We start from the raw sequence: 56,362 nt of genomic DNA on the forward strand, positions 1-56,362 counted from the left end.
TGGCGCCATGGGCAAGATCAGCGACAACCTGCAGCGTATGCGTGAGTTGGCTGTTCAAGCCAAAAACGGCACCTTGAACCCCACCGACCGCGTGAACCTGAACCGTGAGTACACGGAGCTGGCCAACGAAGTGGACCGCATTACAACTGGCAGCACCTTCAACGGCAACAACCTGTTTGATGCCGCCAACCAAACATTAAGCTTCCAGGTGGGCACCGGCAACGCCGTTTCCGACACCCTGGAGCTAAACCTGACCGACGATGGCTTGAGCACGGGCAACGACCTGACCACCATCATGACCAACGGTGCAGCCGACATCCAAACCAACCTGGGCGACATCATTGATGTGGCCAATGCCACCACCGCGATCGACACGCTGGATGCATCAATTGACGCCATCACCGGTATTCGTGCCGTGGTAGGTGCGGGCCAAAGCCGACTGGAACAGGTGGCTGCCTTTGCCGATGTGTCCAGCACCAACCTGCAGGCCGCCCGTGGACGAATCATGGATGCTGACTTTGCCAAGGAAACGGCCAACCTGACCCGCTCGCAGATTCTGCAGCAGGCCGGCACCGCCATGCTCGCCCAGGCCAACCAGTTGCCCAACAACGTGCTGAGCCTGTTGCAGTAAGCCCTGAATTGACCAAGCACTGGCTGATCTGACTAGCATCGGATTAGCTGGTTTCGGCAGGGGACATTCCCGGATTCGGACCATTCGTCCTCTGCCTTTTTTCTCCCTGCTGGTGTTACTACCAATGACATCACGCGCATTTTGGCATTAAACTGCATTTATTCCGTAAAAAATGCATATAAATGCAAGATTTCTCGCAAGCCTTTGTTCAAGCCTTCACCCTGATTGGGCGAGCTGACCCCACTTTAATCGACATTATTGCATTGTCGCTTCAGGTCACGTTTACGGCCGTTTCCATCGCCTGCTTGCTGGGTTTTCCGATCGGTGCCGCTTTGGCAATTGGTCGGTTTCCGGGGCGAATGGTCTTGGTGGTTTTTCTGAATTCCCTTATGGGTTTGCCGCCCGTGGTGGTGGGCTTGGTGATTTATCTGTTTTTGTCTGCGGCCGGCCCTTTGGGCTTTCTTCAATTGCTGTACACCCCAACAGCCATGGTGATTGCGCAAGTGGTGCTGGTAACGCCAATCGTGGCGGCGCTGGCCCGGCAAGTCATTGAAGACCTGTATGGCGAATACGATGAAATGCTGCGCGCCATGAATGCCAGCCGCGTGCAAACCATTTGTACCTTGATTGTGGATGCGCGCTATTCGCTGTTGACCAGTGCCCTGGCAGGTTTGGGCCGTGCCCTGGCAGAGGTGGGCGCCGTGATTATTGTGGGCGGTAACATCGCCAATGTAACGCGGGTGATGACCACCACGATTGCACTGGAAACCTCCAAAGGAGAGCTCGCGCTGGCGCTGGGCCTGGGGATTATTTTGATCGCACTTTCGATTCTGATTAATGCAGGCCTCTTCTTGCTGAAAAACAGCGCGCAAAAGAGGGCCTATGCTTAAGATGAATAGCGATCTTGCTTTGCTGGCCCCGGCAAAACCGTTGTCAGCGCACTTGCCAATTCAGTTTGAAGGCGTTCACCTTTCATTTGGCAAACACAGTATTTTCAGCGATTTGAATCTGAGCATTGACGGGACAGGAATCACTGCGATCATGGGCCCCAACGGTGCAGGAAAAAGTCTGATTTTGCGATTGCTTGCAGACTTGATCAAGCCTAACAAAGGCTGCATACATTTCAATGGCTTGAATCAAGTACCCAACGAACAAATTGGATTTGTATTTCAACGCCCGGTGCTGCTGCGGCGTAGTGTGCAAGACAACCTGTTGCACGCACTTGCGATTGCTGGTGTGGCTCGAGGTCAACGGCCATTCCATGCTGATGCCTTGCTTGAGTTGGGGGGGATGCAACACTTGGCCAAGTCCCCCGCAAGGAAGCTCTCGGGCGGTGAACAGCAACGCCTCACCCTGTTGCGTGCTCTGGCGGCAAAGCCAGGATTGCTGGTTCTGGATGAGCCCAGCGCCAGCCTGGATCCCCAAGCCACAGCCTTGATTGAAAACATTGTTTTACGTGCCAGCCAGTGCGGCGTGAAAGTGATTGTGGTGACACATGATCAAGGCCAAGCCTCACGGCTTGCTGATGAGGTGATCTTTGTACACAAGGGCAGGGTTCATGCCATTCAAGCCACGGATGAATTTTTGAAAACCCCCGCCAGCCGAGAGGCGAAAGCTTACCTTGCCGGTGAACTGCTGATTTAAAACGAGGAGATAACATGACAAAAAGAATTCGATTGCTTGCCGCATTGTTGGCTACAGGCCTGTTTGTGCAAGCACAGGCTGCTGACAAGTTCATTGTGGTTCAATCCACCACATCCACCCAGAATTCGGGGCTGTTTGATCACCTGTTGCCTGTATTCAAAGCGGATACTGGCATTGAGGTTCGCGTTGTGGCGGTGGGCACCGGTCAGGCTTTGAAGAACGCGCAAAACTGCGACGGCGATGTGGTGCTGGTGCATGCCAAGGCTGCCGAAGAAAAGTTTGTGGCGGACGGTTTTGGTGTGAAGCGCTTTGACGTGATGTACAACGACTTTGTGGTGGTTGGCCCCGGCAATGACCCAGCAGGTGTGGCGGGCAGTAAGGAGGTGGTTAAGTCGTTCAAAACCATTGCTGACAAAAAGGCTTTGTTTGCCTCGCGTGGGGACGACAGCGGCACCCACAAGAAAGAACAGGAATTGTGGAAGGCGGCCAATGTGGATGTGAAAGCAGCCAGTGGCAAGTGGTACCGCGAGACTGGCTCAGGCATGGGGGCCACATTGAACACGGGTGTGGGCATGGGGGCGTATGTGTTGGCCGATCGTGCAAGTTGGATTGCATTTGGCAACAAAGGAAACTTCAAAATTGCGGTGGAAGGTGACCCTAGTTTGTTCAATCAATACGGGGTGATCGCAGTGAACCCAGCCAAGTGCCCCAATGTGAAAAGTGAGTTGGGCGATGCATTCGTGAACTGGTTGGTCTCCGCAAAGGGGCAGGCCACGATTGCCGGGTTTCAGCAAAACGGGCAGTCTTTGTTTTTTCCGAATGCTGGCAAATAACGCACCTCAGTAAACCTCAAGAGTTCCACACCACGGTGCCCAGTGCCGTGGTGTTGTAGCCTTCAAATTGTTGTGCTTTTTGCTTGAATGCACCGCTTTTGGTGAACTGAATGAGTGTTTGAAAAGGTGGTTCAAACCACGCTTTGCGGCACACCATCAAATCAAAATTTTCCTGTAGTGTGGGCACAAAGCCAAGGCCAAATTGCAGGGCCAGTGCTTGCAAACCGGGCGCCGCATCGGCTTTTCCACTGGCCACTGCAGCAATGGTGTCGTTTTCGGTTCGGCAGTTTTCCGAGATATTCAACGCGGCCAAATCAAGGCCGTGAGTGTGCAGCAGGTGCTCGAACAAAATCATGCCGCCTGCACCAGCCTGGCGTGTGGCAATTTTCAACGCAGGCAAATCAGCCACGCTGCTAATTTTCTTCGGATTGCCTTGCGGCACAATCAAACCCTGTTGCCGCTTGGCCCAATGCACCAATACCACATTGCTCGTTGCGAATCGGGCCTGCACGGCATGTGTATTCCAGGCGACTGTGTTGGAGGTGGTATTGACACCAAGTATGTGCAAGCCAGTGGCCACCGCACCCTTGTTTTCAAACACATCAAGCCCGCTCAAGCTGCCATCAAATTGCATGGCCAGCCCGCAACCCGATTCACGAATGGCCCATTCCAGAAGCGGGTCGTGGCTGCCTGCCACTACATTCAATCGCACATTGTTTTTGCTGACCGACAGAAATTCGCCCGTGCGTATCCAGTGCAAAAGCTCGGCTTTGGGAAACAGCAATTTGCCAGTGGCCTTCACGCAGGGAATTTCTTGAGCACTCACCAGGTCGTACAGCTTTCGCTCTTTGATGCGCAACAGTTCAGCCACTTCCTTGGTGGTTAAAAACTCGGTAGTGTCTGAACCTGAACTCATGTGGCGCGGGTTTCTTCCAGTTTCGTCAAATCAATTTCATCAGGCTCAAGGCCTGGGCTTGTGCCCATCAAGCGCCGAATATCATCGATCATCAGATACAGGCAAGGCACCAGCAACAGTGTAATGGCTGTGGCAAACAAAATACCGTAGCCCAGTGAAATGGCCATCGGGATCATGAATTTTGCCTGGCGTGAGGTTTCGAAAATCATGGGCGCCAGGCCGCCAAATGTCGAAATGGTGGTCAACATGATGGGCCGGAAACGCCGCACGCCTGAAGTACAAATGGCCTCGTATGGCGTCATGCCTTCGCGCACTTTTTCGTTGGCGTGGTCTACCATCACCAGTGAATCATTCACCACCACGCCGGCCAGCGCGAGAATACCCATCATGGACACGATACTGATGCTGTAGCCCATCAGCAAATGGCCCACAATCGCTCCGAAAATTCCGAACGGAATCGCCAACATGACGACAAACGGTTGCAGGTAGCTTTTGAATGGGATTGCCAGAAGCACATAAATGATCAACAAGGCCACCAGAAAACCTTTGCCCAAACCACCCAGGGCTTCCGAAAAATCTTGCTGGCGGCCGGCAAAGCTGTAGCTTAAGCCCGGGTAGTCGGCCATCAACTTCGGCATGAGATCTTGCACGGTGGCATTTTGCACCTGTTGTGCCTGGTTGCGCGGGTTCACATTGGCGGTTACCGAAATGGTTCGCCGCCCATCCCTTCGCGTGATGTTGGCAACCGCACGCGTATCGTCAAATTCCACCAGTGAATGCAGGGGTACCAGTGTTCCTTGTGGTGTGCGAATCAAGAGGTCTCGCACATCGGTTTGAGCTGAACGTTCTTTTTCAGGGCGCATCACCAGCACCTTGACTTCGTTGCGGCCACGTTGCTGGCGCAGCGCTTCAGAACCAAAAAATGCGGCGCGAACCTGTCGACCAATGTCGTTGGAACTCAGCCCCAAGCGGCGCGCTTCCTCTTTCAAAGTAAAGCTGAACTGTTCCTTGCCGTTCTGAAAGCCATCATCAATTTCGGACACCATGGGGTAGTTGGCCAGTTCACGCGCCAGTGCTTCGCTGGCCTGGCGCAGGGTGTCTACATTGCGGTGGCTAAGCTGCACCGTGAAAGCAGGTCCACTGCCGGGGCCGCCCGAGTCGGCCGCGAAGCGAATGGTTTCGACACCGGGAATATTGTCAACGTCGAGACGCCACTGGTCGGTAAATTCAGCGGTGGGTACTGGACGCACATCGGGCGGGGTCAGGTACGTTCGTACCGTAATATTGTTTTCATTCACGCTGGCGTAAATGCCGGTGCTTTGTTGTTCACCACCCGTGGCTTCTACGGTTTTCAGGGCGCTTTCAACAATGCGGTCGCGCACCAGGTTCACTTGTTCATTGGTGCTGCCCAGTGGCAATTGCGCCCGCACTTCAGATTGGTCTGCCTCCACTTGCGGAAACAGCTCGAAGCCCATGCGACCACTGACTGGCCAGCTGATCACCAGTACCATCAGGGCAATGCCTACACCCATGGACAGGTAACGGTATTCCACACACTTTTGAACAATCGGGGTATAGCGGCGTTCAATAAACTGGCTGAATCCTTTGGAGAATTTTTGTTGCCAGTTGTGAAATTTTCCTGTGCCTTCTTTGCTGTGCGCCAAGTGGGCTGGCAAAATGAAGATCGCTTCCATTAGCGACACCACAAACACCGTGCACACCACCAGCGGAATTACACCCCATATTTTTCCCAGAAAGCCTGGTACAAACAGCAAGGGTGCAAAGGCTGCAATATTGGTGAGGATACTGAAGGTGACTGGCATGGCCACATCGCGTGCGCCTTGAATAGAGGCGTCCAACATGCTCATGCCTTGTTGCCGGTATTCGTAAATATTTTCGCCCGCAACAATCGCGTCGTCCACCACAATGCCCAGCGCAATAATGAAGGCGAACATCGAGATCATGTTAAAGGTGACGCCGAACAGGGGCAGTATCAACATGGCACCGAGAAACGCGGTGGGAATTCCCATGCTGATCCAGAAGGCCAGCTTCCAGTCCAGGAAAATGGTGAGCAACACCATCACCAGTATCAAACCCATCACGGCATTTTTAGCCAGCAATTCCTGTCGCTGTTTGTAGGTGTCGGAACGATCGCTGACCACCGAAATTTCGATGCCCTCGGGCATCAAGGGGCGAATCCGTTCAAGTGCCTCCTGGGTGGCCTCCGAAATTCCGATTGGAGTTTGTTCACCGATGCGTGATACTGAAATTTCAATCGATGGTTTGCCATTGAAGGTGGCGTATTTGTCGATGTCCTGAAAGCCATCTCGCACGGTGGCAATGTCACCCAGTTTCAAGGGGGTACCGCTGACTGGCGACACGATCGGCAGCGCTGCAAACTCATTGGCGAAATCACGCCGCTCGGAAACACGCAACAGTATTTCGCCGCTTTGGGTTGAAATACTTCCGCCGGATACTTCAATCACATTGGCCCGAATATTGTCGGCAATGCCCTGCAGCGTTAAGCCATAGGCGTTTAGCCGGGCTTCTGGTACTTCAACGTGAATTTCCTGTTCGCGTGTTTCAGTCAAATCAACTTGTGTGATACCAGGGTTTTGCAGCAAGCCGTCGCGTACTTCTTCAGCCAGATTGCGCAGCGACAATTCATCGGTATCGCCGTGCACCACCAGTGTAACCACCCCACGTTTACGCGCAGTCAGCGACACATTCGGTACTTCGGCATCACCGGGGAAGGTGGTGATTCGATCGACCTCTTGCTTGATCCTGTCGTAAACAGCCTGCGCATCTTCCGATTCATCGATTTCAATGACCACACTGGCTGCGCCTTCATTGGCTGTGGAATTGACTTCAACGATCCCTTCAATGCTTGAAATGGCTTCTTCAATGGCCAACACTATGCCTTGTTCAACATCTTCGGGACTTGCGCCCGGGTAGGCCACAGACACCGTGACCAAATCCAGCTCGAATTCGGGGAACACTTCTTTGGTCATGTTCATGAATCCGAACACACCACCAATCAGGCACACCCACATCAGGATGTTGGCGGCCACGGTATTTTTGGTCATCCAGGCCAGTGGGCCTGAGCGGTCTACCCGGCGTCGGCTTGCAGCATTCATGGTTTGACCGCCGCAGGTGTCTCGTTCGTCCGAATGGCCATGCGGTTCACCGGTGACCCCAGGTTGGAAGTCACAATATTCTCGCCATTGTTCAAGCCACGATCAATCAACACATACTCGGCGGAACGGAAGGCGATATTGACGGGGCGAATATCAAGTTCACCGCCATCGTTGACCCACACGGTGTTGTCATGCACGGAGGAGGGCGCAAGTTTGAACACATTTTTCAGTTCAATACCATCAAAGCGAACTTTCACATACTGGGCCAGCAACAGTGGCTGCAGGTTCTTGTCGTTGCTCTTGTTTTGACTGCGGGGCACTTCGACCAATACTTGCGCTTGCCGTCCGTTGTCTTGCACGCTGGTTTGCAGGTTCAGCACCGTACCCTTGTGGCAACCGTCCTCTCGGCTGCTTGCATCGCTGACACACACGGTTGAGCCCGCCTGTTTGTCTTCAGGGAACTTGATCCATTTCAAATCAGCTTGCGGCACGGCCACACTGATCCAGTAGGCCTCGCTGCTGGCCAACACGCCAAGTGCGGTGGAGGCGCTGACTTGCGCGCCCACACTTGCTTCACGACTCACCACCACACCGTCGAAAGGTGCCCGCAAAATGGTACGCTCCAGGTTCACCTTGGCGCGCTCAACACCGGCCTGCGCAGACTGCACAGTGGCCTTGGCAGCTTCCAGTTGTGGTTTGCGCAAAATCAGCGCACGTTCACGTTCATCCACATTCAAACCCAATAATTCGAAGTCGGATTGCGCCACAACCTGGTTACCCAGCTCGGAGGTGAGCGTGGATTGTGCTTGTGCAAGTGCGGCTTGCGCCGTTTGTAATTCAATTCGGTAGTCGGTGTTGTCCAGCTGTACCAACACATCGCCCTTTTTGAAGGATGCACCCGGTACAAACTTCGGACCAATGCTTTGAACAGTGCCGCTCACCCGTGCCTGCAAAGTAATTTGTTGTTCGGGTTCAACCACGCCATAGCCCAGCAAGCTGACTGTGTAGTCTCCGGCTTTCACGGCTTCGGTGGTTACCAACCGTGCAACTTTTTCCGGCGGTTTGCGGCTGGCAGTGGGTGCCGTGGCCACCAGCAATTCAGACCCAACAACACCTATGGCAACGACCCCAACGGCCAGGCCAATTTGTACCCACTTGCGCTTGAAAAAAGATTGATCGCTCATGACTGCTCTGCTGCTGTAGATTGGGGAATGCTGCCGGACAGCGCCCTGTAAAGGGCAATCCGAAAGCCCACCAGTTGTTGTTGTGCGTTCACCAGGTTGCGCCTTAACTGGCTGGTGCTTTGTTGTGCATCCAGAATTGCCAGGTAGTCGACCGTGCCGTTGCGATAGCCTGCGAACAGCCGCTTCAAACTGAGTTCAGCCAGTTCGAGTTGCCTCTGAAAACTGTCCACGGCCTCGCGTTGCCGGGTTTCCTGAATCAGTGCATTGTCTACATCGGCCAGTGCATTGATTGCAGCGTCCTGGTATTGCGCCACGGCTTGGTCAAGCAATGCGCGTTGGCGTTCAACTTCCGCGGAGCGTGCGCCCCCGTCGAAAAGTGGTGCGACCAGATTGACGCTCAAATTGCGCACCCAGTTGTCAAACAGCAAATCGGAGTCCGGGGTTTGATCACTAAAGCTTGCGCGTAAACTGAGTTGCGGAAAGCGGTTGGCGATGGCGGCAGCCACACTGCGGTCGGTGGCCAGCACCTGCGACCAAGCCTGTTGCACATCGGGGCGTCGATTCAATAATTCAGCAGGAAAACCTGTTGCAGGCAAAGGGGGGAGAGCGGGTAGGCTCTCACGATTCAGGCTGATTTTGTTGGGGGGTTGGCCTACCAACAGCGCCAGGCTGTTGAGCAAGACATCGCGATTGGACAGGGCTTGAGCCAGGTTACCTTGGGCCGATTCAACCAGTTGTCTTTGTTGGAAAACGTCAGAGGCCACCGCACCGCCCTGACGGAATCGCAATTCAACCAATTTTAAATTGGTCTGAAAACTTTCCAGTTCCGTCTCGAACAGCCGCACGGTTTGGTCAGCCGCCACCCATTGGGACCAAGTGGTGGCAAGTTGACCCGCTATACTGATGCGGGCTGCATCCAGTTCATAGCGCGTCGCTTGAAGCTGCAATTCAGAGGCCTTGGCCGAGTTGCGAACCCGCGACCACAGATCAATTTCATAGCTTGCTACAAAAGAGGCCGAGGTAAACAACCCGCGATTGTTGGTCGCCTGCCCTTGTATGCTGGTGCCTTTCACAGTGTTTTCCTGTCGGCCTGCATTCAAGGTGAGCGAAGGGAAAAAACTGGCTTGTGCTGCGTCCAGGCTGGCTTGAGCCGCACGCAACCGGGCTTCAGTGGCCTCAAGGCTCAGGTTGTCGGCCTGTGCCTGCTGCATCAGTGTGTTGAGTTGTTCGCTTGCAAAACCCTTCCACCAGTCAGCTGGGGCCTGCACTGCATCCGGGCTGACCAAGGGTTTGAACGTTGCATTTTCAAACCGGCTGTCAATTTCTGGTTTTCTGGACTCAACAGTGGCGCAGGCCCCCAGCGACAGAGCCAAGGCAAGGGACAGCAGGGGTTTGAGGTGGTGCTTCATGGTGTCGTTTTTCTTGTTGAGTGCCCATCAGACCACAGTCTTGGGCTGTTTGTTCAGCTGTTAACTGATCTTTACAAAATTGAACCGAAAATCACCATGCCCCTGCTTTCCTTATTTCGAGGCCAGTTGCCGCAAGGCGTACACATACCCTTGCCAGCCCAGCCCGCAAATGACACCTTCAGCCAAGTCTGAAAAATAGCTGTTGTGTCGAAAGCTCTCGCGTTTGTAGATGTTGGACAGGTGCACTTCAATAAACGGAATGGCCACGCCGGCCAGTGCGTCGCGCAGCGCGACGCTGGTGTGGGTATAACCGGCCGGGTTGATCACAATGCCTGAGACATCTTCGGTTTTTGCCTTGTGAATACGGTCAATCAATGCACCCTCATGGTTGCTTTGAAAGGTCATCAACTCGAAACCATCGGTGAAGGCAATGTTCCTCAAGGCTTTTTCAATGTCAGCCAGGGTCATGTGTCCATAGATGCCGGGCTCGCGCGTGCCCAACAGGTTCAGGTTGGGACCGTTGATCAGCAGCAGTTTTTTCAAGTTTCTTCTCCGGTGCGGGTGTGTTTGAAAAAATAGTAACAAGCAATGCGGCGGGCTAGGGGGATTCGTCTACACTGCGGACACGTTCGCGCACAAAATAACGACAATTTCGAATAATTACAGGACAGAGGCAAGCCATGAACACCAACATCGACGCAATTTTCAACTTACTGGCAGGCACAGCACGCGGCTGGCGCGGCACCGGCATCACTGCCCGAGCCCGAAAAACGCCCGAAAAGCCATTGAAACTGTACGACATCGAAATCAGTCCGTTTTGCCGGTTGGTGCGGGAAGCGCTTTGCGAAATGGACCTGGACGTGATGATTTTGCCTTGCCCCGCAGGTGGCAAGCGTTTTCGCGACGAGGCTCGCCAATTGTTGCCCGGCACCAAGTTTCCAATGCTGGTGGATGACAACACCGGCGTGGTCATGAATGAATCAGCCGACATCATCGATTACCTGGCCAAAACCTACGAGAGCAAATTGAAAAGCCAGCAGGGCTTTGGACGCAAAGTGGCGGTGGGGACTTCGGCTTTGGCCAGCACCTTCCAGTACCGGATCGGCGGGTTTCAGGGCATGAAAGCCCGACCATCAAAAGCACCTGCTGAACCCTTGGTGCTTTACAGCTTTGAGAGTAGCCCATACTCCAAGCCTGTACGCGCGCGTTTGTGCGAACTGGAAATTCCATATCTGCTGAAGAACACGCCCAAGGGCGCCATGACGGACATGGGCCCGCCGGTTTTCCGCGACAAGCTGTTTAAGGCGCCACAAGGCACCACGCGCAACCGGGCTTGGTTGTCGGAGAACACTGGCAAGGTGCAGGTGCCTTATTTGATCGATCCGAACACGGGTGTGGCGATGTACGAGTCCAACGACATTTTGCGGTATCTGGACAAGACATACGGCGCTTGAACAGTTTGTTGCGCTGGCGAGAGTATGCTTGCAGTCGCTACGCTATCTCAGGTGCATACCCTCTCTCGCCAGAAAACCTGATTTTCCCTTTTTGATATTCACCCTGACTCACCTCGCTCGGCAAAAGGGCGGGCCGAGTCTCGGTGCCGGCCCTTGGCCGACCGTGGCGGGTGAATTCAAACGGGCAGGTTTTCTTGATCGGCGTTGCGAGGGCATTGCAACCTGAGCTAGCTTCGCAAATAGGCAGGTGACTTGCAGCGCGCACAAGCGTGGCGTAAAGCAAGGTTTGGGTGCTTCACCGCCTTGCCGGCTTTGCAAGGCTTCCCGGCGGCCTCGCAGCGCGGGGCGACTCCGAAAGGAGTCGATGCGAAGACGCTTACGCGTTTCGCATGCCCCAAGCCAGAGGCATCAAGCCGGATCTGAAGCCTTGCTTAGGCAAGGTGATGTGGGCACCCACACCGAAGCTTGGCCGCGCATGGGCCAGGGCATGCAGCGTTCAGGTCTTCCGAACCACCACGCTGCCAATTGAATAACCCGCGCCGAACGAGCAGATCACGCCCACATCGCCGCTGCCCAAATCATCTTTGTGGCGGTGAAACGCGATCACAGAACCCGCCGAGGCGGTATTGGCGAATTCATCAAGAATGACAGGTGCTTTGTCGGCCGTGAATTCACTGCTGCCCAGCAGTTTTTTGGCAATCAACTGGTTCATGGCCAGGTTGGCCTGGTGCAGCCAATAGCGGCGCACATCAGTGGCCGAACTCAAACCCAGACTTTGCAAATGGGTGCTCATGTGCTCGGCAGCCATGGGGCAGACTTCCTTGAACACTTTGCGGCCTTCCTGAATGAACAGCTTGTCACGCGCATTCGGATTAGCGTCTTCCGAGCGGTTCAGAAAACCAAAGTTGTTGCGAATGTTGTTCGAGAATTTGGTGGCCAATTTGGTGCCCAGTACTTCCCAACTGCCCGGTTTGGCATCCTCAAGGCGCTGCACGATTACAGCGGTGCACACATCACCAAAAATAAAGTGACAATCGCGGTCAAGCCAGGCCTGGTGGCCCGAGGTAATTTCCGGGTTCACCATCAACACCGCGCGGGCGGTGCCGCTGCGCACGGCGTTCACCGCCTGCTCAATCCCGAAGGTGGCAGAAGAACAGGCCACATTCATGTCGTAGCCGAAACCTTCAATGCCCAAGGCTTCCTGAATTTCAATGGCCATGGCCGGGTAGGCGCGTTGCATGTTTGATGCTGAGCAAATCACGGCGTCAATGTCTGCAGCAACAAGCCCTGCATCTTCCATGGCTTTGCGGCCTGCGTCCACGGCAATTTCCGCCATCATGGACAGCTCAGAATTCGGGCGTTCCTTGAAGTAGGGGTGAAGGCGGTCCGGGTTCAGAATGCCTTCCTTTTCCATCACGTAGCGCTGCTTGATGCCCGAAGCGCTTTCGATAAACGCTGAATTGGAAGGCTGCAGTGGTTCAAGTTCGCCGCTGGCAATCTCGGAAGCGTGTTCGGCATTGAACTTCGCCACATAGGCATTGAATGACTCCACCAATTCATCGTTGGTGATGGTTTGGCTGGGCACGAAAAGCCCCGTGCCGCTGATGGCTACCTTGATCATTGCGCTCGTCCTGGGTGGATGATGGTGTGTTCTGTCTCTTGCGCAATGATAAAGGCAAAGGCGTTAAATTTTAAGACGCCAAGCGCATTTGTTCTACCGATAAACCCTGATCCGCTGGCTCAGCCCTGCGGCCAATGCCTTCGTAAATCAGGCCATAATCCGCCAGCAGTGCGGGGTCATACAGGTTTCTACCGTCGAAAACCGCCTTTTGGCGAAGCGTGCGGCTCAACATTAAAAAGTCTGGGCTCTTGAACATGCGCCACTCGGTACACACTATCAGGGCATCCGCATTGAACAGGGTTTCTTCCTGGGTTTTTGCAATTTCGAATTCGCCCAGCAAGGGGCCGTCTTGCCGGAATGCGGCCAGGTCTTCTTCCATGGCGCGGCGAGCAGTTTCATTGGCCACCGGGTCAAAGGCCTGAACTTTGGCACCACGCAGCACCAGTTCGGCCGCGATGGTGCGGCTGCTGGCCTCGCGCATATCATCGGTTTCCGGCTTGAAGGCCAGCCCCCACATGGCAAAAGTCATGTTGCTGAGGTCTTCACCGAAGCGCTGAATGATTTTTTCAACCAGCACACGTTTTTGACGCTGGTTGCTGTGGTTCACCGCTCGAAGTATGGACAGGTTCTCGCCCGCTTCTTCGCCGGTCTGGATTAGTGCGCGGACATCCTTGGGGAAGCACGAGCCTCCGTAGCCGCAGCCTGCGTACAGAAAAGAGAAGCCAATGCGGGGATCCGAGCCGATGCCTGCGCGCACCTGTTCAATGTCAGCTCCAATTTTTTCAGCGAGGTTGGCCAGTTCGTTCATGAAGCTGATGCGGGTGGCCAGCATGGCGTTGGCGGCGTATTTGGTCAATTCAGCAGAACGAACATCCATGCACATCAGGCGCTCGTGGTGGCGCTGGAAGGGTGCATACAGCGACTTCATCATGCGCAAGGCGCGTTGCTGCGGGGGTGCTGTCGGTGCCCAGCACAATGCGGTCCGGGCGCAGAAAATCGTCAATCGCTGCACCTTCTTTCAAGAATTCAGGATTCGACACCACGGTGAAGGCGTGCAGGGTATTGCGTTGCACCAGCACGCGACGCACTTCATCGGCCACGCGCTCGCCAGTGCCCACAGGCACAGTCGATTTGTTGATGATCACCTTAAAGCCATTCATGTGCGTGGCGATTTGCTGGGCCACTTTGAGCACATGGCGCAGGTCAGCGCTGCCGTCTTCGCGGGGCGGCGTGCCCACACAAATGAAAATCAGCTCGGCATGGTTCACCGCGTCTTCAATTCGGGTGGTGAAATCCAGGCGTTGCTCGCGAATATTGCGTTCCAGCAGTTCATCCAGACCGGGTTCGTAAATCGGACTTTGGCCGTTTTTGAGTTGGGCAATTTTGGCTTCGTCAATGTCGCAACACAGAATTTTGTTGCCCACTTCGGCCAAACAGGCGGCTGTAACCAAGCCCACATACCCACTACCAATAATTGAAACGCGCATGTGCTTTGCTTTGATGAGTGATCAATGCGAGCAGTGTGTTGCGGCAGTGTTGCCAGCGTTTGACAGATTTAAGACTGGATTGTGACAGCGAGGGGAGAGGAATTGCGAGGAAATCGAGATTGTGGCGAGGGCGGCAGGGTTGCTTGCTGTGCTTTAAAGCAAAAACCCTTGCCGCGTCATCACCAAACTCATTATTGCAAAGTCAGTTTGTTGTCCTGACCGAAGCGGCGCATTTGGTGAACCACCGCCAAGGCAAGCTGACCTACAACCAGGCAACCAGCGGCCAGCAAATTCGGGCCTTCAAGGTTGGTGCCGTTGAGGTACTGAACACCAGCGTTGATTGTGAAGCCGGTGGTCAACATTGCCATGAACAACATGCCAGGAGTGCGAACTACGGAGTCGATAAAGTTTTTCATTTTGGTATCCCTTTTACTTTGGATGCGAAATCAGGGCTTTCGCTTTAACCCTGCAAACTGTGTTGTGTTTGCATGGTTAGTATTGTGTACAGTTGTGCACTTAAAATCAATAACTAAAGTTAGAGTTGTATTTCTATATTCTTAAGTTACTGATTTAAAATGTATAAATTAATTAACTTGTGTGTACGGTTTGTTGCTTTTTTCGAAACGTAATGCCCAAACCGATTCGCCAAGGTCTGGGTAGTTCAAAACAAATCCCCTGAAAAGCAGCGGTGTTTGTTCAATGTGCCCGGGAACCGGCCAGTTGAACAACACCTCAACCTTTCTGTTCTTGTAAAGGGGGTGCAGTACTTCCTGTTCAAACTCAACCAACACGTTGGGCGCCAGCAAATCGGTAATTTTCTGTCCAGTCAGGGTTGATTTCACATTCATTCCCTGCAATAACAACAGGGCTGCCGGGTTGGCCAGTTTTATCCGGCGTGATTCATCCAGTGTAATTACGCCATCGGGTGCGTGTGCGATCAGCTCTTCCAGTGAGTGCATGTCTTTCCAGAGCATGCGCGCTTCAGTCTCATCGCGGAATGACTTGCTGAAACCAATCAACTTTTTATCCCGGCTGTAGATCGGGGACAAATTCATACGCAGGTGAATTCGCTGCGCAGAATCATTCGTTCGCAGGGTTTGAATGTTTTTCAGTGTCTCCCCCTGCGCTGCGCGTTGGTGGAGTCGTTTTTCGGAGGAGCGTAGTTCTTCCGGCACTGTCAGGTTTTGTTCTTGATCGTACAGAACACTGGCCCGGTCCAGTCCGAATAACTCCTCTGCAGCGCGGTTCCACACCAGAATTCTTCCAAGAGAGTCCTCGGCAATCAGGGCTTCGGATGAGTTGTTTACCATGTGTTGATGCAAGGTCAGGGTGTCGTGAGTATCCATGGCCTTTTTCAGTTTGAATGCAGCAAAAACACTGAGTGAAATACCGAGCAAAATCCAGGCTAGGTAAACTGGATTGTGTCCGCTGCTTTTTGCCGGATTTACAGGCCAGTACTCCAGCCGCCAGCTGCGGTTGCCCAGTTGTACATCTCGCGTTACTGCTGTGTGTGGAAACAGGGAGACATTTTTTGGTTCAACATTGTCGAAAAAAAGCATCGGCTTGTCGGCTTCTTCGAGTACGAAAATTCGCACTTGTAAATCGGGCTCCTGTGCCATCCAGGGTTTCAGAAAGCGGTCGATTGAAATTGGAAAAGACACCCAACCCAGCAATTCCTTGTAGCGCACACCAAGATCACTCGATGGTATGGGCTTGTTGAACACTGGCATCAGCATCGTGAACCCCATACGCCCAACATCGGCGTTCTGAATCATGGTGATGGGCTTTGATACGGCCAGTCCGGCTCTTGAAAAGGCACTGAGGCAGTTTTCTCGACGAATGTTTTCGGAGCCCAAATCGAGACCCTGTGCCGAGTAGTTTTCCTTGGCTGGTTCAATGTACTGCATCACGAAACGGTCTTGCGAAGAGGGGCTGATAAAACGGATCTGAAAATCTTGCAGTCCTTTTGCCTGCATTTCCCGAAGAAATGCGGGCTCCTCTTTGAGGGGTACTTTCCGGGCAAATCCCAGACCAAGTGCGCCTGGAAAGTTTTGCTTTAGTTTCAGGCCAGTGACGTAGTCGCTAAATCGCGATGGCGTCAATTCTTCCTGGCCAAAGGCGGTGATGAATGTGGCGGTGTTCAAAAGGCTCAGCTTGTATTCATTCACGGTTCGCTGAAGTTCGTCCGTTCGCCTGTCCAGCAAGTGTTCAAAAGCAATACGCTGGTTTTCAAGGGCATTGTTTTGCAGGGTAATGCCGATTGCAGTGCTAAGGCCTGCGCCGAGCACACACACCACAACCGCGTAAACCCAGTTCCCGGAAAATTGTTTCATGTTTTGCATCTCAATGTGATCGGCCTGATTCTTTCAATCGGGCGTGAATGTCGTCGATCAACATGTCCGGATCAAATGGCTTGGTGATGAAATTGGTGAAACCAATGTTGAGGCATTCGTTTCTCATACTGCTGCTGACATGGCCTGAAACCGCATAGACCAGCAACCCTTGCAGTTCCTCATGCCGGCGGATCAGTCGTGTTGCTTCCAGGCCGTCCATGACCGGCATTTGCAGATCCATCAGCACAGCATCAAAATGTGCGTTTCCGCTGGTGAGCAAAGCCAGGGCGTCAGCCCCGTTGTAAACGCAGGTCACCGCAACACCCCGATTCTCCAGCAGTTTCTTGAAAACCTTGGCATTCAAGGCGTTGTCCTCGGCCAACAGCAGGCGCAGTGGTGTCGCACCTGTTTGCTCAGGAAAAGACGTTTGTTCTTCCCTCTCATTTTCATAGACACGGCTCAAACGTTTTCGTGTCAACGGTTTCATCAACTGGCGAATATTGTGTTTCTGGGCGATCGCTGGCAAATCTTTGCCAAGCCACACGATGTGTTGGGCCAAATGTTGTTGTCTGTCCAGAAACTGGCTTAGCCAGTTCATTTTGTCTGCACCCAGCGGCTCGGGGATGTCCAGCAATACGCGGGCATTGTCGTGTATGGGCAAAACTTTTTCGCTGGTGATGTCGCGGTGGAGAAAACGGACTTGCCAGTCTGGTTCAAGTGTTGTCGCAAGTTGCGGGTCCAAAGCCATGTCCCCCACGTGAAGCAACATCCGGTTGGCTGCATGGTTCTCAGAATCTGTTTGGTCTTGCTTCAGCTCTCCGTGTGCAAGTGGCAAGCGAAACTCAAATTGGGTGCCAAGATTGGGTTTGCTGCGAACCTGTATGGTTCCTCCCATCACCTCGATAATTTGTCGGCAGATTGCAAGGCCTAGCCCGGCGCCGTTGTAGCGCTTTTGAAGTGATGAATCAACTTGGTAAAACGCATCAAATATCCGTTCAATGTCGCTTTGAGGAATGCCCACACCTGTGTCGGATACTTCGACAACAAGTTGGTCCCGTTCCCGGCTTTCTGTCACAACCTGGAATCGTACCGTGACACTGCCAAACATCGTGAACTTGAATGCATTGGAAATCAGGTTCTGCACCACCTGTTCAATTCGGCCTCTGTCACCCAGGTAACTGGTTCGGCTGGACGGTGGTTCGAGAAGAATCGGCTCTACACCTGGTTTCTGAAGCCATTGCTGTTGCAGCATGTTTGCCGTGTTGTCGATCAGGGTGGCCAGCTGAAAATTGCTGTCGTTGAGTCGAAAGTATCCCTGCCGAATTTTGGACAGATCCAGAAGGTCATTCACAATCACATTGACTGCTTCACTGGATTGTTTAATGGCCTTGCCCAAGTCTTGCACTTCGGTGGAGTACGTTGGCGCATCCAGCATCATTGCAATGCTGTTGATCGAGGTCAGCGGAGTCCGTATTTCATGCGACACATTGGCAATCAGTCTGTCTTTTAATTCATTGGCCGATTTTGCCGATTCATAGGCAGCCTGCATGGCTTTGCGTGAGCGGTATTCGTGCAAGGACATCCAGACCACAATGGCCATGGTGATCACTGCAAGCAGAACAAGAAACGGGTGAATGCCAACCGTGGGGCTCCACCCTTGTTTTGGCGCCACCTCAATGGACCATTCGCCATACGGAAAAAAAACAGTCGATGAGATAGGGTCGATTAATTGGGAATCGGGGTTGCCGTGGATGGGTACCCAGTTGGCATGCATGGGGCTTTTTTGTTGAATACGTACAATCAGCCCCTGTTGTTCCAGTGGCTCAATTACCTTTTGTTTGACGTATTCAAAATCGATTAATACTGCGGCAAAACCCATCAAGTCGCGATTGCTGTCGGGGTTGCGTTGGCGGTAAACAGGGTATCGAAGAATCAGTGCATGACCACCTTGAACCAGTTCGCGCGGTCCTTCCATGATGGTTTTGCCTGTTAATGCGGCCTCTTCAAGATACGGCGCGGTCAGTGGGGCTTTGTAAAGATTCAGGCCAATTGCACTTTGGTTCAAAGCAGGGTTGGTCAGGAATGTAAGAATTCCTTTCGGTGCGTATTGCAGACTGCGAATGGCCGGGTTTTCGACTGACAACAGCGAGGAAAACTGCTCGAAACTGGCTTGATTTAACTCTGGGGTTTGCCGCACAAACACTTCGATTGAATGCAGATTGGCGCTGGCTTTGCCCACAATCTTGTCGAGCTTGTTGGCGTGGTGGTCCAGCGAGTAGCGCACCTCTGCTTTGACGCGTTGAGCCTCACTTTGCTGTTGGATGGAATTGAACAGCACCAGACTCAACACGCAAGCGCTGAGAGCCACACCAATTAGCCAAGGCAACAACCCAAGTGAGGATTGCTTGTTGCTACAGTTGGCAAATGTTTTGTTTGAGGACATGGTGGGCAAGGCTCATTACTTTGCGCTCAGAGTAGTCTTGCCAATCAGTCGATCATCTGCTGATTACAGTGGTTTAATCGCCTCGTTTACAATTGTTATAGATCTTGGGTCTCAGGCCGCGAAATAGGCCTTCATTCGATCCGCATAACCCAGTTCATCTGCTTTGGTCCTGGCCAGGTTGCGATAGGCTTTGTTCACCTTGTCGGTGAGCTTGGCCATTCGAACTTGTGCTTTGTCGTCCATTTCGGCGGTAATCAAACCGACTTCAACCAACAGGTTTTCATCTGAAAACGCAGCGGCAATCAGTTCAATCAATTTTTCGTCGTTCAGCATGTTGGCCAGCTTGGCAATGCGGTCCTTGCGTTGTGCATAAAACGAAATGTGCAGGTTGGCAGCCGGGTCTTTGATCACTTCCATGATCTCGATGGCTTTCTTCTCAGGAATGTAATCCGTAAAACCGCCCAGTACATGAAAGTCACCATGCTCGACCAGTTTGGCAGCAACTTTCTTCAATTGCTCAACCGGCAGATCCGAGAGCATATCCACTGCCCGCTCAGGAATCTGCTCGCGTGCCACTTCAGCCATGAAGTCGGCATCAAACAGTTTGCACAGGCTGATCGCCTTGCTCATGGGCGTGAAGTACGACATATTCGCAGTGATGGCAGGGCCAAACACCTTGGTACACAGTGTGGCACTGATGGAGTCGGGTGCCAGTTTGCCTGCACCTGCAATCCGCTCGAATACCGGGCCGAACTTGTTCAACAGGCTGTTCTGGAAATTGGTTCGCAATTTTTGTAAAGCCAAAGCATCCAGTTTGTCCAGGTAGGCCAGTTCATCGGCAGATTTGTGCAGTGCTTGTGCCAAACGGCGTAGTTCAGTGTTTCTGTCCATGATTTACAGTCCCAGAATTTTCTTAACGGTGCCACGCAACAGGCGGGGAATGTGCTCCAGCGCGTTGTCCATGCTTTGCTTCAGGAATGCGTCGTGGGCTTGGTGTGCAGCGGCCAGGTCGGCGGCCAGTTTCTTTTGACTGGCGGTACTGAGCTGCTCCAGCTCGGGCATGGGCTCACCTAGTGCGTCGATCAATGCGGGGTCCAGTTTGGGCATGCAAGTCTCCAGTTTTATTAAGTTTTGATGAATGATATGTTGAAAATTCGAATTCGACAGTTTTTCTTTCCCGTTTAGAGCATGGTGTCAAATTCAAGTCGGGGGCATATCGCATACACTTTGAACACTCACCTCACACTGATTGTTGATTCATGGCGCGCCTTCAACTGGACTTCCCGGATGAAAACTTTGTTTTCAGCACAACCTTGACGGTTCGAATCACGGACATCAATGCGGGTAACCACCTTGCCAACGATTCCATGATTTCCATGATCTCGGAGGCACGTGCGCGCTTCTTGTTTCAGATGGGGGTGCCTGAACTGTCCGAGGACAAAACCGGCATCATTGTGACCGACCTGGCCACCATGTACAGAAGCGAAGCGCATGCAAGGGATCAGCTTTTGTTTGAGGTGGGGTTGATGGATTTCAACAAATACGGTTGCGATATTGTTTTTAGAATCACACGCCCTGCGGATGGTCGATTAATTGCATTGGCCAAGTCGGGTTTTGTATTTTTCAATTACAACCTGAGCAAAGTCGTGCCAATGCCAAGCCAGGTGTTGACTACTTTTGAGCAAGCCTTGGCAAATCAACAGAATCGAAAAAACCAAAAAGAGAATAATCAGTGAACAGCTACATACCCTTGAAAACCCACGAATCGCACTACCTGGACTTGCGCGGTCTGCGCACCCACCTGCATTGCTGGGGCCCGGAAGATGCGCCTTTGCTGGTGATGGTTCACGGCTGGATGGATGTGGGAGCAAGCTACCAGTTTGTTGTGGATGCATTGAAACAGGAATACCGTGTTGTCGCTCCGGACTGGCGGGGGTTTGGTTTGAGTGATTGGCCGGTAGCCGACGGCTCGCCCGGCATTCGCTCTTACTGGTTTCCGGATTATCTGGCCGATCTGGACGCTTTGCTGGATCACCTCTCGCCCACAAAGCCAGTGAACCTTGTCGGGCATAGCATGGGTGGAAACATTGCCATGATGTATGCAGGTGTTCGACCACAGCGCATTCGCAGTGTGGTGAATCTGGAAGGTTTTGGCATGCTCGATTCACCGCCTGAAAAAGCACCCAAGCGCTATTCCAATTGGCTCGATGAAATTAAAACACCCAAAGAACTGCGCACTTACAGCAGCCTGGAGGCAGTGGCCAGGCGTTTGCAGAAAACCAACCACCGGCTGAGCGACGAGAAGGCCATGTATTTGGCGCAGTTCTGGAGCCGGGTGGGGAATGACGGTTACAGCTTGCTGGGCGATGCTGCGCACAAAATCATGAATCCAATTGGTTACAGGTTGGCAGAGGCGCAAGCCTGTTGGAGCAATATTGCAGCGCCGGTGTTGCATGTCGAAGCCAAACAGACCGAGGCAGGCATGTGGTTGAGCCGCGCCGGTGAGCCCGTTGATTTTGATGCGTTCCGTACCCGGTTCAACTGCGTGCCCAACTGGAGGCATGTGGTCGTTGACCATGCTGGACACATGGTTCATCACGATCAGCCTGAAGTGCTCGCCGGCTTGATCGAGTCGCACATTGCCCAAAGTACGAACGCAGGATAAAAAAAGCCGACTTCGTGAGAAGCCGGCTTAACCTTTCTCGCTTGCGGAGAAGAGGAGACATGAGGTTGAACACTGTTACAGCGCTCAATGTGAACATTCTCGCGCTTAGGTTTAGGAACGACAAGCAGTTTTGTAGGTAATTTATACTAGACAAAACCATGAACTTTCACGGTTTTGTCACATACACAGGCTTTCTACATGCCCCACATTACGATTGAATACAGTGACAACTTGCACAGTCTGGATGAGTCCTGGGTGCTGCTCCAAGTGAATAAAGCCTTGATGGGGCTCGGTATTTTCATGGATGCCGACATCAAGACCCGAATTCACGGTTTGCGTTCTTACCGCATGGGTGTGGCTGCGGCTGAAAGCGGTGACCATGCTTTTGTTGCAGCCACGGTCGAGTTACTCAGTGGTCGAGAATTCACCGTGCAGGAACACTTGGGGCAGGTGTTGCTCAAGGTACTTGAAAGAACATGCCTTCAAACAGACGGCCCACAAACCCAAATCAGTGTGCATGTGCGTGAAATGCAGTCCGAGTTGTATTTCAAATCGGTCAGCAAGCGCAGCTGATCGCCCTGGCGAATCAGGCACCCAACAATTGATGCGGGTTTTGCCCCTGCATTTTTCGTTTCAACAGTTCAATCAGTCTTGGTTCATCCAGCAAAGCCATGTGGCCCGTGCGGTCAATCACGTGATTTGCCGCACCTTCCAAATGGGCAAATCGGTGATGCAAAATCAGTGCATCCGGAATCGCGATTACGCTGCTCATTTTTTGCCGGTGAGCGTCGTCTTCCACGTTCAACTGGTTCAGAAAGTCGCTGTTGGGTAGCATGTCCACCGCACAGTCGCCCACACCCAGATGAGCCATACGGGTGCCATTGTTGGGCGAGGCCAGTGTGAACAGGTGTTGCACCTGGGTGTGGCTGTGCCAACGGGTGCTCATGGCTTTGCGCACGATCAGCCCACCCATGGAATGCCCCAGCAGGTAGGTATTGGCCCCTTCGCATTCGGCTTGTTCCAGAACTGTGTCCATGTAGTGCCCAAAATCTCGAGCCATCTCGTGTACCGAGGCCAGTACGTAGCGCGGCTGATACAAGGCCACACGCACGCCGCTCCAAAGCAGTTCCTCATACAGGGTGGCAAAACAGCCTGGTTTTTCCATATAGCCCGGCACCATGAACACGATGGGCAGTTGACGATTGTGGAAGTTTGGGCTGAATTCCGGCACGAATTGCGCTACGCGTTGGCGAAACAGAAAGCTTAAGCCAAACAGGTAACCTTCGCGGGCGGCGAGTTTGGCGACTTCGGCCACGCCCAATTTGGAGTGGCTGGATACAGGTGTTTGAGCGGCCATTGGTTGTCCCCTTTTGAAATGCTTAAGGTGTGCTGGCTCGTTTTATTTAAATTACGCTTGTATGCGCATTCACTACAATTGAATTAACGGCAGAAAAGCATCGCAATTGAGCACTTGTTGCAGAAATGTTGAATGCAATAAACATACCGCCCTGTCCCTTGTATCAACTTAGTCCACTCAGACTACAGACGGCTGTTTGTTGGGCGTGGTATAGATTTGTCATGAAAAAAACAAGATGAGGTGAGCAATGAGTGGGAGATTGTTGTCGGCGGTGCTGATACTTCTTGGCGCCAGTGGGTGTGCCACCCTGAGCAAGGAAGAATGCCTGGTGGCCAATTGGCGCGAGATTGGTTTTACTGATGCATCGCAAGGTTATACCCAGGCCCGGGTGGCAGAACACCGTGCGGCCTGTGCCGAGGCCAAGGTAACGGTGAACCTGGAGGAGTACAACAAGGGTTTCGAGCAGGGCTTGAAGAACTATTGCACGGTGAACACGGGTTTTGATCTGGGTTCCAAGGGGGCGGCTTACCCGGACCAGTGCAATGAGAAAACTTATCCAAGGGTTCGTGTGGGTTACAAGGAGGGCCAGGCTGTTTACAACGTGCAGCGGGAGCGCAACGAGGTGGAGCGCCAGCTACAGGACAAGCGCGAGCAATCCAAGGCCCTGACGGAGCAAATTACACAGAACCGGAGCAGGGCAGACAACAAGGCTTTGTCGTCCAGTGAGCGAAGCAAGGCGGAAAAAACTGTTTCGGCGCTTCAGCGCACTGCGGCAGATTTGTTTCGGGAAACCGGGGAACTGGAACAGAAAGCCCGCAGTCTGGATACCAAAATCAACCAGATGCGGGCCAGTTTTCAGCAGCGCTAGTTTATTGCGCTGTTACTTTTAAACCAGTGTGTCTGCCCAAATATTCTGGGCCCAATTCCAGGCATAAGTACCTTCCAGTTCATTGGGGGCTGCGGACACACCGCCTGAGCCTTCCACGGTCAGGAAGGTTTTCTTCTCGGCGTTGTACACATGCACGCTGGCCACATGAATCACGTTGCTGGTGGTCACGTAGCTGTAGCAGGTGTTGTTGGTCAACGGAGTGGCATTGGGTTCCCAACCACTCATTTGCGCCACAATGGCCGCCGCAACCACTTTGGCCTGGCTGTTGGCCATGTGGCCACTTTTGGGCATCAGGGGCGCGCCTTGTACCGAGTCGCCGATCACATGCACATTGGGCGCAACAGTGGATTCGAATGTCATGTAGTTGACCTCGGCCCAACGGTTGTTCAGGTTGGCAATGCCTGAATCGACTGCCAGTTTGCCTGCGCGCTGGTCGGGCAAAATGTTTAGTACATCGCCTTTGATGGGTTCTTCAAATTCGAAACGCACTGTTTTTGTTGCGCCATCCACGCCGGTGACCTTCATGTTGGGGCGATATTCCAGTATGCCTTTGTACTCGCTTTCCCACACGCCCTTGAACAACTTGCCTTTCGAGGTTACGTCGGCATTCGCATCCAGCAGCAGCACTTTGGATTTTGGTTTGTACTGTTTGAAGTAGTTGGCCACCATGCTGGCGCGCTCATAAGGGCCGGGTGGGCAGCGGTAGGGGGCCAGCGGCACATTTAAAATATAGGTGCCGCCATCGGGCATGGCTTCAAGTTGCTTGCGCAAACCCACGGTTTCAGGGCCGGCTTTCCAGGCTTGCAAAATTTGGCCGCTGGCGTTGGCTGCTGCAAGGCCCTCAATTTTGTCCAGTTGCAAATCAATGCCCGGTGATAACACCAGTTTGTCGTAGGGCAGGGTTTTGCCGTTTTTCAGTTTTACAGTGCGTTTTTCAACGTCAATGGCAGTGACATAATCCTTCACCATTTTCACGCCGTGGTTGCGGGTAAGGCCAGTGTAGGGGGTGCTGATTTCGTTGATCTTCCGAATACCGCCCACCACCAGATTACTCATCGGGCAGGAAACGAAAGTTGAATTGGGTTCAACCAAGGTGACATCGAGCTGGTTGCCGGAAAGCATGCGAAGGTATTTTGCCGCCGTGGCACCACCGTAACCGCCACCAATCACCACCACTTTGCCTTTGGCGCTTTTTGCTGTGGCTGACAGGGGCATGCCGCCCAACAAGGCCGTGGCCAATGCGCTGGTTTGTAAAAATTGTCGTCTTTGCATGGTGCGCTCCTTAGTCTTTTTTGCCGAGGTAGTTGGCGATGATGTCGATTTGCTCGTCGGTGTAACCTTTGGCAAGTTGATGCATCACGGTGGCGGGGCGCTGCCCGGTTTTAAACCAGATCATGTTGGTTTTAATGTATTCAACACTCAGGTTGGCAAGACCGGTCACGGCGCTTCCTTCAACACCTTGGCCGTTGGTGCCGTGGCAGTTCGCACATGTCGCGGCCAGGCTGGCGGCTTGCAGTTTTTTCTCGGGTGTCAATTCACTGGCGATGGCACCAGTGCCCAACAGCAGGCCGCTGCCTGCCAGCGTGGCTGCCATCAGCAGCCTTTTGGCGCGTTGTTGTAAGTCAGTCATTGCTGTCCCTCCAATTCTTATATGAGTGAATGCTTTTGTAGGTAGTGTGGATCGAATATGAATCATCACGCATGCAGTGTCAATTAGCCGACACAAGGCGCAATCCACTTTGATTCTAGCGTGGTAACAGGTACAGGCAAGCAGTTTTTTCTCATATGCATATAACAAGATCGAGGTTGGACGTGGCTCACTCCAAACGTGCACTGCAAGCAGTACTCCTTTCCCTGTCCACTTTGGTGCTTGGCGCTTGTCTGTCGTCAGGCGGGGACGACCCCACAAATACCGCTGGCGGTGGTTCGGTCATTAACCCGGCGGAATCCACTGGCCGGGTATTTTTGATTCAGCCAGGCCCCAATGCCACGGAAGAAATGGTCAAGGCCATGGTGCAGCTCAAGCCCAAAGACATTCTGAGGTTTGATTGCGGCTTTTTTGATTTGAAAACCGGCATTCAGATTACAACCACTGAGGATGTGATTATTGAGGGCTGCGGCATGGATGAAACCTTCCTGTCGTTTCGTGAAAGCACTTCGCAAGAGGGTTTTCTGGCCTCGAATGTGCGCGGCATTACCGTGCGCAACCTGACGATTGGCGACTCTCCTGGGGACGCGTTCAAAATGAAGGGCGTGAACCACGGTACGTTGAAGAAAGTGCGTGCCATTTGGAGTAGCGGCCGCAAGCTGCCTGAAGAACGCCCCATTACTGCTGCCAACTTTCGCGATGAAATCAAAGTGGCCTGTACCGACCCCGCACGCCACAACCCAGCCAACCCCAACCCCTTGGAAACTGACAACACCTCTCCCGACTACACGGTGAGCACGGCTTCAGGGCGTTATGGCATTTACCCCGTTGAAAGCCGCAATATTCTGGTCGAGGAAACTGAAAGTATTGGCGCATCCGATGCCGGTATTTATGTGGGCCAAACCAATATTGCGAAAATTCGCAAAAGCCGCGCTGCATTCAATGTGTTCGGATTCGAGATTGAGAACGTTCAGGACGGCGAATATTCCGAAAACCTGGCTGAGTGCAATTCCGGTGGTTTCCTGGTGTACGACCTGGACAACCTGACCCAATATGGCTCGCGCTCAAGGGTGTACAACAATATTTCCCGCAACAACAACACTTACAACTTTGCGGTGCCAGGTTCGATTGTGGCCAACGTGCCGCGCGGTTCAGGCCTGATTACCCTGGCTTACGACAAGATCGATATTTACGACAACGTATTCGAGAACAACGGCACCGCCGGCATTATTTTGACCAGTTACGATCTGCTGGGCGAGAATGGCGACCGCCGCATGGATGTGTATTCCGAAGCAGTGAACATTTTCGACAACACCTTCAAGAACAACGGCAATGATTTGCCGCAGCCCGATTTCGCCAGCATTATTGCCACGCAAGGCGGGCAGATCAGCAGTGCCTTTCCGCTGGTGGTGGGTTTGAAAAATGCGCTGGGCGGTGGTGGTTATCGTGGCGCACACATTGTGTGGGATGGCTACACCGACACCTTGAACCGCAGCTGTGACCTACCCAAAGACCGCAACGGCAACCCTGTGGCTGTGGATGCCGATGGCAAGCCAATTCAGGGCAACCAAAACCCCAATCCAAGCTGCCGTTACAACAAATACAAGTTTGAATCGAATGGGCAGCGCAAGGTACCCGCCTGGTGGTTCAGCTGTATCAACCCCAACAACAATTTTGGATCAGACAGCCTGGCCTTTGCAAACTTTCACGGCACCCGTGGTCTGGATGCAGTCATTGACCTGAATACCAATGACCCCACGGCCAACTTGTCGCTGGAATACATTCAATCCATTGCCACAGGCATTCCCTTGTTGCCCAGTGAGTTTGATATCAGTAAACACGATTGCATGGCGCGCTTTGGCGCCGACCTGCCGCGTTTGCCCGACTTTGAATTCGAGCCTTTCGTACCCAGCGGGCAGTTTGCACCGGAGCCCGCTGCCGAGGCTGTGAAAGCGCTTTGTGAAGTGCCCCTGAAAGCAGGTGTGGTGAACCAGGCGGCTGCACAAGTCAACTGTCCTGATTTGGCTCAGTACAACCTGTTTGCCGATGACCAGAACCCGGCCAGCAAACCGAACGGGCAGGGCATGCCGTATGTGTTGAACAGCAAGCTGTTTAGCGATTACTCCATCAAGCATCGGGTGATATTCATTCCGGAGGGCAAGCAGGCCCGCTTCCTGGAGGACGAGGCCAGTCGCGTGAATTCCACCATTGAGTTCCCGGTGGGGACCATCATTGCCAAAACTTTCTCATTTGTAGATCAGCCGCGTGCCAAAGAGACGCCTTATGAAACACGTTTGCTGATCAAGCGCCAACGCACCGATGGGCAGAACTACTGGGAAGCGCTGGAGTACATTTGGCAAGATGCGGGCAACGGCAAGCGCAAAGCCGTATTGACGCAGTTTGGCGGCACTGCCTCGGCCAATTGGGATTATGTGGATGTGGACTCGGGCAAGCGCCAGGTGGGCAGCACCAACGCGTACTTGTTCCCCAACGCCAGTCAGTGTGCCATTTGCCACAGCAACAACGATGTTGATCCCGGTTCCGCACCCATCGGTCCCAAGCCGCGCAATTTGAACCGCGCCTATGTGAACGAGTCGCCCTTGTTCACCGGGCAGGCGCAGCATCCGGTCAATGGCAAAAACCAGTTGAAGTTCATGTGTGACACGGGATTGATGAATGGTTGCCCAAGCAGCTTTGAGCTGGACCAGCGTCAAGTGGCCACCAACGTGAACCACATTCCAAAATTCAACAAGCCTGGCGACTCTGGCTTGCCTGCCAATTCCAAAGGGGACATCGAGGCGCGGGCAAGGGCCTACCTGGAAGTGAACTGTGCGCACTGCCACAACGTCAACGGGCAGGCCTCCAACACCGGCTTCTATGTGGATGTGTTCCGCGCCGTGGACAGTACCTATGGCATTTGTAAAAAGCCCACTGCCAGTGGATCGGAAGGGCGGGGAACCCGCACTTACGATATTCACCCGGCCATGTCCAGTGACTCGATTGTGCCCTATCGCATGGGCCCCGAGGCGGTGGAGCTGGCTGCCAAGATGCCGCCCTTGGCGCGCAGTGTGGTGCATGATGAGGCAGTGGCTTTGATCAATCAGTGGATCGATCAAGTCATCGATTCAAGTTATGAAAACGCCGATGCCTGCCAAGAGGGCAACACGTCCGGCGGTGGTTTGCCCTTGATTGGAGGTCTGCCCCTGTTACCATAAGGGGATGGAATTTCTCAAAAACCCCACTGCATTGTTCTTGTTCAAGCTGGCCATCACTTTCGGGTTGATGGCCAGTGGCTTCTTCGTGAACAGGGCCTTGTCCTGGTCGCTTCGCAAGCTTCATCCTTACCACCCCGAAAAAGCCCGCTCCCAACTGGTGTTCTTGAAGAACCTGGTGCGCATGGCCGTATTTTTTCTGCTCATTTCGGTGTGGGCCTCGCAAATCACCGGTGCTTTTCTCAGTGTGGTGGCCATTGCAGGTGCCTTGATCATCACCGGCAAGGAGGTGGTCCTCAGTTTGCTGGGCTATGTGAACATTTCGCTGTCCAAGCCATTTCGAATTGGCGACTACATTGAAATAGGCACACAAAATGGCCGGGTAATCGACATTGATTTGCTCAGCACCAAGCTGTTTGAAATTGGTATGTCTGGCAAATACACCGGGCGACGGCTTGCGGTGCCCAATGCGATGGTGCTCACCCAAACCATCAAACATTTGTCCATGCTGGGCAAGTTCAGTCTGTACACCATTGAAATCATTTTGCCTTTCAAGGCCGACACTGCCAGGGCCGAGCAAGTTGCCTTGCAGGTGGCCAACACGGTTTCAGCCAGTTGGGTGGAAGAGGCCGATCAGTATTTCGACCGCATCGAGGTCTCGGAATTTGTTGATTTGCCCAGCGCAAAACCCGAGGTGTTTTGGCAGGCCTACAATGAACTTGCACACAAAATGATTATTCGCCTGGCTTGCCCGCTTGAAAAGCGTGGCGATGCGGAGCAGGCAATTTACAAGGGCTTTTGGCGGGAGTTTGGTCCTGTTTAGGTGCTTGTTTTGATTCGGGAACCTCTTGCCGTGGTGGTTGGTCTATTGGGCAAGACAATGAAATACAACGAAGGGACATTCATGACAAAGTTCGCAGTTCAACCCCGATGCCTTCGGCTTGCCATGCTCGCCATCGCAGCACTGCTGGGCACCTCTGCCTTTGCGCATGGCAATGACGGGCATTCGCACGACCAGGCCAAGACCGATAGCAGACACAACGATGCCGCGCACGTGCACGGCCTTGGCGAGATGGAAATTGTGCAGGATGGCAACGGCCTGTTTATCAGCTTGTATTCACCGCTTGAAAATGTGTTGGGCTTGGAGCGTGCACCCAAAACCGATGCGGAAAAGGTGAAGGCGCGCCGGGTCGTTTCCTTGCTGAAAGCCAATGGTCTGTTTGCCTTTTCACCTGAGGCGCAGTGCAAGCGTACGGGCTACAAGTTGTACTCTGAAATTCTGAATCCACACTCCCATGGCCCTGGCGATGATCATCAGCATCACGATGACGCCAATGGGCATTCCGACTTTCGCGCATCCTATGAATTCGAATGTGAGCAACCCGCCAAACTGAAGGTGATCGATGTGCGTGTGTTTCGCCAGTTTTCCGGTTTCGAAAAAATTGAAGTGCAGGCCTTGTTTCCGAAAGGCCAGATTGGTGCAAGCCTTACTCCCAAGCAGAGTACATTGGTGGTGCAATGACCTTGGCAGTACTTCGCTGCAACAACCTTGCATTCAAATACGCCAACAGCGGGTTTGAATTAAAAATCCCTGAGTTTTCCATGCAAGCCGGGGACACAGTTTTTCTGGAGGGCGACAGTGGCAGTGGTAAAAGCACCTTGCTGAATTTGATGGCTGGCGTGTTGTTGCCTCAAAGCGGCCATGTCAGCTTGATGGGCCAAAATTTAAGCACTTTGTCGGCCAGCCAATGCGATTCACTTCGGGTAGATCACATTGGTTTTCTGTTTCAGCAATTCAACTTGTTGAGTTATTTGAGTGTGTTGGACAACGTGACTTTGCCGTGCAAGTTCTCAAAGCGCCGCAAACAAAATGCCTTGATGCAAGCGGGCACCGTGCAGCAATCGGCTGAAAGTTTGCTGAACGCGCTTGGAATGGGCAAATACCTGAATCAATCCGTGTCCACCCTGTCGGTTGGTCAGCAACAGCGTGTGGCAGCTGCCAGGGCCTTGATCGGTCAGCCCGATTTGATTATCGCCGACGAACCCACCTCCGCACTGGATGCCGGCCACCAAGCGCAGTTCGTTCAATTGTTGCTGGCACAGGCCGCTGAACAAAACACGGCTGTGTTGTTGGTCAGTCACGATCCCGGTTTGGCGCAGCACTGCGCAAAACGCCAGCACATCGGGCAGTGGCAAGCATGATCCAAACACTTTTTCTATTGGCCGGTCGAAGCGCCTGGAGCCGCAAAGGCAGCCTTTTGTTGCTGTTGCTCAGTGTGATCACGTCCACTTGTCTGTTATTGGGCATCGATTTGGCCCGCCAAAGCGCCAAAGCCAGTTTTTCAAATGCAGTGGCAGGCACAGATTTGATTGTTGGGGCGCAAACAAGCCCGGTTTCGCTTTTGTTGTACAGCGTGTTTCGAATTGGCCAAGCCACGCGCAATGTGCCTTACGCCGAGTTCGAACGTCTGGAGCAAGACCCCCGTGTGAAGTCTGCTTTGCCGATTGCACTGGGTGATTCTTACCAAGGCTTTGCGGTGGTGGGCACCAAGGCCGTTTATTTTGATCAGTTTTTGTACGGCGCACGGCAAAACCTGCAATTTGCACAGGGCCGGGCCTTTGAAAACTACAGCGTAGGCAAGCCTGCAGGTGTTTTGTTTGAAGCTGTGCTGGGCGCAGAAGTAGCCAAGCGCTTAAAGCACAAGGTAGGTGACAGGATTGCACTAAGCCATGGCATGCAAATTCAGCAGACTGAGCCGAGTCATGCGGACAAACCTTTTACTGTGGTGGGTGTGTTGCAACCCACGGGCACCCCGGTGGATCAAAGCGTGCACATTAGCTTGGCGGGTATCGAAGCCATTCACGTGGATTGGGCGGCAGGTGTTCCTGTGCCCGGTGCCGAAATTCCTGCTGAATACGTGACCAAGTTTAATTTGCAGCCCAAGTCGGTTACCGCTGTGCTGCTTGGCTTGAACAACCGGGCGGGTGTTTTTCGCATGCAGCGTGAACTTGAAAGCAGGCCCAATGTGGCGCTCAGCGCTATTTTGCCCGGTGTGGCCTTAAGTACCTTGTGGCAAACCGTGGGTGTGGTTGAGCGGGTGTTGTTGTTTGTGGCTGCATTGGTGGCGGTGGTGAGTGCTTTGGGCCTGACCAGTGTAATGTTGGTAACCTTGGGGCAACGCAGGCGAGAAATGGCTGTGTTGCGTTCAACGGGTGCCGGGCCCCGCACGGTGTTTGGTTTGTTGTTTCTTGAAAGTGCCCTGGTGATGTGGGTGGGGGTTGCGTTGGGCTCATTGGTACTTGCGCTGGGCGGTGCTGCACTTGCCCCCTGGGTTCAGGCACAATTTGGTTTACAACTGGTGGGGCTACAGGAACTGGGCGCGGGTTTGCTGGCGGTGCTTGCTTTTGCGGCGTTCGGCAGCTTGCTGGGTTTGGTGCCCGCATTTCAGGCCTATCGAAACCAGTTGCAAGACGGATTAAACCCCAAAACAAATTGATTCGAAATCAAGTTATTCGCAGGTGTGTTTTTCATGAAAATTGGCAAAGTAATTGTGATGGTTGTAGCGGTGGTGGTACTAACTGCACTGGGCTACGGCCTTGCTTCCTGGTTTCTGGGCAAACCCGCTCAAAACGCGGAAGGCGCTACCCAACTGGAGCAAACGCTGGCCCAACTTTCAAGCGATACAGCTGCGACCGATGGGGAGTACGCTGTGGGCGACCGGCTCACTGGCAATGCCGACAAAGGCAGCAAGAAGGCCACTGTATTTGACCCTGCGTTTCCCGAATTGCAGTGGGACAATTTGATGCCCGCCGATTGGGACCCAATGGCAGCATTTCGCGGTATGAATATCGCTGAGCTGCAGGACAACGATCCGAAAGCTCAAGAGGCCCTTGAGAAAATGCGCAAGGCCTGGAACGATGCCCCCGTAAACTCCGCCTACACGGGCAAAAAAGTGCGCATTCCTGGTTTTGCAATCCCGATTGAGCAAAGCGAGAAGGGTGTGGACGAGCTTTTGCTGGTGCCGTATTTCGGCGCCTGCATTCACACGCCGCCGCCGCCCGCCAACCAGATCATTCATGTCAAACTGAGTGAACCCCAGCCTGCAGTGGGCGCCATGCAAGCCTACTGGGTGTGGGGCGAGCTGACTGCAAGCAAGTTCAGTAGTGAATTGGGCGACGCAGCCTATTTGCTGACCGCCACCGGCATACAGCCTTACGAAGACTGAATAAGCGCCTGAATTAGTAAAAACCCCTCTATTTTTATCGTTGACAGCAGGGCATCATGCCCATACCTTTACATCACTCGATGTTACAGTTGATAAAACAAACAAACGTTTGATCTAAACCGGAGGTTTTGATTCATGGGCAATGTAAGCACTGGCACGGAGTTCGCCGGAATGCACCATCTTGAGCTTGCATTTCTGGACGATGTGGCACCCAAGTACTTGAGCCTGGCCCGCCCGCCTCATGGCCTGAAAATTCGGCAATGGAAAAACCGCAGCGCGGTGCCCCTGATCAACAAACTGCATGCAGGTCTTTCTGGTCTTAAGCGCCAGCAGGCCACTGTGCTCGATCACAAACTAGTGTGGCTGGAAGGCGGTAACCCAGAGGGTTCACCCGTGGTTCTGCTGCACGGTTTTGCGTCCAACAAGGAAAACTGGTTGTCGCTGGTGCCTTTCCTCTTGAAGCAGCACCGGTTGTTTGTGCTGGATTTGCCGGGCTGGGGTGAAAGCCAGTTCAATGCAAACGTGCCCTATGGGCTGGATGACCAAGTGGCCCGTGTTGCTGCCTGGATTGAAAACCATGTGCCTGGCAAAGCCCATGTGGTGGGTAACTCCGTGGGTGGCTTGGTGTCGGCTTTGCTGGCAGGCCGGCATGCGAATTTAGTTCGAACCTTGTGTTTGATGAACCCGGCGGGCGGCAAGGGCACTGACCACACCCGCTTTGAAGCGGGCTTGAAAGAGGGCCGCAACCCGATGATTGTTGAGAGCCTGGCCGGCGCGCATACGCTGATGAGCCTGGCCATACACAACCGGGCCATTGCCCTTGCTTTGGCCCCTGTCATGGCGCAAGACCTGATCAACCGTCGACATGTGAACCGGCACCTTTTTCATCAAATGTTTGTGAATGCGCCCAACCCCAATGGCCCAGGCATGTCGGCCACACAGGCACCTACCCTGATCATGTGGGGCAAAGAAGACCGACTTGTACATTACACCGGCGCTTACACCTATCAAGCCATTATTCCCCATGCGGATGTGTTACTTTTTGACGGCGTGGGCCACTTGCCCATGGTTGAAATTCCGATCCGCACGGCCAAGGCCCTGCAGGAGTTTTGGATGGCCTGATCTTGAGAGGGGATTTGAAGCATGAACATTCGTAAAGCTTGCATCATGCTGGGTTTGCTCGGTTTGTTGACAGCATGCGGTAACAACCTGGATGGTGTTTACAAAGACGACCTGGGGTTGCAAAAGTATGAGTTTCAAGGCAACGGCACAGTGTATGTGTCTACCATGGGTGTAACCCGCGAAGCTGCCTATGAAGTTGAAGACAAAAAAGTGAAAATCACCAGCGATGGTGAAACCACCATTTATGACCTCAACGATGACGGCACCATTAAAGGGCCACTTGGCATGACTTTAAGGCCCACCGAAGCCCAATAAAATTTTCTTCAAATTGCCTCAAAACCCGCTCCTGCAGCGGGTTTTTTACATTTGTTCACACAGTTCACCTTTTGTTGCATTCCCCCAAGTGCATTAACCCAATATTGGCCCCCTTTTCCATTTCTTTTCTCCCTATTGGTCTCATGGGTATCGGCGCAAACTTTCCTTAAGCGTGAAATATTCAAGTTCACTGCGTTTAACAAAGTGGTCCATCGGAGGACTTTATGCGCAGCACCCCAATCGAATTTCTGCACATTCTCCACCACTGGGTAGCCAATGCTTACCTCATCGTTCATGGCGCTTTTTGCAATGGCTGGTATGAAGCGTTCGAGCATTCACCAGCCCCCATTGAACCCGCAGTGTGCCCAATCAAACAACTGATAGGAATGTCTGTTCATGAAAAAACACAATAAGAACACACTGCAAGCATGGGTCTCCGTGCCCACGGTTTTGATTGCAGCATCGGTCGGAATTCTGGTGTTGGGTGCGTTCGTTCAGGGCAGTATGTGGCCGCTGGCCTTCGGTAGTGCAGCATTGCTGCTGTGTGCACTGGCCATTCATGAAATGAGCAAGAAGCGGCAGCTTGTTTTGCAGGCAGAAATAGAGGCCTTGTCCTCTACCGTGAATGAGTTGAGTAAAACAGATACGGAAAAGGTTGAACTGATCCAGTTGGCTGATACTTGGGTGCCCACCCTGAACAGCCAGTTGAGCACTGCCAATTCTCAGATGGAAATGGGCATTGTGAACCTGGCAGAGGCCTTCTCTGAAATTCACAGTAAATTGAATGACACCGTCAGCGTGGCTGCTGGTGCTGCGCATGTGTTGGGCAATACCTCCGGTGGCGGAAACGGCTTGGCCGATCATGTGGCGCAAAGCCTTAATGGCATGCTGAGCAGCATTCGAAATTCATTCGATGAGAAGGCCACCATCATGCAAGAGGTAAAAGGTTTTATTTCCTCGACAGAAGAGTTGGCCAAGATGGCGGCTTCTGTAGAAAACCTTGCCGCGCGCACCAACCTGCTGGCGCTGAATGCAGCCATTGAGGCCGCCCGTGCAGGCGAAGACGGTCGGGGTTTTTCGATTGTGGCAGATGAGGTGCGCAAGCTCTCGATGTTGTCGGCTGAAACAGGTGTGAAAATTCGCGAGCGGGTGCAATTGATTGCATCGGCAGCGAAAAAAGCGGGTGATGGCGCTGCACGCATGGAAAGCAGTGATGAAAAGGTACTTAGCCAAGCCAGCGAAACCTTGAGTGGTGTAGTTGAGCAATTCGAGCAAGTCACCGTACCCCTGCACCAAGCCAGTGAGCAGATCATTGCCAACACCAATCAGGTTTCCTCCAGTTTGAACAATGCGGTGGTGCATTTTCAGTTTCAAGACCGTGTGTCTCAGATTCTGGGGCATGTGCAAGACAGCCTGAGCCAAATGAAAGGCCAGTTGAACACAGGCCTTGAGACCTTGAACGTGGCTGCACTGATGCATGAACTGGAGCGCAAATACACCATGGCTGAAGAACGCGTGAACCACAGCGGCAAAGGCAGCACCAACGCAGCCACCAAGCCTGGTGGCAGCAGCGACGAACTGACCTTTTTCTAAACACCCAAGAACGAGAACCTGTATGAGCAAAACCGTATTGATTGTGGACGACTCCACCTCCCTGCGCCAAGTGGTATCGATGACCTTGAAAAGTCAGGGCTTTGATGTGGTGGAAGGTTGCGATGGGAAGGACGCATTGACCAAGCTGGATGGCCGAAAAATCAGTCTGATTGTGAGTGACCTGAACATGCCCAACATGGATGGACTCACCTTTGTACGCGAAGTAAAAAAAATGGCGGCTTACAAGTTTGTACCCATCATCATGCTGACCACAGAATCGGACGACAAATTAAAAAGTGAAGGGCAGGCGGCGGGCCTGAAAGCCTGGATGGTAAAGCCTTTCAAGCCAGAACAAATGATTGCCGCAGTGAACAAATTGGTGGCTTGAGGCCACAGGGAGGATGCACATGCACAGCGAACTGATTATGCAAGAAGACCTTGGGCACGAGATGGAAAACAGCATTGCAACCTGCAAGCACACGCAGGTGGCTTTGGACACCTTGACCATTGCTGATTGTGCTGGCCTGGTTGAGGTGATTCGCCAGTCTTTGAATCAGGGAATTTCTGTGGTGCTTGATTTGAGCAATTGCCAGGAAGTGGACACGGCAGGCATGCAAATGTTGGTGACCATTCAAAACGACCCCGCGGTGAACTTGCGCGTGCACTGGACCAAGCCGTCCGAGGTTGTGGCTATGAAAGCCGAACGACTGGGCGTGCAGTCCTGGATCAACGCTGGTTTTTTGGAGAACTAAGGCATGGCCTTTGAATTGGATCTGGATGCTTCGCGCGGTATATTTTTTACCGAAGCACGGCAACTGCTGGCTGAAGTAGAAAGCTATGTACTGCAGCTGGAGCAAAACCCCAACGACACCGAAGTACTGAACGCCGCTTTTCGCGCAGCGCACACCATCAAAGGCAGTGCAGGGGTGTTTGGTTTGTTGGTGATTACGCATTTTGTACACGACCTTGAAACCGTGCTGGACCGCGTGCGCAATTCAGAAATCGGGTTTGACGCGAACATGAGCACCCTGGTGCTGGAATGCCGCGACCACATTTCAGAATTGGTCGACTGTATTGAAGCTGGTGGCGATGCTGAACAGGTCAGCCCCGACATGGCTGCTGCACAGGCTGGCTTGACTGCCCGTTTAAAAGCCTACTTGTTGCACGAAGAACATCCTTCGAGTAGTAAGCCAGTGAAAATTGTTGAGACCGATGGCAGTCGACAAACCTGGCATGTATCGGTTCGCCTTGGGCGCAGCACCTTGTGCGACGGCTTCGACCCGGCCCCCATTTTTTCATACATGGAAACCTATGGTGAGTTGCAAGCCGTGGTGCCCGTGCTGGACGCACTGCCCAGCTTCGCTGATCTGGATGCGGAGTCGTGTTACCTGGGGTTCGAGCTGCGCTTTGTCACCGACAAAGGCCAGGCTGGTATTGAAGATGCATTTGAGTTTCTGACTGAAGAAAGCAAGGTCAGAATTCTGGCCCACAACTGCACACCTGAGCAGTGGGACGCGTTGGCCAATGCGCTGCCCGAAGGCGCAGGGCGTGCTGCTGAACTGTTGCAGGAAGCAGGCTTTCCGAGGCCACAAGAAGAGCTATTGCCTGAAGTGATCGAGGCCACCGGCAATGCGGTTGCGACAGCTTCAGGAAAGTCCAGGCCAACAGGCAAAGCCACACCCTCCAGTTCATTCATTCGTGTGCCTTCCGACAAGCTGGATGCACTGATCAACCTGGTGGGAGAGCTGGTGATTGCCAATGCGGGCACAGTGGAGCAAGCCAAGCACTTGAACCACACCGCCATGCTGGAATCGACCAGTGCAGTGGCTGGTTTGATTGAAGAAATTCGCGACGGTGCACTGGGCTTGCGCATGGTGCAAATTGGCGAGACCTTTCAGCGTTTTCAACGCGTGGTGCGAGACACTGCGATGGGATTGGGCAAGCAAATTCAGCTTGAAATTTCAGGTGAAGACACCGAGCTGGACAAGTCAGTGGTTGAAAAAATTGGTGATCCCCTGATGCACCTGGTGCGCAATGCACTGGACCACGGTCTTGAAACGCCAGAAGAACGTGTAGCCGCCGGCAAGCCCGCAACGGGCAGGCTTCAACTGAATGCTTACCACGACAGTGGGCACATTGTGATTGAAGTGAATGATGATGGCCGAGGCCTGGCACGCGAGAAAATTTTGAACAAGGCCATTGAGAAGGGCATTGTGACGGCCGATCAAACCCTGAGCGACGCAGAAGTCAACATGCTTATTTTTGCTCCTGGTTTTTCCACGGCCGACAAGGTCACCGACATTTCAGGGCGCGGCGTCGGCATGGATGTGGTGAAACGAAACATTGAAGCGTTGCGTGGCTCTGTGCAGGTGCGTTCACGCACCGGGCAGGGCTGCACATTCGAAATTCGTTTGCCGCTGACGTTGGCCATTATTGATGGCTTCATGATTGGCGTGGGCGGTTCGGTGTATGTCATTCCGCTGTCCTATGTGCGAGAGTGCCTTGAGCTGCCGGTTGATGCCTTGGGCACCGACGATCGCATGGACATTCACTACGACCTTCGCGGGGAGTTTTTGCCCGCAGTGCGTTTGCGCAAGGTGTTTCATCCGAACGCCAAGCGGCCCAAGCGCGAGAACATCATTGTGGTCAGCTTTGGCGGCATGAAGGCCGGCATTGTGGCCGATCAACTTCACGGCGAATCACAAACAGTGATTAAACCGCTGGGCAATTTGTTTGAACAGAACCGGGCAATCAGCGGGGCCACCATCATGGGCAACGGCGATGTGGCCTTGATTATTGATGTACCAAAATTGATTACAGAAGTGAGCAGTATTTCAGCAAGCCTTGAGCAGGCCAACGCGTAATTTTACAAAGGAAGACGAACATGGGTGCATTTGATTTTTTAAAGAGCGGTCAGTTGGCGACAGTTGCTGATAGCCTTGAAGTGGAAATTTCCGGCTTGAAAACAAGCCTTGAGAAGCCTTTGCAGGCTTTGCCCACCAAAGACCTGAGCGGTGATGTGTTGTCGGTGGTGACCAAGATCAACGAGATGATTGCCAGCGTGAATGAGCGCGCCCGCAAAGTGGAAGAAACGGCGGTACGCAGTGTTCACCAGTTGTGGAAAAAAGAAACCTTGAAAGGTGCGGCAGATGAGTTGCCCGCAGCCATTCGCGATGCCATGAAAAAGCTTGAAGCGGAAACCATGTTCGCTCAACGCCAGGTACAGGCACTGGAAAGCGTGGCCACGAATGTGATGATTGCCGACGCTGACTACAATATTGTGTATGTGAACAACTCACTGTCGAAAATGTTGGTGGAAGCCGAAACCGATATCAAGAAAGACTTGCCGCAATTTGATGCCCGCAAAATTCTGGGCGCCAACATTGACAGCTTCCACAAAGTACCTAGCCACCAGCGCGGTATGTTGGCGCGTCTGCGCGACTCCTACAGCACCAACCTGACCATTGGTGAGCGTCATTTCAACTTGCTGGTAACCCCAGTATTTGATGCTTCAGGTACGCGCGTGGGCACCGTGGTGGAATGGAAGGACCGCACTGCTGAAGTGGCCATGGCCAAACGTGAAGAAGAACGTGCTGAGCTGGAGCGCAAAACAGCGCTGGAAAACCTGGCCATTCGCATAGCGCTAGATTCGGTGACCACCAACGTGATGATTGCCAACAATCAAGGCCACATCACTTACCTGAATAATTCATTGAACACCATGATGACGCGCAATGAGGACATGATTCGCAAGAGCCTGCCCAATTTCAACGTACGCAAGCTGATTGGCGCGAACATTGATATTTTCCACAAGAACCCGGCTCACCAGCGTGGCATGTTGGCTGCTTTGAACTCGCCCTTGAAAACCGGTATCAAAGTGGGTGAACTTAGCTTCCGCTTGATCGCATCTCCCGTGATCAACGAAGAGGGCGAGCGTTTGGGTACGGTGGTGGAGTGGAGCGACCGCACCGCTGAAGTAGCCATCGAGAATGAAATTTCCGGTATTGTTGGCCGCGCCTCCGATGGTGATTTCAGCGATCGAATTCGTGAAGACGACAAGGAAGGTTTCCTGAAAACCCTGGCCCAAAACGTGAACGGCCTGTTGACTACTACATCCGTGGGCCTGGAAGACGTGGGCCGTGTGCTGAAGCTGCTGGCCAGTGGCAACATGACCCAGAAAATTACAGCCGATTACAAAGGCTTGTTTGGCGAAGTGAAGGACGATGTGAATACCACCATCGATCGTTTGAGCGATGTGATTCAGGAAGTGCGTGGCAATGCCGATTCACTGACCAACGCAGCACGCGAGATTTCAAAAACCTCACAAAGCCTGTCACAAGGTGCCAGCAGCCAGGCTGCCGGTGTCGAAGAAGTATCAGCCAGCATTGAAGAAATGGCGGGCTCAATCAAACAAAACAGCGAGAACAGCCGCGTGACAGACCAAATTGCGACCAAGGCTGCTGAAGAGGCCAAAGAGGGTGGCCGTGCTGTGACGGAGACCGTGAATGCCATGAAAGCAATTGCTGACAAAATTGGTATCGTCGATGACATCGCTTATCAAACCAACTTGCTGGCTCTGAACGCGGCGATTGAAGCGGCTCGCGCTGGTGAGCACGGCAAAGGTTTTGCGGTGGTTGCTGCGGAAGTGCGCAAGCTGGCTGAACGCAGCCAGGTGGCCGCGCAGGAAATTGGCGACCTGGCCACCAGCAGTGTGAAGCAGGCTGAACGTGCAGGTAGCCTGTTGCAGGAAATGGTGCCAGCGATTAATCGTACATCCGACCTTGTGCAGGAAATTACTGCCGCGTCGAATGAGCAAACCAACGGTGTGGCGCAAATTAACCAGGCCATGATGAGCTTGAATCAGCAAACCCAGCAGAATGCAGCGGCTTCTGAAGAGCTGGCTGCAACCGCGGAGGAAATGAGCGGTCAGGCCAGTATGTTGAACACAGCCATGAGTTTCTTTGACACTGGCACTGGCCGATCAGCTGCACGAGGTTCAAGCCATGCTGAGCGCAAACCAGCGCCCGGCAAGGCCAGCAGCCAAGGTGGTGCAAATGGTTTCGATAGTTTCGACGACTTTTAATAGGGGTTCTCACCATGAGCAATGTCAATGAGCAATTGGCCAAGGCCATGGAGAGTGACAGCGCCAGCCACCAGTACCTGACTTTTCAGGTGCATGGACAAAAGCTGGCGGTGGAAATTCTCCGGATCAAAGAGATCATCGAATTTGGACGAATTACCGTGGTGCCCATGATGCAGCAATGCATTAGTGGCGTGATCAACCTGCGCGGTTCTGTGGTGCCCGTGGTGGATTTGAGTGCCCGGTTTGGGCAAGGCAAAACCACCATCAATCGCCGCACCTGCATTGTGATTCTTGAATCGCAAATGGCCGACGAAACACAAGTGGTCGGTTTCATGGTGGATGCAGTGAATGCCGTGGTTGATATTGGGGCCGAGTTTATTGCGCCGCCGCCGCAGTTTGGTGCGGGTGTAAAAACTGACTTCTTGCGCGGTATTGGCAAGGTGGACGACGAGTTCGTGCTGGTGTTGAATGTTGAGCGCCTGCTGGATTTCGACATTCCCACCGACCTGGAAGAAGCTGCCGCCGCCGCAGTGGCTTAAGCAACTTCTTGGAACCGGAAGGTATTGATGCGTCACTGAGATCATGAGCTGACACACCCACTGGGGGATGTTCCCCCGGTGGGGCACCATGAGATATCTCAACCGCATGCTAAAACTAAAATACGTCCTCGATATTTCAGACAGCGCCTCTCGTGCCCGGCAGAGAATGGCTTTTGCCGGGCTTTCTTTTCTCATGGTGTTCTTTTTCGCCCCTGGTGGTGCCATCGTTGGCAACAGTGCGCGCATGGCTTTCATGATTGCCTTGGGCATTTATTTTCACTTGGCCTTGGTGCAATCCTGGCTGATTTCCAACCGTGAGCCACATTGGGAAAAAATCGAGTTGCCCAGTTACTGCTTGGATCTGCCCATGATCGGTTGGGGCCTGGTTGTCGCTGCAGAATTTCTGGCACCCGTGTCCCCTTTGATCGCGGTGGTGGCTCTGATTCGGGGTATTCGTTATGGCCCCTGCATGTTGGCTTGCCACATCGGCTTGGGTATAGCGATTGTGTTGGGCTTGGCTTGGTTGGTGCCGTACTGGCAGGCTCACCTTGAGTTGGTGTATGCCAATTTGTTTTTGTTGCTGGTGCTGCCCATTCAGTTTTATGGCGTCAGTGTAAAAATTCAGGCCAGCTCGAAATCGCTGCGACAGGAAAACCTGACCGACCCTTTAACCCGCAGTTTGAATCGCAAGGCACTCGAGGCTGCCGTGTGGCGCATGCTCAATGCCAAAGAACCCTTTGTGTTGTCTTTTCTGGATCTCGACAATTTCAAGATGGTCAACGACACTCTCGGCCATGCCACGGGTGACAAGCTGCTCAAGCGCGTCAGCACCAAGCTGTCGGTTCGGTTGCGAGCGGAGGACAAGGTGTATCGCCTCTCCGGTGATGAATTCGTGGTGTTGAGTTTGGGCAATAGTCGCCTGGATATGGCGGAGAATCTTGGGCAGCGCATTCGGGCAGCCATTTCAGAGGCCATTCAATACACCTGCCCCGATTTACCTGTTTCGGCAAGCGTGGGAGTGCTACAGGTTTCTACATTTGAGGAGCGTAGCCTTGAAACACTTTTGGCACATGCTGACCAGTTGATGTACCAAGCCAAAAAATCCGGGAAAAACCAGGTGTTGGTTCAAACGCTGTAAGTCGGGCTAATCAGCCTTTTGTGGGGCAATAGGTACTGCTCGGTCTTTGCGGGCTGGCAGGGGTTTGAAGTTCTGGGGCTTGGTGTACATAGGTGCATTCGGCGATTTCACCGTAGTTGGAATCGCGCGTGGCCAAGGCTTTGCTGATTTGTATTGAAACAAAGACCACCATGAATGCTGCAATGGCAAACCACAACACTTTTCTGTTGCGTCTAAAAAATGCGCCTAAATCAAACATGAAAGCCAGTCAAACCCAGAAAGTGTGAATTGTTGTAAATTGGAAACAATTATTAAAAATATTAAACAATAAGTCAATTCTTATTTGACAGCTTTTTTCGGTTTATTTTGCCGGCTTGTCAATCTCGCCCACGTCAAGAATTGGCGAGGCATCCATGGTTTCTGCGCCTAATAAGATGGTTACCCGGCCCAGCACTGAGGCGATCAAATGTTGCTCCCAGCTTTGTAGTTGCTCAAAGCGATCTGCGAAGCGGGCTTGCAGGCTGGATGGCGCGTCATTTACCTCGTGTTTGCCCTTGTCGGTCAACACCACTTCAAGCCTGCGCTTGTCAACCGCGCTGCGAATTTTCTCGATCAAGCCCCGGCTTTCCAGTTTTTGAAGAATCACTGTAGATGTCACGGGGGAAAGGCTGAGCGACTTGGCCAGCTCGCCCGGGGAAATACCGGGATTGTCGGCCACCGATTGCAAAGTCAACAATTCAGAGGTGGCCATGTCAGCTTTTTTGGCCAATTCTCGGGCACTGGATTCTGTGGCACGAATAATGCGGCGAAGCGAAATAAGTGATTCTTGTAATGTGCTGTCCATGCTCGCTAACCCGGTGATTTAATTCATTTTGATGAATTGTAGTGATTAACCGGCCTGGTGAGTTGGAATTTCCTACGCTTAGAGCATTCTCACCAAATTTAACAATTTCAGCGATGTCAGAGGGGTGTTCAAGATGGTTTGCATTTATTCATAAAGTAAACTATTATTAAATTGTTCTTTCATAAAAACTCTTTATTGCCTTGTTTTTCAATGATGAGCTTTTACGAAAGGATGAGAAGTAGTTTATTCATTAATAATAAATGGGCCTGCCAATAACAGGGCCATCTCATCCAAATGTCTGACGATGATGTCGTTTTGCGACATCCCGTGCTCGAAGATGGCACTGCCGTATTCGACCTTGTGGATGCTTGCAAGCCACTCGATCTGAATTCCCATTATTTGTACCTGCTGCAATGCAGTCACTTTGCGCCTACTTGCGCAGTCGCAACCCTGAACAGCGAGGTGGTTGCCTGGGTTTCCGGCTACATTCCGCCCAAACAAGCCGACACGTTTTTTGTGTGGCAAGTCGCAGTTGGGGAAAAGGCTCGGGGGCTGGGCGTGGGCAAGAGACTCATCAACTGGGTGGTGGCCCAGCAAAGCGGCATTGCAAAAATTCACACGTCCATTACGCCCGACAACGCGGCGTCCTGGGGGCTTTTCAAATCACTGGCCCGCGACTGGGGCAGTAATTTGTCTTCACGAGACTGGTTTGAAGAACAGTCTCACTTTGGCGGTCGACACAACACCGAAGTATTGGTGGAAATCACCTTGCCAACATCGCCACTGGCGACATTCCTACAAACTCAAGGAGTACAACAATGAGTGACTCAAGCAAGTCAATCGACTTTCAAACCCTGAGCAAAATTCGCACATTCCAGAAAAATGAGTCGGAAGCACGCAGCTATTGCCGCAGCTTTCCAACCCTGTTTGTGCGCGCCAAGGGCAGCACCATGACCGACATGCATGGTCAGGATTATCTCGATTTCCTGTCTGGGGCAGGCTCGTTGAACTACGGGCACAACGATCCAGAGATGAAATCGGCATTGCTTGACTACATCGCAGACGATGGCATTGGCCATAGCCTGGACATGCACAGCGCCGCCAAGGCCAAGTTTATTGATGCGTTCAACCGCCATATTTTGAAGCCGCGTGGCATGCAATATCGCATTCAGTTTACGGGCCCCACTGGTACCAACTCGGTTGAAGCGGCCATCAAACTGGCTCGCAAAATTACCGGGCGCAAGCAAATTATTGCGTTCACCAACGGCTTTCATGGCGTAACTCAAGGTGCGTTGGCATGTACCGCGAACAGCCATCACCGCAGCCCATCGGCTTCTACACTGTGTGGCGTTGACCGTTACCCTTATGACGGTTACATGGGTGAAGATGTGGACACCACCGAGTACCTTGAAAAAATGCTGACCGACAAGTCGAGTGGCCAAGATGCGCCTGCCGCCGTGATTGTGGAAGGCGTGCAAGGTGAGGGTGGTTTGAACCCGGCTTCCATGAAGTGGCTGAAGAACCTGGCCAAGGTGACCCGCAAGGCCGGTGCCATGTTGATTCTTGACGAAATTCAGGCCGGTGTTGGCCGTGCAGGTTCGTTCTTCAGCTTTGAGGAAGCCGGCATTGAGCCCGACCTGATTTGCCTGTCCAAATCACTGTCTGGTATGGGCCTGCCCATGGCGGTCACCCTGATTCGTCCCGACCTCGATTTCTGGAAGCCAGGTGAGCACAACGGCACCTTCCGAGGCAACAACCATGCATTCATTACTGCCGCAGCTGCCCTTGAAAAGTATTGGGCCAACCCGGCATTTGAGCGCGGTATTGCACAACGTGCCGAGGTGGTGAACCAAAGCCTGAACCGTATTTTGAAAGCCAATGACAATATCACCGTGCAGGTGAAAGGTCGCGGCATGATGCAGGGTATCGAAATGCAGAATGGCGCGCTGGCCGAGGAAGTGGTGGCGGAGTGTTTCAAGCACCACATGATTATTGAGACCTGCGGCAACGATGGCCAGGTGGTGAAAGTATTCGCTGCCCTGAACATTGAAATGGAAGACCTCAAGAAAGGTTTGACCATTTTGGAAAAGGCTGTGGCCGCAATCAGCGCCAAGGCCGAAAAAGAAGCCAACAGCAAAAAGGTGAAAGCATGATTGTTCGAAAACTCAGCGAAGTTCAGGGCACGGAAAAGCATATTCATTCCAAAGGTTGGGACAGTGTTCGCATGCTGTTGCGCGATGACAAGATGGGCTTTTCCTTTCACATCACCACCATTCACGCCAAGGCCGAATTGCACATGCACTACAAGAACCACTTGGAGAGTGTGTACTGCGTGAGTGGCAAAGGCGAAATTGAAAGCAAGATTGATGGCAAGGTGTACCCGATTGAGGCGGGCACCATGTACGCCTTGAACCTGCACGACCCGCATATTCTGCGTGCCTTCGACGAGCCCATGATCATGGCCTGCGTGTTCAACCCCCCAGTGACTGGTGCGGAAGTACACGATGAAACCGGCGCATACCCTGCGTTGGCCGAATAAAACCACAGGAGGCAAAACACAATGATTGTTTCAGCCGTAAGAGACCCATACCCCACACGTGACAAATCGGAGGGCGCCTTGATTCGACGCGCCGAACCCGTGGTGTACAGCGAGTGGACAGAAGACTCACCCCTGACCAAGGAACAGATGGCCCAGTTCGAGCGCGATGGCTATTTGGTGTTGACCGATGTGTTTTCTGCTCATGAACTCAACGAGTTGCGTGCCGCCGCGGAGAGGGCTAGTAAAAACTGTGCGCAAACCCATGCTGGCCAATTAATCAAGGAGGCCGATGGCGAGCAGTTGCGCACCCTGTTTGGCGTGCACGGTATGGAAGGTTTGCTGAAAGAAACCGCGAGCAACCCGCGCATGCTGGAAGTGGTTCAGTTTTTGTTAAACGACTCGGTTTACATTCACCAGTCGCGTCTGAACTTCAAAAGCCCGCATTATGGCAGTGGCTTTGAGTGGCACAGCGATTTTGAAACCTGGCACGCCGAGGATGGCATGCCTGGCATGCGCGCCATTAGCGCAACTGTGCTGCTGACTGACGAAATTTCTGCCGATGGCTCCTTGAAGTTCATGCCACGCAGTCACAAAACTTTTGTGGCCTGCCCAGGCGAAACACCCGACTCCACCGGTTACCGTGAGGCATTCAAGAAGCAGGCTGTGGGCAAGCCGCCAGCGCTGTTTCTGGACTTGCTGGAAGAAAGCGGCGGCGTGCAGGAGGTGGTTGCACCAGCAGGCTCGGTGTTGTTGTTTGATTGCAATGTGATGCACGGCGCAGGCAAGAACACCAGCGACCACCTGCGTGCCAATTTGTTCTATGTGTACAACGCAGTCAGCAATGTGCTGAATTCCCCGTATGCGGCAGATACGCCTCGACCAGAATTTCTGGCAGCGCGAACCATTGAGCCATTGAGTTTGCAGGTGCCCGCTTAATTTGGGCGCAAGCTTCTTCATCTGCCTGGCCCTGGTTCTGCTGATCGGACTTAGTTCTGCTCGGCAGGCCAAGGCAAGTGCAGCCGACTACTTTGTGGCCAGCCGTAGCGTGCCACCCTGGTTGGTCGGTCTGTCGGCGGTGGCCACCAACAATTCAGGCTATATGTTCATCGGCCTGATTGGTTACACCTACACCGCAGGAATCCAGTCTGTTTGGCTGATGCTGGGTTGGATTGTGGGCGACCTGATTGCCTCAAAAACTGCGCATGAACGCATGCGGGATGAGGCGGATCGCATTCACGCCAATGGCATCATCGGCCTGCTGTCACAATGGGGTGGAACCAACAACCGCAGTTGGCAAGTGCTGGCTGCATTGTTCAGTATGGTTTTTCTGGCGACCTATGCCGCAGCGCAAATTGCAGCGGGTGGCAAGGCGCTGGAAGGCATGCTCGACATTCCCATGGCAATCGGTATGAGCATGGTTGCAGTGGTTGTAATCGCCTACAGCATTGCGGGTGGGATGCGTGCGTCTATTTGGACGGATGCGGCGCAATCGCTGTTGATGATTGTTTCGATCGTCGTGCTGTTGGTGGCCGCAGTTGCCCATTTGGGCGGTATGCAGGCTGTGTTTCAGCAGGCGGGTGCTATTGATGGCTTTATGAACCCGACACCCACCGGGCTTGATATTCCCGGTTATGCCGGGGCAATGGCCTTTGTGGTGGGCTGGATGTTTGCCGGTGCAGCGGCGCTTGGGCAGCCGCACATTGTCAGCCGGTATTTGGCCTTGCAAAATACCCGGCAAATGAACCAGGTGCGCTGGTGGTATTACAGCTATTACCTGCTGTTTTACTGCTTTGCAACTGCGGTGGGTTTGCTTAGCCGCTTGTATTTTGGCGAGAGTACAGGTTTTGATCCTGAGATGGCCCTGCCCAATATGGCGCGCGACTTGTTGCCCCCCTGGTTGGCCGGGCTGATGCTTGCGGGTATTTTTGCTGCAACCATGTCTACGGCCGATTCGCTGGTGCTGTCGTGTTCGTCTGCAATCACTCAAGACTTGCCCAGAAAACCTTCGGAGAATCGTTGGTTTTTGAAGGCTGCCACCGCGATGACCACTGTTTTTGCCCTCGGTATTGGCCTGTGGAGCGAGCAAAGTGTATTTTCTTTGGTGGTGTGGGCTTGGGGTACATTGGGCGCGGTGTTTGTACCTATTCTGATTTGGCAGGTACTCGGTGCAAAATTAAACTCGTTGGCGATGTTGTGCATGTCAAGTACCGGCGTAATGGCTACAGTGGCTTGGAAGTTTTATGGCTTTCCGAATACCGTCTACGAGGGCGCGGTGGGTATGTTCAGCGCCTTTGTTTTGGGTGCAATTTTCACAATAAGTAGTATCCGCAGCAGGTTTCACCCCTAGCTACCCCGATTGGGGGGATAGGTGTATCACCCCAAGTTGTTAAATTGTGTGAACGCCTTGCAAGTTCTTGTCGGGTGTCACTATTCAATAAATAAATCAGCAACAAGCTGCATACATCGAATCAGGGGCGGTGCATTTCATGAATTGGTTGGTGGAGGACTTTGCATTCGCAGCAGCTGCAATCTCAGAGGCCCATCTTTCCGGATTGGCCTTTGGTTTTTTCGCGTCCCTGCTGGCCATGACCGTGGGCGTGGAAGTTCGAATCAAAAACCCGCCCCTGATTGCCAATAGCCACTACCTGATTCGACGAGGGGTACTCATTACCCTTTATGTGATTTCCATGTTTTTTGCCTCGGCGTTTGTGGGTTTAACCTTGCCTTCCGCCAAAGACGCCCTGTTCAGTATTTCGGGAACCGTACTCACCTTTGCAGTGTGTATTGCGGTGTTTCTGTATGTGGACTATCTGGTGCAGTCAGCCAAGGGTGCAGCCAAGTTGTTCATGTTGCTCTTTACCTCGCTGGGCATTCTGATTCAGTTTCTCATTCACATGGCATTTATTTTTATTCCAAACAACCATCAAATACTGGATGTGCGTTGGCCAGGTTTGGTGGCGATGTATGTGGTGCTGTTTGTGTGCATGGGCTTGCTAAGCCGTTTTGCCCACGAAACCTCGGTGGGCAAATCAAAGCCATTGCGAAGCCGGATGATCTACATTTTCGGCATTGTGGGTTTGAACCAGATGATTGCACTGAGCCTGATTGGCTTTGTGCATGTGGGTGCCGGTTCTGATCACAGCGCCTGGTATGGGCTTTGGACAGGCTGGGCAGGCTTTGAGATATTCATCAGTTTTTTTGCCTTGCTGATGATTTCGGTGTTGATGTGTTACGTCTATGTGTTGATCGACAAATCAGTTCAGGTATTGCGCGCAGACAACCAGAAACTGCGGGTCATGAAGCAGGATGCATTGGATCAAGTAGCCAATGCATCCGAGAAACTTGAACTGGAACGAACCCGGATTGAGCAGTTGGAGAAATCAATCGAGACTGTTCAGCAAGACCATGAAATGTCGGTTGACAGTTTGGTGGCTGCGGTGGCTACGCTTGAAGATGGTGTTTTTGAATGGGATATTGAACAGGAAACCGTGGTGTTCAGTTCAACCTGGCGGCGTCTGTTTGGTTTTGACGGGCAGGCACAAGCGCCAATCTCGGCCACTGCCTGGAGAGCGGGTATCTTGAGCGAAGACATCAGGGGTCTGGATTCAGCCCTCCAGGCCTGTCTCACCGCGAACCTGCCCAGTGCGGTGGTGCAAGTGCGTTATTCAACCGCTTATGGTTCTTTGCTAAAGCTTGAAATTCACCTGGTGGCAGTGAAAAATGCCTATGGATTGCCCAGCAAAGCCGTGGGCATCATTCATGATAGAACTGAGGAAATGGATCTGGAACTTTCCATTCGCGAGGAGTTGAATGAAGAGTCCTTGTTGTCCTCCCGGAAATCCCAGTTTGTGTCGTATCTCTCGCATGAAATTCGAACACCAATGACCGTGATTGGATCGGCCAAGGCCTTGCTGGAAAGTTCCTTGCAAAAGGAGCCAGTGAATATGGAGTCGGCTTTGCATTACATCGATCAAATTGGTGGAGCGTTGCGCTCGCTGCGAGCGCTGGTGGATGAAACGCTGATGTTCATGGGCGCCAATTTCACACGCAAGCATTTGAATATCGCGCCGCTGGATGTGCGAAAGGTTTTTTGCCAGTTTTCCTCCTTTGAGCAGCGCCGTAGGCATGGTCAACACTGGCTGGAATATGAACTGCACCCCAGCCTGGATCAATATGAGTTTTATTCCGATGAGTATGTGTTCACGCAGGCCATGCGTCAAATGTTGTCGTTTGCAGAAACCAAAGAGTCGCATGCAGGCAAGTTGACCATCAAAATGCCTGCTGAGAATACCTTGAATTTGTGTATTGAACTGCTGGAGTGGCCAGCCTGGATGGTCAAGGCAGGGCAGCTTGAGCCAGCGCATGACGAAGAAACTGTAGTGCCCTTCAAAGGGGAATGTTTGCCATTCACCTTGCTGTTGACCAAGCGGGTCATCCGGTTGATCAACGGACGTATCATGATTAAAAACCGGCGCAGTCGTCACTGGTTGTGTGTTGATTTGCCGTCGCTCAGGGAGGAAGCATGCCGCGCGTCATGATTGTAGAAGATGACTTGACGATACTCAGTAACCTCTCGCAGTTGCTGCAGTTGAGTGGGCTGGATGTGATGGAGGCCCATGATGGGCAGGAAGCATTGCGCTTGCTGCTGGAGTGCCGTGTTCACGATGCCGGTTTGCCCAAAATGATTGTGAGCGATTTGATGATGCCCAATATGGATGGCTTTGATTTGTTGCGCGCCGTGCGTGGCGATGCGCTCTTTAAAACGTTGCCCTTTGTATTGTTGAGTGCGCGCAGCGATGCCAGTGATTTACAACAGGCGTTTGCCTTGGGCGCCAATGATTACCTGATTAAACCGTTTGAAGTGGAACAGTTGATGGATGTGATTCGCTACCATCTCTCGCACACTGCAGGCCGCAAAAACGAACCCCTAGCAGGCAAAGACTGTACGGTGGACACTGATTTTTTCCTGGAGTGATCAACCGGTATTCAAGACGGAAATACTCAAGAGCCGTCCTATCGCGCCGTCGATTCCAGCGATGAAATAGGGCAGACTGACCCACAGAATCCACAGACCCACACCAATCGTGATCGAAAAGCCGATCGACATCACGTTCAGTTGTGGCGCTGCACGCGCCAGAATACCCAGCACAATATTGCTGATCAACACAGCCGCCATGACCGGCAATGAAATTTGAAGGGCAAGCATGAACATGATGCTGCCGGCCAAGGCAATGCTTTGGCTGTTGACCACAGACAGGTTTGCGCTGATCGGGATCAACTCAAAGCTTTGAACCACTGCGGCGATCACCAGCAGGTGACCGTCGATGACCAAAAATGTGAGCATGGCCAGTACACCCAGAAAACTGCCAATAAGTGGCGTTTGTGTACCGCGTGCGGGGTCGATGAACTGTGCAAAGGCCAAACCCATTTGCAGACCGAGCAGGTCGCCTGCCATTTCGAATGCGGCAAATACCAGTCGCATGGAAAAGCCCATGGCCACACCGATGAGTATTTGTTGAATCAGAACCGGAATGGCTTGCGCCGAACTGAGCACTGGGGGGGCTGGTAACAGGGGCATCATGAGAATGGCAATGAGTGCGGCAAGCCCCACACGTGTGCGGCGTTGCACGGTGCGGTTGTCGAACACGGGCGCTGTGGCCAGCATGGCCAGAATACGGATGAAGGGCCACAAGAACGAGGCGATCCAGATTTCAAGTTGTTCGCCGTTGATGGGGACCATGCTTAGCCGATCACGGTCGGAATACTCATGATCAAACGCTGGGTGTAGTCCACCAGCGTGGCCAGCATCCAGGGGCCGAGCAACAGCAGGGTGGCAAAAATACCCAGAATTTTCGGAATGAATGACAAGGTCATTTCATTGATCTGCGTGGCGGCCTGCAAAATACTGACCAGCAAACCCACCACCAGCGCCACCACCAACAGCGGGCCCGATACCATCAGCATCACTTCCAGTGCAGACTGGCCCAAGTTCAATACAGTTTGGCTGTTCATGTTTGTACGCTCAATTCAGTTCAGTTTAGGTCTCAAAGCTGGCCACCAGCGAGCCAACCAGCAGTGTCCATCCATCGACCAGTACAAACAACATGATCTTGAATGGCAAGGAGATCAGCATGGGCGACAGCATCATCATACCCATGGACATCAGCACGCTGGCCACAATCAGGTCGATGACCAGAAATGGCAGAAATATCATGAAGCCGATCTGAAAAGCGGTTTTCAGTTCACTGGTGACAAAAGCCGGAATGAGCACACGCAAGGGCACGTCTTCGGGATTCTCGACATTTTCCACTTTGCCCAGGCGCATGAAGAGTGCCAGATCGGGTTCACGGGTTTGTTTCAGCATGAAGTCTTTCATGGGCACGCTGGCCCTCTCGGTCATTTCCTGAAACTCGATTTCATTGTTGGAAAACGGCAGGTAGGCGTTTTCATACACGCGATCAAACACCGGCGCCATGATGAAAAAGGTGAGGAACATGCTCAAGCCGATGATGACCTGGTTGGGCGGTGAGTTTTGCGTGCCCAGCGCCATGCGCAACAGCGACATCACAATCACGATGCGGGTGAAGCCCGTCATCATCAAAAGCAAGGCAGGCAAAAAACTGAGGAAGGTAAAAAACAGCAGCGTTTGAATGGGGACGCTGTAGTTGGTGGTGCCGTTGGCACCCGGCGTGGCCGTAACACCGGGCAGCACTTGCTGGGCTTGCGCTTCGGGCAAGGCCAGAAGAAGCAGCATGAGCAACAGGCTTGATGCGGTCAGCTTGCCGGCAGGGGAACGCAGGGGATTCATGATGATTTCACCTTACCTGCCTTGACGCGCTCCAGCATTTTTGCAAAGTTCACGGCGGGGTTTTGTACTTCGTCCAGCGCAATGCTGCCCGCAGGCATGCTGTGCAGGGTGTTGATGCTGTTGCTTGTCATGCCGAGTACCAGCCAGGTGTCACCGATTTCAACCAGTACTATTTTTTCACGTGGCCCCAGTGCCGAGGTGGCCAGTACCTTGTAAAAGCCGCCGCGGCGTTGCTGGTTGCCAATGCCCATGCGTTTGAGCAACCACACCAAGGCGAGCAGCAGGCCCACCACAAACAGCAAGCCCAGTGTGGTTTGCAGCAGGTGGCCTGCCATTGGGTTGTCGGCAGCGTTCGCCGCTGCGGGCGCGGCTGTTTCCTGCGCGCGCACTGCGCCATGAATCAACCATGCCCCTGACAAGAACAAAAGGCGCAGGCCTTTTGAAAAAGGGTTGCGCCTTGTGATCAATTTTCCCACCGTATTCATGTTTTTTTGTTGTAGTTGCATGCCTTTGTACTGCAAAGGGGTATCAACGGTTGAGCTTTCTCAGACGCTCGGAGGGCGTGATGATGTCGGTCAATCGAATACCAAATTTGTCATTGACAACCACCACTTCGCCTTGAGCGATGAGGTAGCCGTTCACCAGCACATCCATGGGTTCGCCGGCCAGACCGTCCAGTTCAATGACAGAGCCTTGCGCCAGTTGCAGGATGTGCTTTATCGGTATCTTCGTCCGACCCAGCTCAACAGTCAACTGAACCGGGATGTCGAGGATCATGTCGATGTCGTTCTGGGTGCCCGAAGCCACACTTCCGGCAAAGGGCTGGAACAGGCCAGAGGCTGGTTTGGCGTCGCTGGCCTGTGCAAACAGGTTGTCGGTGTCGCTGGTGCTGGTGGCCGTGGTGCTGGCTTGTTCGGCCAGGGCTGCTGCCCAGTCATCGGCTGCGTCGGTTACGGTATCTACTTGCTGTTCAGACATGGTGTTTTCCTTATCTTGATCGCTATTCGTGTGTTTTTTCGGCCTGCTTGGCTTCCTTGCTCAGCAAGGCCTCCAGATTCAGCGCGTCGGCATGGGAGTCATTGCTCACAGCCAGAACTTCTTCAACTTTCAGTGCATACTGGCCACCGCTGGTGCCGTAGCTGCAATTGAACACGGGCACATTGTCCACGCGTGCTTCAATTACTTTGTCAATTTCAATCGGAATGACATCGCCAATGCGCAGTTCCATGATGTCGGCCACGGTCAGCTGTGTGCTCGCCAGGCTGGCCACCAAATCCACTTCTGCCATTTGCACCTGCTTTTTCAGCATGGTGACCCAACGTTTGTCGGGTTCGGCTTGGTCACCCTGCATGCTGGAGTACAGCAAATCGCGAATGGGTTCCATGGTGGAGTAGGGGATACAAATATGAAGTGAACCACCACCGGCACCCAGTTCAATCGAGAACGAGGTGGTTACTACAATTTCAGATGGGGTTGCGATGTTGGCAAATTGGGTGTGCATTTCCGAGCGCAGGTATTCCGGTTTCAAGGGAAACACCGGTGCCCAGGCTTTCACAAATTCTTCCCGAATCACTTCAAGCATGCGGGCAATAATGCGCTGCTCGGTTTGAGTGAAATCACGCCCCTCAACTCGGGTGTGAAAACGCCCGTCGCCACCGAACAAATTGTCGATGACTGCAAACACCAGGCTGGGGTCAAAAATGAACAGTGCATTGCCGCGTAGGGGCTTCATGGCCATGATGTTCAGGTTGGTGGGTACCACCAGATTGCGAATGAATTCGTTGTACTTCAATACTTTGACTGGGCCTACGGAAATTTCCGGGCTTCTGCGCATGAAGTTGAACAAGCCAATGCGGATTAAACGCGCAAAACGCTCATTGATAATTTCAAGCGTGGGCATGCGGCCACGAACAATGCGTTCTTGTGTGGCCAGGTTGTAAGGGCGAACGCCTTCAGCGGATTCAGACGCGTCTTTCGTTTCTTCTTCGCCGTTCACACCCCTGAGCAGGGCATCGACTTCGTCTTGTGAAAGAAATTCTCCGGGCATGGTGCAGCGCGTCCTGTTACTGAATCACAAAGCTGGAAAAATGCACGTCGCGAATGCCGCGCGTGGGGTCTTTCGGATCGCCTTTGATGGTGACGCGAGCCAGGTCCACCAGTTCATCCATCAGCTGTTGTTTGCCTTCAATCGAAGTGAGATTGCCCACGTTCTTGCCCGACAGTACCAACAAGATACGGCTGCGAATCACGGGTGTGAAGTTTTTGATTTCTTCAGCTTGCGCCGGACCGCTGACCTCGTAGGTAATGCCAATTTGCAGGTAACGGGTGGTGTCTGGTTCAGCCAGGTTGACAACAAACTGGTCCATGACTACGAATGTGGGTGGGCCCAATGGAGTTTCGACCTTTTCCTCTGCGGTGCCTTCACCACCTTGGCCACCCAGCAGAAAAAAAGCTGCTGCGCCGCCTGCGGCCAGAACGGTCAATACGATTGCAAGAATCAGGATCAGTTTTTTCTTGGATCCTTTTTCGGGCGCTGCTGCTTCTGGGGCTACTGCAGCGGGTGCCGGGGCGACTCTGGCCATGCTTGACTCCGTAAGTTCAATTGCTGTTGTGTGTCACTTTCAAGCTCTATTGTGTCTGAAAGGTTTCCGAGCAAACCCCCGAAAAGCCGTGTTGTTTGGACCCAATTCCTTCGTCAGGATTGCTTGATCAGGCAAACAGATCGAGCTTGCCTTCCGGTTTTCTGGCTGTTGCAGTATTCGTGGGTGCGCCTGATTCCGCTTGGGAATTGTCACCACCACCCGCATGTTGTCCACTGCCTTGGCCCTGGTTCCGGTTCTGATCAAACTGGGTTTGACTGTTGTTGGGCTGACCTTGCTGGTTGGATGGGTTGCCGTGTTGAATCTGCACCTGGTTCAGTTGCAGGCCATTCTGGGCCAACACTTCTTTCAAGCCACCCAAGGCCTGGGTCAACAGGTTGGCTGAAGCTTCATCCTGGGTGCGAATCACGAGTTGAACCTGTTGGCCTTTCTGCACCAGACGCATGTTCATGGGACCAAAACTTTCGGGATTCACGCGAATGTCGACGGTGGATAAATTCTTGCCGATCGCCCATTGCACGGTTTGTCCCAGTTCTTTGGCAAAGCCGGGTTGATTGACCGGTGTTTTGATCAGGGTTTGTTGCGCACTGCCTGCTGTGCCAGTCAGGCCGTTGGTGCCTGCGGCAATGCCAGTGGCCGTGCCAGCGGATTGCAGGTTACCGGCAGCCAGAATTTTCTGGCCAACTTTCAAACTTTCTTCTCCAAAACCCTCA

General features: G+C 53.0%; 56 protein-coding genes and 1 pseudogene (1 of these 57 running past the window's edge). 31 read left to right on the forward strand and 26 right to left on the reverse strand.

Features of this window, described 5'->3' with window-relative positions; translation table 11 throughout:
• The 4 genes from BSZ31_RS09370 to BSZ31_RS09385 all read left to right on the forward strand — a co-directional run.
• Positions 1 to 631 (forward strand): flagellin (locus tag BSZ31_RS09370; protein WP_105028530.1); only part of this gene is annotated, 631 nt, incomplete at its 5' end.
• A 182-nt stretch (positions 632 to 813) separates the two neighbouring features.
• Entirely contained in the window at positions 814 to 1,521 is a 708-nt protein-coding gene (locus BSZ31_RS09375; protein ID WP_105028531.1) for an ABC transporter permease, read from the forward strand.
• Positions 1,514 to 2,275, forward strand: coding sequence for an ATP-binding cassette domain-containing protein (locus BSZ31_RS09380; RefSeq protein WP_105028532.1), 762 nt, complete (start codon positions 1,514 to 1,516; stop codon positions 2,273 to 2,275). The genes BSZ31_RS09375 and BSZ31_RS09380 overlap by 8 nt, the downstream gene beginning before the upstream one ends.
• Positions 2,276 to 2,289: 14 nt before the next feature.
• Positions 2,290 to 3,108, forward strand: a complete 819-nt coding sequence (locus BSZ31_RS09385; protein ID WP_105028533.1) for a substrate-binding domain-containing protein — start codon at positions 2,290 to 2,292, stop codon at positions 3,106 to 3,108.
• A 16-nt stretch (positions 3,109 to 3,124) separates the two neighbouring features.
• On the opposite strand, the gene BSZ31_RS09390 is transcribed toward BSZ31_RS09385, so the two are convergent.
• The 5 genes from BSZ31_RS09390 to aroQ all read right to left on the reverse strand — a co-directional run bounded on the left by BSZ31_RS09390 (position 3,125) and on the right by aroQ (position 10,297).
• Positions 3,125 to 4,024 carry a helix-turn-helix transcriptional regulator gene (locus BSZ31_RS09390; protein ID WP_105028534.1) on the reverse strand — a complete coding sequence of 300 codons (900 nt, stop codon included), beginning with the start codon at positions 4,022 to 4,024 and terminating at the stop codon, positions 3,125 to 3,127.
• Positions 4,021 to 7,161 (reverse strand): efflux RND transporter permease subunit, encoded by a 3,141-nt coding sequence (locus BSZ31_RS09395; RefSeq protein WP_105028535.1) that lies wholly within the window; start codon positions 7,159 to 7,161, stop codon positions 4,021 to 4,023. Before BSZ31_RS09395 ends, BSZ31_RS09390 begins: the two co-directional genes overlap by 4 nt.
• Positions 7,158 to 8,345 (reverse strand): efflux RND transporter periplasmic adaptor subunit, encoded by a 1,188-nt coding sequence (locus tag BSZ31_RS09400; RefSeq protein ID WP_105028536.1) that lies wholly within the window; start codon positions 8,343 to 8,345, stop codon positions 7,158 to 7,160. Before BSZ31_RS09400 ends, BSZ31_RS09395 begins: the two co-directional genes overlap by 4 nt.
• The gene (locus BSZ31_RS09405; RefSeq protein ID WP_105028537.1) at positions 8,342 to 9,754 is read right to left on the reverse strand and encodes an efflux transporter outer membrane subunit; all 1,413 of its coding nucleotides are present in this window, start codon (positions 9,752 to 9,754) and stop codon (positions 8,342 to 8,344) included. The genes BSZ31_RS09400 and BSZ31_RS09405 overlap by 4 nt, the downstream gene beginning before the upstream one ends.
• Before the next feature lie 111 nt (positions 9,755 to 9,865).
• Positions 9,866 to 10,297, reverse strand: a complete 432-nt coding sequence (aroQ, locus tag BSZ31_RS09410; RefSeq protein WP_105028538.1) for a type II 3-dehydroquinate dehydratase — start codon at positions 10,295 to 10,297, stop codon at positions 9,866 to 9,868.
• A gap of 137 nt (positions 10,298 to 10,434) precedes the next feature.
• Here aroQ and BSZ31_RS09415 point away from each other — a divergent pair, with 137 nt between their 5' ends.
• Positions 10,435 to 11,208 (forward strand): glutathione S-transferase N-terminal domain-containing protein, encoded by a 774-nt coding sequence (locus tag BSZ31_RS09415; RefSeq protein ID WP_105028539.1) that lies wholly within the window; start codon positions 10,435 to 10,437, stop codon positions 11,206 to 11,208.
• A 496-nt stretch (positions 11,209 to 11,704) separates the two neighbouring features.
• On the opposite strand, the gene BSZ31_RS09420 is transcribed toward BSZ31_RS09415, so the two are convergent.
• The 7 genes and pseudogenes from BSZ31_RS09420 to BSZ31_RS09450 all read right to left on the reverse strand — a co-directional run bounded on the left by BSZ31_RS09420 (position 11,705) and on the right by BSZ31_RS09450 (position 20,199).
• Positions 11,705 to 12,829 (reverse strand): beta-ketoacyl-ACP synthase III, encoded by a 1,125-nt coding sequence (locus BSZ31_RS09420; protein ID WP_105028540.1) that lies wholly within the window; start codon positions 12,827 to 12,829, stop codon positions 11,705 to 11,707.
• Positions 12,830 to 12,899: 70 nt separating this feature from the next.
• Positions 12,900 to 14,316: pseudogene (locus BSZ31_RS09425) on the reverse strand (UDP-glucose/GDP-mannose dehydrogenase family protein).
• 191 nt (positions 14,317 to 14,507) lie between these two features.
• Positions 14,508 to 14,732 carry a hypothetical protein gene (locus BSZ31_RS09430; RefSeq protein WP_105028541.1) on the reverse strand — a complete coding sequence of 75 codons (225 nt, stop codon included), beginning with the start codon at positions 14,730 to 14,732 and terminating at the stop codon, positions 14,508 to 14,510.
• Between the two features lie 168 nt (positions 14,733 to 14,900).
• Positions 14,901 to 16,649, reverse strand: a complete 1,749-nt coding sequence (locus BSZ31_RS09435; protein ID WP_168426920.1) for a CHASE domain-containing protein — start codon at positions 16,647 to 16,649, stop codon at positions 14,901 to 14,903.
• Positions 16,650 to 16,659: 10 nt separating this feature from the next.
• The gene (locus BSZ31_RS09440; protein WP_105028543.1) at positions 16,660 to 19,092 is read right to left on the reverse strand and encodes an ATP-binding protein; all 2,433 of its coding nucleotides are present in this window, start codon (positions 19,090 to 19,092) and stop codon (positions 16,660 to 16,662) included.
• A gap of 111 nt (positions 19,093 to 19,203) precedes the next feature.
• Positions 19,204 to 19,983 (reverse strand): hypothetical protein, encoded by a 780-nt coding sequence (locus BSZ31_RS09445; RefSeq protein ID WP_105028544.1) that lies wholly within the window; start codon positions 19,981 to 19,983, stop codon positions 19,204 to 19,206.
• A gap of 3 nt (positions 19,984 to 19,986) precedes the next feature.
• Positions 19,987 to 20,199, reverse strand: a complete 213-nt coding sequence (locus tag BSZ31_RS09450; RefSeq protein WP_105028545.1) for a hypothetical protein — start codon at positions 20,197 to 20,199, stop codon at positions 19,987 to 19,989.
• Between the two features lie 152 nt (positions 20,200 to 20,351).
• Here BSZ31_RS09450 and BSZ31_RS09455 point away from each other — a divergent pair, with 152 nt between their 5' ends.
• The 3 genes from BSZ31_RS09455 to BSZ31_RS09465 all read left to right on the forward strand — a co-directional run bounded on the left by BSZ31_RS09455 (position 20,352) and on the right by BSZ31_RS09465 (position 22,330).
• Entirely contained in the window at positions 20,352 to 20,828 is a 477-nt protein-coding gene (locus BSZ31_RS09455) for a thioesterase family protein (protein ID WP_105028546.1), read from the forward strand.
• Positions 20,825 to 21,757 carry an alpha/beta fold hydrolase gene (locus tag BSZ31_RS09460; RefSeq protein WP_105028547.1) on the forward strand — a complete coding sequence of 311 codons (933 nt, stop codon included), beginning with the start codon at positions 20,825 to 20,827 and terminating at the stop codon, positions 21,755 to 21,757. Before BSZ31_RS09455 ends, BSZ31_RS09460 begins: the two co-directional genes overlap by 4 nt.
• A 198-nt stretch (positions 21,758 to 21,955) precedes the next feature.
• Entirely contained in the window at positions 21,956 to 22,330 is a 375-nt protein-coding gene (locus BSZ31_RS09465; RefSeq protein WP_105028548.1) for a 5-carboxymethyl-2-hydroxymuconate Delta-isomerase, read from the forward strand.
• Between the two features lie 13 nt (positions 22,331 to 22,343).
• Here the strand turns inward: BSZ31_RS09465 and BSZ31_RS09470 are convergent, their stop codons facing one another.
• Positions 22,344 to 23,114, reverse strand: a complete 771-nt coding sequence (locus BSZ31_RS09470) for a triacylglycerol lipase (protein ID WP_105028549.1) — start codon at positions 23,112 to 23,114, stop codon at positions 22,344 to 22,346.
• Between the two features lie 247 nt (positions 23,115 to 23,361).
• Between BSZ31_RS09470 and BSZ31_RS09475 the strand changes: the two genes are divergently transcribed.
• Positions 23,362 to 23,982, forward strand: coding sequence for a DUF2799 domain-containing protein (locus tag BSZ31_RS09475; RefSeq protein WP_105028550.1), 621 nt, complete (start codon positions 23,362 to 23,364; stop codon positions 23,980 to 23,982).
• 18 nt (positions 23,983 to 24,000) lie between these two features.
• On the opposite strand, the gene BSZ31_RS09480 is transcribed toward BSZ31_RS09475, so the two are convergent.
• Entirely contained in the window at positions 24,001 to 25,275 is a 1,275-nt protein-coding gene (locus tag BSZ31_RS09480) for an NAD(P)/FAD-dependent oxidoreductase (RefSeq protein ID WP_168426921.1), read from the reverse strand.
• Between the two features lie 10 nt (positions 25,276 to 25,285).
• Positions 25,286 to 25,633 (reverse strand): c-type cytochrome, encoded by a 348-nt coding sequence (locus tag BSZ31_RS09485; protein WP_240605682.1) that lies wholly within the window; start codon positions 25,631 to 25,633, stop codon positions 25,286 to 25,288.
• 182 nt (positions 25,634 to 25,815) lie between these two features.
• On the opposite strand from BSZ31_RS09485, the gene BSZ31_RS09490 reads away from it, so the two are divergent.
• From BSZ31_RS09490 to BSZ31_RS09525, 8 genes are all read left to right on the forward strand, one after another.
• Entirely contained in the window at positions 25,816 to 28,866 is a 3,051-nt protein-coding gene (locus tag BSZ31_RS09490) for a parallel beta-helix domain-containing protein (protein WP_206018585.1), read from the forward strand.
• 4 nt (positions 28,867 to 28,870) lie between these two features.
• Positions 28,871 to 29,686, forward strand: coding sequence for a mechanosensitive ion channel family protein (locus BSZ31_RS09495; RefSeq protein ID WP_105028553.1), 816 nt, complete (start codon positions 28,871 to 28,873; stop codon positions 29,684 to 29,686).
• A gap of 81 nt (positions 29,687 to 29,767) precedes the next feature.
• Positions 29,768 to 30,385 carry a DUF2796 domain-containing protein gene (locus BSZ31_RS09500; RefSeq protein WP_168426922.1) on the forward strand — a complete coding sequence of 206 codons (618 nt, stop codon included), beginning with the start codon at positions 29,768 to 29,770 and terminating at the stop codon, positions 30,383 to 30,385.
• Positions 30,382 to 31,065: an ABC transporter ATP-binding protein gene (locus BSZ31_RS09505; protein ID WP_105028555.1), complete on the forward strand. Its 684-nt coding sequence runs from the start codon at positions 30,382 to 30,384 to the stop codon at positions 31,063 to 31,065. The genes BSZ31_RS09500 and BSZ31_RS09505 overlap by 4 nt, the downstream gene beginning before the upstream one ends.
• Complete coding sequence (locus BSZ31_RS09510; RefSeq protein ID WP_105029820.1) at positions 31,062 to 32,360, forward strand: ABC transporter permease; 1,299 nt, start codon at positions 31,062 to 31,064, stop codon at positions 32,358 to 32,360. Before BSZ31_RS09505 ends, BSZ31_RS09510 begins: the two co-directional genes overlap by 4 nt.
• Before the next feature lie 33 nt (positions 32,361 to 32,393).
• Positions 32,394 to 33,089, forward strand: a complete 696-nt coding sequence (locus tag BSZ31_RS09515) for a DUF3299 domain-containing protein (RefSeq protein WP_105028556.1) — start codon at positions 32,394 to 32,396, stop codon at positions 33,087 to 33,089.
• A 135-nt stretch (positions 33,090 to 33,224) separates the two neighbouring features.
• Positions 33,225 to 34,211 carry an alpha/beta fold hydrolase gene (locus BSZ31_RS09520; protein ID WP_105028557.1) on the forward strand — a complete coding sequence of 329 codons (987 nt, stop codon included), beginning with the start codon at positions 33,225 to 33,227 and terminating at the stop codon, positions 34,209 to 34,211.
• 21 nt (positions 34,212 to 34,232) lie between these two features.
• Positions 34,233 to 34,526 carry a hypothetical protein gene (locus BSZ31_RS09525; protein ID WP_105028558.1) on the forward strand — a complete coding sequence of 98 codons (294 nt, stop codon included), beginning with the start codon at positions 34,233 to 34,235 and terminating at the stop codon, positions 34,524 to 34,526.
• 8 nt (positions 34,527 to 34,534) lie between these two features.
• Here BSZ31_RS09525 and BSZ31_RS09530 read toward each other — a convergent pair whose 3' ends face one another.
• Positions 34,535 to 34,861: a hypothetical protein gene (locus tag BSZ31_RS09530; RefSeq protein ID WP_105028559.1), complete on the reverse strand. Its 327-nt coding sequence runs from the start codon at positions 34,859 to 34,861 to the stop codon at positions 34,535 to 34,537.
• A gap of 61 nt (positions 34,862 to 34,922) precedes the next feature.
• On the opposite strand from BSZ31_RS09530, the gene BSZ31_RS09535 reads away from it, so the two are divergent.
• From BSZ31_RS09535 to BSZ31_RS09565, 7 genes are all read left to right on the forward strand, one after another.
• Positions 34,923 to 36,119 (forward strand): methyl-accepting chemotaxis protein, encoded by a 1,197-nt coding sequence (locus BSZ31_RS09535; protein ID WP_105028560.1) that lies wholly within the window; start codon positions 34,923 to 34,925, stop codon positions 36,117 to 36,119.
• Positions 36,120 to 36,141: 22 nt separating this feature from the next.
• On the forward strand, positions 36,142 to 36,507 hold the full coding sequence (locus tag BSZ31_RS09540) for a response regulator (RefSeq protein WP_105028561.1): 366 nt from the start codon (positions 36,142 to 36,144) through the stop codon (positions 36,505 to 36,507).
• Between the two features lie 19 nt (positions 36,508 to 36,526).
• Entirely contained in the window at positions 36,527 to 36,871 is a 345-nt protein-coding gene (locus BSZ31_RS09545) for a lipid asymmetry maintenance protein MlaB (protein ID WP_168426923.1), read from the forward strand.
• A 3-nt stretch (positions 36,872 to 36,874) separates the two neighbouring features.
• Positions 36,875 to 38,983 (forward strand): chemotaxis protein CheA, encoded by a 2,109-nt coding sequence (locus BSZ31_RS09550; protein WP_105028563.1) that lies wholly within the window; start codon positions 36,875 to 36,877, stop codon positions 38,981 to 38,983.
• Positions 38,984 to 39,003: 20 nt separating this feature from the next.
• The gene (locus BSZ31_RS09555) at positions 39,004 to 41,202 is read left to right on the forward strand and encodes a methyl-accepting chemotaxis protein (protein WP_146106656.1); all 2,199 of its coding nucleotides are present in this window, start codon (positions 39,004 to 39,006) and stop codon (positions 41,200 to 41,202) included.
• A gap of 14 nt (positions 41,203 to 41,216) precedes the next feature.
• Positions 41,217 to 41,741: a chemotaxis protein CheW gene (locus tag BSZ31_RS09560; RefSeq protein ID WP_105028564.1), complete on the forward strand. Its 525-nt coding sequence runs from the start codon at positions 41,217 to 41,219 to the stop codon at positions 41,739 to 41,741.
• A gap of 88 nt (positions 41,742 to 41,829) precedes the next feature.
• On the forward strand, positions 41,830 to 42,879 hold the full coding sequence (locus BSZ31_RS09565) for a GGDEF domain-containing protein (protein WP_168426924.1): 1,050 nt from the start codon (positions 41,830 to 41,832) through the stop codon (positions 42,877 to 42,879).
• Between the two features lie 10 nt (positions 42,880 to 42,889).
• On the opposite strand, the gene BSZ31_RS09570 is transcribed toward BSZ31_RS09565, so the two are convergent.
• Together BSZ31_RS09570 and BSZ31_RS09575 are read right to left on the reverse strand one after the other, a co-directional pair.
• On the reverse strand, positions 42,890 to 43,117 hold the full coding sequence (locus tag BSZ31_RS09570) for a hypothetical protein (RefSeq protein ID WP_105028566.1): 228 nt from the start codon (positions 43,115 to 43,117) through the stop codon (positions 42,890 to 42,892).
• Positions 43,118 to 43,219: 102 nt separating this feature from the next.
• Entirely contained in the window at positions 43,220 to 43,702 is a 483-nt protein-coding gene (locus BSZ31_RS09575) for a MarR family winged helix-turn-helix transcriptional regulator (protein ID WP_105028567.1), read from the reverse strand.
• A gap of 294 nt (positions 43,703 to 43,996) precedes the next feature.
• On the opposite strand from BSZ31_RS09575, the gene ectA reads away from it, so the two are divergent.
• From ectA to BSZ31_RS09610, 7 genes are all read left to right on the forward strand, one after another.
• Positions 43,997 to 44,524, forward strand: a complete 528-nt coding sequence (gene ectA / locus BSZ31_RS09580) for a diaminobutyrate acetyltransferase (RefSeq protein ID WP_105028568.1) — start codon at positions 43,997 to 43,999, stop codon at positions 44,522 to 44,524.
• A complete protein-coding gene (gene ectB, locus BSZ31_RS09585; RefSeq protein WP_206018586.1) occupies positions 44,521 to 45,855 on the forward strand; it encodes a diaminobutyrate--2-oxoglutarate transaminase in 1,335 nt (444 codons plus the stop codon). The genes ectA and ectB overlap by 4 nt, the downstream gene beginning before the upstream one ends.
• Positions 45,852 to 46,241 carry an ectoine synthase gene (locus BSZ31_RS09590; protein WP_008252477.1) on the forward strand — a complete coding sequence of 130 codons (390 nt, stop codon included), beginning with the start codon at positions 45,852 to 45,854 and terminating at the stop codon, positions 46,239 to 46,241. Before ectB ends, BSZ31_RS09590 begins: the two co-directional genes overlap by 4 nt.
• 21 nt (positions 46,242 to 46,262) lie before the next feature.
• A complete protein-coding gene (locus tag BSZ31_RS09595; RefSeq protein WP_105028569.1) occupies positions 46,263 to 47,177 on the forward strand; it encodes a phytanoyl-CoA dioxygenase family protein in 915 nt (304 codons plus the stop codon).
• 1 nt (position 47,178) lies between these two features.
• Positions 47,179 to 48,588 carry a sodium/proline symporter gene (locus BSZ31_RS09600; RefSeq protein WP_105028570.1) on the forward strand — a complete coding sequence of 470 codons (1,410 nt, stop codon included), beginning with the start codon at positions 47,179 to 47,181 and terminating at the stop codon, positions 48,586 to 48,588.
• Between the two features lie 139 nt (positions 48,589 to 48,727).
• On the forward strand, positions 48,728 to 50,779 hold the full coding sequence (locus BSZ31_RS09605; RefSeq protein WP_105028571.1) for a histidine kinase dimerization/phospho-acceptor domain-containing protein: 2,052 nt from the start codon (positions 48,728 to 48,730) through the stop codon (positions 50,777 to 50,779).
• A complete protein-coding gene (locus BSZ31_RS09610) occupies positions 50,764 to 51,216 on the forward strand; it encodes a response regulator (RefSeq protein ID WP_105028572.1) in 453 nt (150 codons plus the stop codon). Before BSZ31_RS09605 ends, BSZ31_RS09610 begins: the two co-directional genes overlap by 16 nt.
• On the opposite strand, the gene fliR is transcribed toward BSZ31_RS09610, so the two are convergent.
• The 8 genes from fliR to BSZ31_RS09650 form a co-directional block, all read right to left on the reverse strand.
• On the reverse strand, positions 51,217 to 51,981 hold the full coding sequence (fliR, locus tag BSZ31_RS09615) for a flagellar biosynthetic protein FliR (protein ID WP_105028573.1): 765 nt from the start codon (positions 51,979 to 51,981) through the stop codon (positions 51,217 to 51,219).
• 2 nt (positions 51,982 to 51,983) lie between these two features.
• The gene (gene fliQ / locus BSZ31_RS09620) at positions 51,984 to 52,253 is read right to left on the reverse strand and encodes a flagellar biosynthesis protein FliQ (protein ID WP_008252485.1); all 270 of its coding nucleotides are present in this window, start codon (positions 52,251 to 52,253) and stop codon (positions 51,984 to 51,986) included.
• A gap of 25 nt (positions 52,254 to 52,278) precedes the next feature.
• Complete coding sequence (gene fliP, locus BSZ31_RS09625) at positions 52,279 to 53,049, reverse strand: flagellar type III secretion system pore protein FliP (RefSeq protein ID WP_304466329.1); 771 nt, start codon at positions 53,047 to 53,049, stop codon at positions 52,279 to 52,281.
• Positions 53,046 to 53,555, reverse strand: a complete 510-nt coding sequence (gene fliO, locus BSZ31_RS09630; protein WP_105028574.1) for a flagellar biosynthetic protein FliO — start codon at positions 53,553 to 53,555, stop codon at positions 53,046 to 53,048. Before fliO ends, fliP begins: the two co-directional genes overlap by 4 nt.
• Before the next feature lie 22 nt (positions 53,556 to 53,577).
• Positions 53,578 to 54,027 carry a flagellar motor switch protein FliN gene (fliN, locus tag BSZ31_RS09635; protein WP_008252492.1) on the reverse strand — a complete coding sequence of 150 codons (450 nt, stop codon included), beginning with the start codon at positions 54,025 to 54,027 and terminating at the stop codon, positions 53,578 to 53,580.
• A gap of 22 nt (positions 54,028 to 54,049) precedes the next feature.
• Positions 54,050 to 55,096 carry a flagellar motor switch protein FliM gene (fliM, locus tag BSZ31_RS09640; RefSeq protein ID WP_105028575.1) on the reverse strand — a complete coding sequence of 349 codons (1,047 nt, stop codon included), beginning with the start codon at positions 55,094 to 55,096 and terminating at the stop codon, positions 54,050 to 54,052.
• A gap of 16 nt (positions 55,097 to 55,112) precedes the next feature.
• Positions 55,113 to 55,631: a flagellar basal body-associated FliL family protein gene (locus tag BSZ31_RS09645; protein ID WP_105028576.1), complete on the reverse strand. Its 519-nt coding sequence runs from the start codon at positions 55,629 to 55,631 to the stop codon at positions 55,113 to 55,115.
• Between the two features lie 127 nt (positions 55,632 to 55,758).
• On the reverse strand, positions 55,759 to 56,362 hold the 3' portion of the coding sequence (locus BSZ31_RS09650; protein ID WP_105028577.1) for a flagellar hook-length control protein FliK. 890 nt of this gene lie beyond the right edge of the window; only the last 604 of its 1,494 coding nucleotides appear in the window; the start codon falls outside the window, past its right edge; it ends in the stop codon at positions 55,759 to 55,761.

The sequence above is a fragment of the Limnobacter sp. SAORIC-690 genome (assembly GCF_002954425.1).
Taxonomy (GTDB): domain Bacteria; phylum Pseudomonadota; class Gammaproteobacteria; order Burkholderiales; family Burkholderiaceae_B; genus Limnobacter; species Limnobacter profundi.

Coding starts and splice junctions, on each gene's coding strand:
- BSZ31_RS09505 (WP_105028555.1), top strand. CDS start 30,382: ATGACCTTGGCAGTACTTCGCTGCAACAACCTTGCATTCAAATACGCC.
- BSZ31_RS09530 (WP_105028559.1), bottom strand. CDS start 34,861: ATGCTCGAACGCTTCATACCAGCCATTGCAAAAAGCGCCATGAACGAT.
- BSZ31_RS09645 (WP_105028576.1), bottom strand. CDS start 55,631: ATGGCCAGAGTCGCCCCGGCACCCGCTGCAGTAGCCCCAGAAGCAGCA.
- BSZ31_RS09445 (WP_105028544.1), bottom strand. CDS start 19,983: ATGGACAGAAACACTGAACTACGCCGTTTGGCACAAGCACTGCACAAA.
- BSZ31_RS09605 (WP_105028571.1), top strand. CDS start 48,728: ATGAATTGGTTGGTGGAGGACTTTGCATTCGCAGCAGCTGCAATCTCA.
- BSZ31_RS09415 (WP_105028539.1), top strand. CDS start 10,435: ATGAACACCAACATCGACGCAATTTTCAACTTACTGGCAGGCACAGCA.
- BSZ31_RS09405 (WP_105028537.1), bottom strand. CDS start 9,754: ATGAAGCACCACCTCAAACCCCTGCTGTCCCTTGCCTTGGCTCTGTCG.
- fliO (WP_105028574.1), bottom strand. CDS start 53,555: ATGCAACTACAACAAAAAAACATGAATACGGTGGGAAAATTGATCACA.
- BSZ31_RS09495 (WP_105028553.1), top strand. CDS start 28,871: ATGGAATTTCTCAAAAACCCCACTGCATTGTTCTTGTTCAAGCTGGCC.
- BSZ31_RS09575 (WP_105028567.1), bottom strand. CDS start 43,702: ATGGACAGCACATTACAAGAATCACTTATTTCGCTTCGCCGCATTATT.
- ectA (WP_105028568.1), top strand. CDS start 43,997: ATGTCTGACGATGATGTCGTTTTGCGACATCCCGTGCTCGAAGATGGC.
- BSZ31_RS09420 (WP_105028540.1), bottom strand. CDS start 12,829: ATGATCAAGGTAGCCATCAGCGGCACGGGGCTTTTCGTGCCCAGCCAA.
- BSZ31_RS09525 (WP_105028558.1), top strand. CDS start 34,233: ATGAACATTCGTAAAGCTTGCATCATGCTGGGTTTGCTCGGTTTGTTG.
- BSZ31_RS09565 (WP_168426924.1), top strand. CDS start 41,830: ATGAGATATCTCAACCGCATGCTAAAACTAAAATACGTCCTCGATATT.
- fliR (WP_105028573.1), bottom strand. CDS start 51,981: ATGGTCCCCATCAACGGCGAACAACTTGAAATCTGGATCGCCTCGTTC.
- BSZ31_RS09520 (WP_105028557.1), top strand. CDS start 33,225: ATGGGCAATGTAAGCACTGGCACGGAGTTCGCCGGAATGCACCATCTT.
- fliM (WP_105028575.1), bottom strand. CDS start 55,096: ATGCCCGGAGAATTTCTTTCACAAGACGAAGTCGATGCCCTGCTCAGG.
- ectB (WP_206018586.1), top strand. CDS start 44,521: ATGAGTGACTCAAGCAAGTCAATCGACTTTCAAACCCTGAGCAAAATT.
- BSZ31_RS09515 (WP_105028556.1), top strand. CDS start 32,394: ATGAAAATTGGCAAAGTAATTGTGATGGTTGTAGCGGTGGTGGTACTA.
- BSZ31_RS09430 (WP_105028541.1), bottom strand. CDS start 14,732: ATGAAAAACTTTATCGACTCCGTAGTTCGCACTCCTGGCATGTTGTTC.
- BSZ31_RS09540 (WP_105028561.1), top strand. CDS start 36,142: ATGAGCAAAACCGTATTGATTGTGGACGACTCCACCTCCCTGCGCCAA.
- BSZ31_RS09590 (WP_008252477.1), top strand. CDS start 45,852: ATGATTGTTCGAAAACTCAGCGAAGTTCAGGGCACGGAAAAGCATATT.
- BSZ31_RS09545 (WP_168426923.1), top strand. CDS start 36,527: ATGCACAGCGAACTGATTATGCAAGAAGACCTTGGGCACGAGATGGAA.
- BSZ31_RS09465 (WP_105028548.1), top strand. CDS start 21,956: ATGCCCCACATTACGATTGAATACAGTGACAACTTGCACAGTCTGGAT.
- BSZ31_RS09390 (WP_105028534.1), bottom strand. CDS start 4,024: ATGAGTTCAGGTTCAGACACTACCGAGTTTTTAACCACCAAGGAAGTG.
- BSZ31_RS09500 (WP_168426922.1), top strand. CDS start 29,768: ATGACAAAGTTCGCAGTTCAACCCCGATGCCTTCGGCTTGCCATGCTC.
- BSZ31_RS09510 (WP_105029820.1), top strand. CDS start 31,062: ATGATCCAAACACTTTTTCTATTGGCCGGTCGAAGCGCCTGGAGCCGC.
- BSZ31_RS09375 (WP_105028531.1), top strand. CDS start 814: ATGCAAGATTTCTCGCAAGCCTTTGTTCAAGCCTTCACCCTGATTGGG.
- BSZ31_RS09485 (WP_240605682.1), bottom strand. CDS start 25,633: ATGACTGACTTACAACAACGCGCCAAAAGGCTGCTGATGGCAGCCACG.
- BSZ31_RS09475 (WP_105028550.1), top strand. CDS start 23,362: ATGAGTGGGAGATTGTTGTCGGCGGTGCTGATACTTCTTGGCGCCAGT.
- BSZ31_RS09455 (WP_105028546.1), top strand. CDS start 20,352: ATGGCGCGCCTTCAACTGGACTTCCCGGATGAAAACTTTGTTTTCAGC.
- BSZ31_RS09480 (WP_168426921.1), bottom strand. CDS start 25,275: ATGCAAAGACGACAATTTTTACAAACCAGCGCATTGGCCACGGCCTTG.
- BSZ31_RS09550 (WP_105028563.1), top strand. CDS start 36,875: ATGGCCTTTGAATTGGATCTGGATGCTTCGCGCGGTATATTTTTTACC.
- BSZ31_RS09535 (WP_105028560.1), top strand. CDS start 34,923: ATGAAAAAACACAATAAGAACACACTGCAAGCATGGGTCTCCGTGCCC.
- BSZ31_RS09380 (WP_105028532.1), top strand. CDS start 1,514: ATGCTTAAGATGAATAGCGATCTTGCTTTGCTGGCCCCGGCAAAACCG.
- BSZ31_RS09440 (WP_105028543.1), bottom strand. CDS start 19,092: ATGTCCTCAAACAAAACATTTGCCAACTGTAGCAACAAGCAATCCTCA.
- BSZ31_RS09395 (WP_105028535.1), bottom strand. CDS start 7,161: ATGAATGCTGCAAGCCGACGCCGGGTAGACCGCTCAGGCCCACTGGCC.
- fliQ (WP_008252485.1), bottom strand. CDS start 52,253: ATGAACAGCCAAACTGTATTGAACTTGGGCCAGTCTGCACTGGAAGTG.
- fliN (WP_008252492.1), bottom strand. CDS start 54,027: ATGTCTGAACAGCAAGTAGATACCGTAACCGACGCAGCCGATGACTGG.
- BSZ31_RS09435 (WP_168426920.1), bottom strand. CDS start 16,649: ATGAAACAATTTTCCGGGAACTGGGTTTACGCGGTTGTGGTGTGTGTG.
- BSZ31_RS09450 (WP_105028545.1), bottom strand. CDS start 20,199: ATGCCCAAACTGGACCCCGCATTGATCGACGCACTAGGTGAGCCCATG.
- BSZ31_RS09470 (WP_105028549.1), bottom strand. CDS start 23,114: ATGGCCGCTCAAACACCTGTATCCAGCCACTCCAAATTGGGCGTGGCC.
- BSZ31_RS09570 (WP_105028566.1), bottom strand. CDS start 43,117: ATGTTTGATTTAGGCGCATTTTTTAGACGCAACAGAAAAGTGTTGTGG.
- BSZ31_RS09560 (WP_105028564.1), top strand. CDS start 41,217: ATGAGCAATGTCAATGAGCAATTGGCCAAGGCCATGGAGAGTGACAGC.
- BSZ31_RS09400 (WP_105028536.1), bottom strand. CDS start 8,345: ATGAGCGATCAATCTTTTTTCAAGCGCAAGTGGGTACAAATTGGCCTG.
- fliP (WP_304466329.1), bottom strand. CDS start 53,049: ATGAATCCCCTGCGTTCCCCTGCCGGCAAGCTGACCGCATCAAGCCTG.
- BSZ31_RS09385 (WP_105028533.1), top strand. CDS start 2,290: ATGACAAAAAGAATTCGATTGCTTGCCGCATTGTTGGCTACAGGCCTG.
- BSZ31_RS09595 (WP_105028569.1), top strand. CDS start 46,263: ATGATTGTTTCAGCCGTAAGAGACCCATACCCCACACGTGACAAATCG.
- BSZ31_RS09610 (WP_105028572.1), top strand. CDS start 50,764: ATGCCGCGCGTCATGATTGTAGAAGATGACTTGACGATACTCAGTAAC.
- BSZ31_RS09555 (WP_146106656.1), top strand. CDS start 39,004: ATGGGTGCATTTGATTTTTTAAAGAGCGGTCAGTTGGCGACAGTTGCT.